Origin of the sequence: Catenulispora sp. EB89 (genome assembly GCF_041261445.1) — a bacterium.
In the GTDB taxonomy this organism is placed as follows: domain Bacteria; phylum Actinomycetota; class Actinomycetes; order Streptomycetales; family Catenulisporaceae; genus Catenulispora.
Map to the genome: position 1 here is coordinate 1 of NZ_JBGCCU010000012.1, position 57,671 is coordinate 57,671.

Annotated in this window: 35 protein-coding genes (1 of these 35 running past the window's edge); 11 read left to right on the top strand and 24 right to left on the bottom strand. The window is 71.8% G+C overall.

Translation table 11 applies throughout. The annotated features are described in order from the left end of the window. Positions 1 to 550: 550 nt before the first annotated feature. From pip to ABH920_RS24800, 3 genes are all read right to left on the bottom strand, one after another. On the bottom strand, positions 551 to 1,513 hold the full coding sequence (pip, locus tag ABH920_RS24790; RefSeq protein ID WP_370351505.1) for a prolyl aminopeptidase: 963 nt from the start codon (positions 1,511 to 1,513) through the stop codon (positions 551 to 553). A gap of 64 nt (positions 1,514 to 1,577) precedes the next feature. Next, positions 1,578 to 2,807: a S8 family serine peptidase gene (locus tag ABH920_RS24795; protein ID WP_370351506.1), complete on the bottom strand. Its 1,230-nt coding sequence runs from the start codon at positions 2,805 to 2,807 to the stop codon at positions 1,578 to 1,580. 62 nt (positions 2,808 to 2,869) lie between these two features. Next, a complete protein-coding gene (locus ABH920_RS24800; RefSeq protein WP_370351507.1) occupies positions 2,870 to 4,891 on the bottom strand; it encodes a hypothetical protein in 2,022 nt (673 codons plus the stop codon). Positions 4,892 to 5,114: 223 nt separating this feature from the next. Here ABH920_RS24800 and ABH920_RS24805 point away from each other — a divergent pair, with 223 nt between their 5' ends. Together ABH920_RS24805 and ABH920_RS24810 are read left to right on the top strand one after the other, a co-directional pair. Further along, entirely contained in the window at positions 5,115 to 5,663 is a 549-nt protein-coding gene (locus ABH920_RS24805) for a SigE family RNA polymerase sigma factor (RefSeq protein ID WP_370351508.1), read from the top strand. Further along, positions 5,660 to 7,207: a hypothetical protein gene (locus ABH920_RS24810; RefSeq protein WP_370351509.1), complete on the top strand. Its 1,548-nt coding sequence runs from the start codon at positions 5,660 to 5,662 to the stop codon at positions 7,205 to 7,207. Before ABH920_RS24805 ends, ABH920_RS24810 begins: the two co-directional genes overlap by 4 nt. A gap of 68 nt (positions 7,208 to 7,275) precedes the next feature. On the opposite strand, the gene ABH920_RS24815 is transcribed toward ABH920_RS24810, so the two are convergent. Beyond that, positions 7,276 to 8,346 carry a zinc-dependent alcohol dehydrogenase family protein gene (locus tag ABH920_RS24815; protein ID WP_370351510.1) on the bottom strand — a complete coding sequence of 357 codons (1,071 nt, stop codon included), beginning with the start codon at positions 8,344 to 8,346 and terminating at the stop codon, positions 7,276 to 7,278. Positions 8,347 to 8,773: 427 nt separating this feature from the next. After that, entirely contained in the window at positions 8,774 to 9,211 is a 438-nt protein-coding gene (locus tag ABH920_RS24820) for a TetR/AcrR family transcriptional regulator (protein WP_370351511.1), read from the bottom strand. 322 nt (positions 9,212 to 9,533) lie between these two features. Between ABH920_RS24820 and ABH920_RS24825 the strand changes: the two genes are divergently transcribed. The 4 genes from ABH920_RS24825 to ABH920_RS24840 all read left to right on the top strand — a co-directional run bounded on the left by ABH920_RS24825 (position 9,534) and on the right by ABH920_RS24840 (position 13,187). Then, positions 9,534 to 11,369 carry an IPT/TIG domain-containing protein gene (locus tag ABH920_RS24825; protein ID WP_370351512.1) on the top strand — a complete coding sequence of 612 codons (1,836 nt, stop codon included), beginning with the start codon at positions 9,534 to 9,536 and terminating at the stop codon, positions 11,367 to 11,369. Positions 11,370 to 11,480: 111 nt separating this feature from the next. Further along, positions 11,481 to 11,678: a transposase gene (locus ABH920_RS24830; RefSeq protein ID WP_370351710.1), complete on the top strand. Its 198-nt coding sequence runs from the start codon at positions 11,481 to 11,483 to the stop codon at positions 11,676 to 11,678. 64 nt (positions 11,679 to 11,742) lie between these two features. Beyond that, positions 11,743 to 12,096 carry a hypothetical protein gene (locus ABH920_RS24835; protein ID WP_370351513.1) on the top strand — a complete coding sequence of 118 codons (354 nt, stop codon included), beginning with the start codon at positions 11,743 to 11,745 and terminating at the stop codon, positions 12,094 to 12,096. Positions 12,097 to 12,188: 92 nt separating this feature from the next. Then, positions 12,189 to 13,187, top strand: coding sequence for an IS481 family transposase (locus ABH920_RS24840; RefSeq protein ID WP_370351514.1), 999 nt, complete (start codon positions 12,189 to 12,191; stop codon positions 13,185 to 13,187). Here the strand turns inward: ABH920_RS24840 and ABH920_RS24845 are convergent. Beyond that, positions 13,184 to 14,044 carry an MBL fold metallo-hydrolase gene (locus tag ABH920_RS24845; RefSeq protein WP_370351515.1) on the bottom strand — a complete coding sequence of 287 codons (861 nt, stop codon included), beginning with the start codon at positions 14,042 to 14,044 and terminating at the stop codon, positions 13,184 to 13,186. The genes ABH920_RS24840 and ABH920_RS24845 overlap by 4 nt on opposite strands. Beyond that, a complete protein-coding gene (locus ABH920_RS24850) occupies positions 14,041 to 14,523 on the bottom strand; it encodes a hypothetical protein (protein WP_370351516.1) in 483 nt (160 codons plus the stop codon). The genes ABH920_RS24845 and ABH920_RS24850 overlap by 4 nt, the downstream gene beginning before the upstream one ends. A 132-nt stretch (positions 14,524 to 14,655) precedes the next feature. Here ABH920_RS24850 and ABH920_RS24855 point away from each other — a divergent pair, with 132 nt between their 5' ends. Then, entirely contained in the window at positions 14,656 to 15,264 is a 609-nt protein-coding gene (locus tag ABH920_RS24855; RefSeq protein ID WP_370351517.1) for a CGNR zinc finger domain-containing protein, read from the top strand. Between the two features lie 5 nt (positions 15,265 to 15,269). Here the strand turns inward: ABH920_RS24855 and ABH920_RS24860 are convergent, their stop codons facing one another. From ABH920_RS24860 to ABH920_RS24880, 5 genes are all read right to left on the bottom strand, one after another. Beyond that, the gene (locus ABH920_RS24860; protein WP_370351518.1) at positions 15,270 to 15,989 is read right to left on the bottom strand and encodes a hypothetical protein; all 720 of its coding nucleotides are present in this window, start codon (positions 15,987 to 15,989) and stop codon (positions 15,270 to 15,272) included. Positions 15,990 to 16,161: 172 nt separating this feature from the next. After that, on the bottom strand, positions 16,162 to 17,226 hold the full coding sequence (locus ABH920_RS24865; protein WP_370351519.1) for a hypothetical protein: 1,065 nt from the start codon (positions 17,224 to 17,226) through the stop codon (positions 16,162 to 16,164). Continuing rightward, positions 17,223 to 18,578, bottom strand: coding sequence for a PrsW family glutamic-type intramembrane protease (locus ABH920_RS24870; RefSeq protein WP_370351520.1), 1,356 nt, complete (start codon positions 18,576 to 18,578; stop codon positions 17,223 to 17,225). Before ABH920_RS24870 ends, ABH920_RS24865 begins: the two co-directional genes overlap by 4 nt. Before the next feature lie 184 nt (positions 18,579 to 18,762). Continuing rightward, positions 18,763 to 23,121, bottom strand: coding sequence for a carboxypeptidase regulatory-like domain-containing protein (locus ABH920_RS24875; protein ID WP_370351521.1), 4,359 nt, complete (start codon positions 23,119 to 23,121; stop codon positions 18,763 to 18,765). Positions 23,122 to 23,236: 115 nt separating this feature from the next. Then, complete coding sequence (locus ABH920_RS24880; protein WP_370351522.1) at positions 23,237 to 26,254, bottom strand: AAA family ATPase; 3,018 nt, start codon at positions 26,252 to 26,254, stop codon at positions 23,237 to 23,239. A 222-nt stretch (positions 26,255 to 26,476) separates the two neighbouring features. On the opposite strand from ABH920_RS24880, the gene ABH920_RS24885 reads away from it, so the two are divergent. The 3 genes from ABH920_RS24885 (at position 26,477) to ABH920_RS24895 (ending at position 31,290) form a co-directional block, all read left to right on the top strand. After that, positions 26,477 to 29,272, top strand: coding sequence for a tetratricopeptide repeat protein (locus ABH920_RS24885; RefSeq protein ID WP_370351523.1), 2,796 nt, complete (start codon positions 26,477 to 26,479; stop codon positions 29,270 to 29,272). Positions 29,273 to 29,458: 186 nt separating this feature from the next. After that, positions 29,459 to 30,319: an SDR family oxidoreductase gene (locus ABH920_RS24890; RefSeq protein WP_370351524.1), complete on the top strand. Its 861-nt coding sequence runs from the start codon at positions 29,459 to 29,461 to the stop codon at positions 30,317 to 30,319. Continuing rightward, on the top strand, positions 30,319 to 31,290 hold the full coding sequence (locus ABH920_RS24895; protein ID WP_370351525.1) for an SMP-30/gluconolactonase/LRE family protein: 972 nt from the start codon (positions 30,319 to 30,321) through the stop codon (positions 31,288 to 31,290). The genes ABH920_RS24890 and ABH920_RS24895 overlap by 1 nt, the downstream gene beginning before the upstream one ends. A 95-nt stretch (positions 31,291 to 31,385) precedes the next feature. Here ABH920_RS24895 and ABH920_RS24900 read toward each other — a convergent pair whose 3' ends face one another. Together ABH920_RS24900 and ABH920_RS24905 are read right to left on the bottom strand one after the other, a co-directional pair. Continuing rightward, complete coding sequence (locus ABH920_RS24900) at positions 31,386 to 32,699, bottom strand: PQQ-binding-like beta-propeller repeat protein (protein ID WP_370351526.1); 1,314 nt, start codon at positions 32,697 to 32,699, stop codon at positions 31,386 to 31,388. A 109-nt stretch (positions 32,700 to 32,808) separates the two neighbouring features. Further along, entirely contained in the window at positions 32,809 to 33,414 is a 606-nt protein-coding gene (locus ABH920_RS24905) for a TetR/AcrR family transcriptional regulator (protein ID WP_370351527.1), read from the bottom strand. Between the two features lie 152 nt (positions 33,415 to 33,566). On the opposite strand from ABH920_RS24905, the gene ABH920_RS24910 reads away from it, so the two are divergent. Continuing rightward, a complete protein-coding gene (locus ABH920_RS24910; RefSeq protein ID WP_370351528.1) occupies positions 33,567 to 34,511 on the top strand; it encodes an oxidoreductase in 945 nt (314 codons plus the stop codon). Between the two features lie 38 nt (positions 34,512 to 34,549). On the opposite strand, the gene ABH920_RS24915 is transcribed toward ABH920_RS24910, so the two are convergent. The 10 genes from ABH920_RS24915 to ABH920_RS24960 all read right to left on the bottom strand — a co-directional run. Continuing rightward, positions 34,550 to 35,056, bottom strand: a complete 507-nt coding sequence (locus ABH920_RS24915) for a hypothetical protein (RefSeq protein ID WP_370351529.1) — start codon at positions 35,054 to 35,056, stop codon at positions 34,550 to 34,552. A 118-nt stretch (positions 35,057 to 35,174) separates the two neighbouring features. Next, positions 35,175 to 40,820, bottom strand: a complete 5,646-nt coding sequence (locus ABH920_RS24920; RefSeq protein ID WP_370351530.1) for an amino acid adenylation domain-containing protein — start codon at positions 40,818 to 40,820, stop codon at positions 35,175 to 35,177. A 6-nt stretch (positions 40,821 to 40,826) separates the two neighbouring features. After that, positions 40,827 to 43,997 (bottom strand): amino acid adenylation domain-containing protein, encoded by a 3,171-nt coding sequence (locus ABH920_RS24925; protein WP_370351531.1) that lies wholly within the window; start codon positions 43,995 to 43,997, stop codon positions 40,827 to 40,829. Then, positions 43,990 to 45,393, bottom strand: a complete 1,404-nt coding sequence (locus tag ABH920_RS24930) for an ATP-grasp domain-containing protein (protein ID WP_370351532.1) — start codon at positions 45,391 to 45,393, stop codon at positions 43,990 to 43,992. The genes ABH920_RS24925 and ABH920_RS24930 overlap by 8 nt, the downstream gene beginning before the upstream one ends. 121 nt (positions 45,394 to 45,514) lie before the next feature. Continuing rightward, the gene (locus ABH920_RS24935) at positions 45,515 to 45,706 is read right to left on the bottom strand and encodes an MbtH family protein (RefSeq protein WP_370351533.1); all 192 of its coding nucleotides are present in this window, start codon (positions 45,704 to 45,706) and stop codon (positions 45,515 to 45,517) included. A gap of 28 nt (positions 45,707 to 45,734) precedes the next feature. Beyond that, on the bottom strand, positions 45,735 to 51,221 hold the full coding sequence (locus ABH920_RS24940) for an SDR family NAD(P)-dependent oxidoreductase (protein WP_370351534.1): 5,487 nt from the start codon (positions 51,219 to 51,221) through the stop codon (positions 45,735 to 45,737). Further along, positions 51,205 to 53,613 carry a lantibiotic dehydratase gene (locus tag ABH920_RS24945; RefSeq protein WP_370351535.1) on the bottom strand — a complete coding sequence of 803 codons (2,409 nt, stop codon included), beginning with the start codon at positions 53,611 to 53,613 and terminating at the stop codon, positions 51,205 to 51,207. Before ABH920_RS24945 ends, ABH920_RS24940 begins: the two co-directional genes overlap by 17 nt. Further along, a complete protein-coding gene (locus tag ABH920_RS24950) occupies positions 53,610 to 54,371 on the bottom strand; it encodes a thioesterase II family protein (RefSeq protein WP_370351536.1) in 762 nt (253 codons plus the stop codon). Before ABH920_RS24950 ends, ABH920_RS24945 begins: the two co-directional genes overlap by 4 nt. After that, positions 54,368 to 56,110: a beta-ketoacyl synthase N-terminal-like domain-containing protein gene (locus ABH920_RS24955; protein WP_370351537.1), complete on the bottom strand. Its 1,743-nt coding sequence runs from the start codon at positions 56,108 to 56,110 to the stop codon at positions 54,368 to 54,370. The genes ABH920_RS24950 and ABH920_RS24955 overlap by 4 nt, the downstream gene beginning before the upstream one ends. Continuing rightward, positions 56,107 to 57,671: the 3' portion of an amino acid adenylation domain-containing protein gene (locus ABH920_RS24960; protein WP_370351538.1), read on the bottom strand. 622 nt of this gene lie beyond the right edge of the window; 1,565 of the gene's 2,187 nt are visible here — the last part of the coding sequence; its start codon lies off the right edge, out of view — the gene reads right to left on this strand; it ends in the stop codon at positions 56,107 to 56,109. Before ABH920_RS24960 ends, ABH920_RS24955 begins: the two co-directional genes overlap by 4 nt.

A 57,671-nucleotide genomic window follows, 5' to 3' on the forward strand; every position in this document is an offset into this window, starting at 1 on the left:
CGGCGGCGAGGGCACCGTATCCGAAGCCCACCTGGTCAAATTCAGCGCAGTTGACAACGGGCCAGAACTCTTAACTACGCGGCATTGGTCCGGTCTGGCGGTGTCCAGCCGCATCGCTGCTGCTGTGGCCGGGCCTCGTTCGGCTGGACACCACCAGCCCGGCCAGGTTGGCTTCGCCCGTCGACGCGGCGAGGGACCCAGAACCAACACCCCACATGGTCCTTCGGACCCCCTCACCACACCACCGGCCACGCTGCCCCGTCACCATCCGCACCCACCAAGGCGCCAGTCCTCACGCGAGCCGCCAACCGCATCGCGCGCGCCGGTCCGACTGCCGCCCACCGTTGCCAACCGCAGGCCGCCGATGCTCCGCGCGGTGGTTTGGGCCGGCGCGGGGTCGTGTCCGCGCTCGCCGCCGGCCGCCAGCGCAGATCGTTTCGCTGAACCGAACTGCGTCCCCCTGCGAGGTCACCAAACCTTAGGCGAAGCCGTAAAAATCGCCTGTAAACCCCGCCCTCACCGCACCCGCCCGACACCGCCGCCCACAGCCTCAGCGCGCCGCGAACCCGTCGATCGCCTCGATCACGGCGCGCGACATCGCCGTGCTCCCGGTGTGTCCGGCGTCCTCGACTACGACGAGGCGTGCGTCCGGCCATGCCTGGGACAGCTCCCATGCCGTCTGCACCGGGCAGCCCAGGTCCTGGCGGCCGTGGATCAGAACCGCTGGGATTCCCGCGAGCTTTCCCACGTCGCGCAGTACCTGGTCCGGGGCCAGCCATGCGCCGTGGCTGTAGTAGTGCGCGCAGATCCGGACGAAGGCCAGGAGCGTGTCGTCGATTGTCCCGTCCGCCGAATGCGGGGCGCCGTTGGGCTCCAGCGAGATCACCGCGTCCTCCCAGGCGAGCCAGTCTGCGGCGGCCTGTTCCCGTACCGACCGGTCGGGGTGCTCCATCAGCCGCGAGTATGCCGCGAGCAGGTTCCCGTCGCGCTCCGCCTCGGGCACGCCGCGGCGGAAGCGCTCCCATGCCTCGGGGAAGATGCGGCGTACGCCGCGGTAGAGCCAGTCCAGTTCTTCCGGGCGCGTCATCGTCACCGCTGGGATGACCATCTCGCTGACGCGGTCGGGATGCCGCTGCGCGTACAGCAGTGCGAGCGTCGCGCCCCACGAGCCGCCGTTCACCAGCCACTTTTTGATGCCGAGGTGCTCGCGCAGCCGCTCCATGTCGGACAGTGCGTGCTCCGTGGTGTTCACCGACATGTCCGCGGCCGGATTGCTGGCGTGCGGGGTGCTGTAGCCGCAGTTGCGCTGGTCGAAGCGGACCACCCGGTACGCCTGCGGGTCCCAGAAACGCGTCGGGCGGTGGCTGCCGCCGGTTCCCGGGCCGCCGTGGAGCGACACGGCCGGCTTCCCCTCGGGGTTGCCGAGCTGCTCGTAGTAGATCCGATTGCCGTCGCCGACGTCCAGGAACCCGGTGTCGTAAGGGCTTGTCTCGGGATGGAAGAAGTCGGCCATGAGGCCATCGTAGGTTCGGGCCGCGGGCGGACGGGAGCGCCCGCCCGCGGCTTCGGCCGGACGCCTAGAACGCGGACAGCCCGTTCGGCGTCCCCATCCCGGTCGGTCCGTCGTATCCGACCACTGCGTTGCACTGGTAGTCGCCGCCGCAGACCGTGCTCGGGGCGTTCGAGCCGCCGACGACGTCGTTCAGGCCCGCCTGTGCGGACGCCGCGTAGAATGCCGCGGCGTTCGGGTACTTGGCGGGGTTGCCGGCCAGGGCGATGACGCCGGCGACGAACGGCGCGGAGGCGCTGGTGCCGCCGACGATGATCCAGCCCGGCGCGCCATAGTCGGTCAGGTACACCGCCGGGCCGGTGTTCGGGTCGGCGTCGGCGGAGACGTCGGCGACCATGCGGCCGGGGCAGTTGGGGTCGGTCTGCCAGGCGGGCTTGTCGACCCACGCCGAGCAGCCGCTGGCGGCCCCGTTCCACGCCGTCTCGGACCAGCCGCGGGTGCTGGAGTTCCGGGTCAGCGAGGTGCCGCCGACGGAGATGACCGAGGAGAACACGGCCGGCTCGTTCGGGATGCCGTAGCCGCGGTCGCCGGAGGAGACGGTGATCGCGACGCCGGGGTGCGAGTAGTACGCGGCGTCGGCGGGCGTGGTGCTCGATTCGGTCGCGCCGTAGCTGTTGGAGACCTCGGTGGCGCCGAGCTTGACCGCGGTGTTCACCGAGGTGCCGAGGTCGGTGCCGCTGGGCTGGTCGGCCTCCACCAGCAGGATCCTGCACTGCGGGCAGGCCGCCGAGACCATGTCCAGGTCCAGCGCCTCCTCCACGCCCCAGCCGACGTCGGCCGGGAGCGGGGAGGCCGCGCCGCGCTCGTTCACCTTGCGGAAGCAGCCGTTGGCGGTGGTGCACGCGGGCAGGCCGTAGGTGGTGCGGTACACGGCGAGGTCGGCCTCGGCCGTGGGGTCGTCCCCGGCGTCGACGATCGCAATGGTCTGGTTCGCCCCGCCGGCCATCGGCAGGTCGTAGGCGGAGTGCAGGTCAGCCGGGCCGAAACCGGCCGGAGCGGCGGCCGGCGTGGCGGGCTTGCCCGCGGTGCCGGCCGCGCGGCTGATGTGGGCCGGCTCGTGCGCGTCGGTGCGGATCTGCGCGAAGCAGCGGTCGAAGCCGGGCTTCGGCGTGCCGCAGACGTCCTTCACGTTGCTCGCAGCAGCACCGGCAGCAGCACCGGCAGCGGTGGTGCGGGAGACGGGAGTCGCGGCGTCGGCCGGCGTCACGGCTACCGCGATCGCGCTGGCGGTCAGCATGCTGGCGGCAAATGTGGTCAGTATTCTGCGATTCAGAAGCGAAGTCATAACTCTGATTCCCCTCAGCCGATCGTGTAGGCGTTGGCGACGGTCTGCGTGATGGACCCGCCGAGCGCGTCGGTGGCGGTCACCTTCAGCCAGGGCGTGCTGCCCTTGGCGCCGTTCTTCCACAGCGCGACGAAGCGGCCCTGACCGGCCGGGATCACCGAGGCCGGCGTCCAGGTCACGCCCTTGTCGTAGGACACTGAGACGCTCTCGGCAGTGATCGCGGCATTCGAGCCGGCCCCGTTGTAGGACTGGTGGCCGACCGTCAGCGCCAGCACCGCCACCGGGCCGTGGCTGGTGCCGGTGTCGTCGGTGGCCAGCTGGTAGTTCAGATTCAGCACCGGCAGGATCGAGCATGGCGTGGTGCCGCCCGCCTGCGCGTAGCAGATGTTGGCGACCGGGAAGGTCCACGCAGGGTCCGGCGTCGGGGTGTAGGGCACGGTGATGTCGGTGTGCGTCGCCGTGGACTGCGCGAGCGGGAACTGGCTCAGGTCCTGGTCGAACACCAGGCGGTAGGTGCCGGGCTGCTGGGACTGGCCGGTGACCTCGACCCAGGGGTAGCCGTCCTGCGAGGCGATCTGGACGCCGTCGCGGTAGACGGTGAAGTGGCTGTTCGCCGGACCTCCGGGCCCGCCGACGGTGTCCGGATTGCTGTCCTGAAGCGCGTCCAGCCCCAGGTCCACGACGCCGCCGTCGGCGCAGGAACGGCACGGCGCGTCACCCCCGTAACGGCCGGCCTGCGGCGTCAGCGGGCCGTGGCCCCAGGTCCGCCAGGACTCGGTCGGACCGGTGTAGGCCGGGTTGAACGTCTGCAGATCGATCATGGGTGGTTCGATGCCGGCGGCCGGTGCGTCGGGGATGACGTCCCGCACGTACTCCGCGCCGCCGGCCGGCGGGCCGTAGTACGTCGTCAGGGTTCCCGGGACCGTGACGGAGTAGACGCGCGCGAACCCCGTGCCCCTGGGGAAGACCGATCCGGTCAGGTACGCGCCCTTGTGGGACGTGAAACCGGGGTCGATGTCGAACGAGTTGTGGATCGTGCCGAGCGTCGAGGCGTCGATCCGGTAGCTCTGGTTCGCGGCGATGTGGTCGGACGCCGGGAACATCACGTCGTAGAGGTAGGGGTCCGCGGTCCCGGCCGGGCTGGAGGCTCCCCACCCCAGCACCTGGTAGGTGAAGCCGCCGACCTGCGCCGGCTTGGTCGCGTTGGTATACGTCGGCCCGTCGGCCGGGGTCATCAGGATACTGGTCTGCCCGTTGAGGTCGGTGCGGTTGTCCAGCAGGATGCCGCTGTCGTGCACCGCCGGGCGCGGCGTCGTGGCCGTCACCTGGGAGGTCGCGGCGCGCTCGTCGGCGGTCACGGTGACCGGGCCGGCTCCGGCGACGGTGATGTCGAGCTGGACCAGCTGGCGCGTCGTGGGGATGTTCGTCGTCGGGTCGGTCTCGGTGAACAGTGTGGTGGCCGAGTAGTGGCCGGTGGGCACCGCGACCCGGGCCACGCCGTTGGTCAGCGGGATCGGGTTGCTCCAACGGTTGGAGTCGTCGACGTTGGTGAGGAAGGTGAAGCCTTCGGCGGCGCGGCCGTCCATGCCTGTGCCGTTGATCTGCACGATCCCCATCGGGAAGTACGGGATCACCGCGGGCTTGCTGGGTGCACTCGGTGCCGGGAGCTCGTACTGCGACGCCACGAACTGCGCCGGCGCGGCCAGGACGGACTCGGGGATGACGTAGGAGTGCTGCGCGTTCGGGGTGTAGCGGACGGCGGGGACGTTGCTGCCGTCGGGCGCCATCACCGCGACGCTCGAGGTCTGGCCGGAGCCGGTGATGAGGACCCGGTCGCCGTTTGGCAGGGTGCTAATGTGCGGCGCTGCGGCGGTGGCGCCGGCGGTGGCGCCGGCGGCGGCGAGCGGCCGGGCCGCAGACGCGGCGGCCGTGGTGGCAGTCGTCGCCGTGGCGGCGCCGTCCACGGCCATCACGGCGACCGCGGCCAATGCGATGGCCGCCGAAAGTGTCGAGACACGGCGGATACGTGCTAGCACAAGCGTTTCCTCCAGATCATCGCCACGGCCCCGGGACGCGGGATGTGCGGGCGCGGAACCATGGGCTGTCATGAACTAGAGACGTGGTGTGTGAGGCGGTAGGTCTCGCAGGACTCTGAGTTCGTTTTCCGACTGTGATCGCTACTCTCGGGCCGGATGACAACTTTTCCGGGCTCCGCCCTCGTATAGCGAGGCGATACCGAGGAGTCGGGGGAGGAGATCGATGCGCAGACCTGATGACGGTGAGTTCACGAAGCTGGTGGCGGCCAGATCGCTGGCGCTGCGGCGGATGGCGTACCTGATGTGCGGCGACTGGACTCAGGCGGAGGACCTGGTGCAGGTCGCCTTCATCAAGTTGCACGCCGCCTGGGGACGGGTCCGGTCCGAGCAGGGTGTTGACGCCTACCTGCGTACCACGCTGCTGCGCGCCTGCATCGACGAGAAGCGGCGTGCGCACTGGCGGCGCGAGCAGCCCTCGTCGGACGCCATGCCGGACCTGGCCGCGGTCCACGACAGCGCGGTGACCAGGGTGTCGGACCGGGAGGTGGTGGTGGCGGCGCTGCGCCGGCTGCCGCCCGGGCAGCGCGCGGTGCTCGTCCTGCGCTTCTTCGACGACCAGGACATCGAGGGCACGGCGCGGCTGCTCGGCGTCTCGACCGGCACCGTCAAGAGCCAGACCGCGCGGGGACTGGCCGCGATGCGCTCGATCCTGCCCGACCCCGCTCGCCCCGGCGGCGAGGAACTCCTCATGACGAAGAAGGAGCAGTCATGACCGAAGACGGCGAGTGGATGCGGGAAGTTTTCGACACGACGCGGGGCGAGGAGGAGCCCATCTGGTACGCCGACGCGCAGGCCATCATCGGCGGCGGCGACCGCAGGCGGCGGCTGCGGACCGTCGGCGCCGGGAGTGGATCGCTCGCGGTGGTCGCGGTCGCGGCGACGATCGCGGTGAGCCTGGCCGGACCGGGCGGCGGCGGACGGTCGACGACGGCGCCGCCGCCGACCAAGTCGCCGACGACGGCACCGGCCACATCGGCGACCAAGCTGTCGGCGCCGCCGACCCTGTCGACCGGGACGGTCCTGGACCGGGTCGACTTCATACCGGTCGAGGTCAAGAACATGTCTCTGGGCGGCGGCGCCCCGCTGAAGTACATCGCCGTGCCCGAGCCGGCGGTGACGGACATGGGGGCCCTGCTGGCGGGGCTGGACCCGACGTCGTCGCACATCGTCCCGAACCCCAACCAGGGGGTCCCCGCCAAGGCCGTGCCGTTCGGCGACGCCGGCGGCGACAACCTCGCCGACGTCCAGGTCAACTCCACCTGGACGCCGAACGGCAAGCCGGCGGCGCGGGGCGGTACGGCCGGGCTCCAGGTCTCGCCGAACGGCTACCTGCTCACGCAGTTCCTGGACGGCGACGACGCGAAGTTCCAGCCGTCGATGCCCGGCTGCGGCACCGCCGGGGGGCTGGGGGAGACCTGGTCGACGCTCGATCCGAACCCCGCCAAGCCCGACGGCCCGGATCAGGTGGCGTGGGGTGCGTGCGACCACCGCCAACTCGGCGACGGGTCGGTCCTGGCGAGCTCGACGAAGTCGTTCGGCAAGCTCACGGCGATCTTCGCGATGCGGCAGTTCCCGGGCGGTGCCGGGGCTGTGGAGACCCTCTGGATGAACTACACGATCAAGGAGGGCACGGCCGGCATCGGGCCGAACCCGGACACCGTGATCTCGCCGTCGCCGATCACCCCGCAGGACCTGACCGGCGTGCTGTCCGGCGGTGGCATCGCCCCCGGCCTGAAGTCGGCGGCCGCCGTCACGGTGCCGCCGACCCTGCTTCAGACGTCGGACTTCGGCACCGGGTGGAACATCGACGTGACCGGCACGCCCAACCGGCCCTCCACCCTGGTGACCGACGCGTGCGCGAGCGTCCAGAAGGATCTGCTCGGCCCGACCGTGCCGGACTACACCTTCTCCGGGCCGACGCCCAGCGGGCTGAACGTCCGGGCCGACGTCCTCCGGCTGACGGTGAAGGCCGGGACCGGCGCCCAGAAACTCGCCGACCTCCGCCATCAGGCGGAGACCGGATGCGGGGACACGACCGTGGCCTCGCTGCCGAGCGGGATCGGGGACGGCGGCTTCGTCGAGAACATCCCCGGCCTGCCCACCAAGACGTGGAACGTGTTCGTCCGCTTCGGCGACGTCGTGATCCAGGTCGACGTGACCAGCCCGGAGGGCTCGTCCTCCTTCACGCAGGCCGACAAGCAGTGGGTCACCGGCCTTGGTGCGAAGATCGCGGCGCGGTTCGCGGCGAAGGGCTGAGGCGGCGTCGTTTCGGCGACGCACACCCCGGGCCCGGCCGGATCGTTCTCCGGCCGGGCACGGCGGCATCAGGAAGCTGATTCGGCTTCGGGCTCGACCGAACCGGTGTCGGTGCCGACGGCGACTGCGACTTTGCCCTGCCGGCTTCCCGACGCCACGGCCTGATGCGCCTCGCCGACGGTGCCCAGGTGGTAGGGCGTCGGGTCGACGATGGGCGTGATCAGGCCCTGGTCCACCAGGTCCGCCGCGGCGGCCAGCGCGTTTCCGTGGTGCGCGCGGTGCTTTCCGGTCAGCAGCGGCAGCAGGGTGAACACGCCGGAGTAGCTGGCGCCGCGGAAGCTCAGCGGCGCCAGGCTGTGCTCGCCCCAGCCCAGGATGCTGACGACGCGGCCGGTGTAGGGCCGTACCGCGGCGAAGGAGAGGTCGAGGGTGGCTCCGCCGACGGTGTCGAAGATGACGTCGAAGCCTTCCCCGCCGGTGGCCGACTGGACGTACTCCTCCATGGACGTCGCACGGTAGTCGATCGGCTCGGCGCCCAGGCCGCGAATGGTCTCCAGGTTCGCTTCGCTGCCGGTGGCGAAGACCGTGGCGCCGCGCGCGATCGCCAGCTGCACCGCGATGTGTCCCACGCCGCCGGCGCCGCCGTGCACCAGCACGAGCTGGCGTGGGCCGACCCCGGCCCGGTCCACGAGCCCTTCCCAGGCGGTGATCAGCGCCAGCGGCAGCGCCGCCGCCTCGACCATGCTCAGCCGGACGGGCTTGCGGGCCAGCAGGTCGGCGTCCACGGCGGCGTACTCGGCCAGGGTGCCGGGCAGCCCGCCGACCCCGCCGGCCATGCCGTAGACCTCGTCGCCGACGTCGAACCGGGTCACGCCGGGACCGACCTCGGTGACCACGCCGGCGAGGTCGATGCCGAGCACATGCGGCGGCTTGACCTGCGCGTGCCCCGCCGCGCCGCTCTTGATCTTGATGTCCAGCGGGTTCACCCCGCTGGCCTTGACCCGCACCAGCACCTCGCCCCGGCCGGGCGTCGGCCGCTCGATGCTGCGCAGGGTCGGCTCGACACCGAACTCCTCCAGGACGACGGCGCGCATCCGTGGGCGCTCCGGAGTCGGGCTGCCGGTGCTGTCGGCTGGCATGGATTCCTCCTCGTCTGGACCAGTATCGGTGGTCGGGGCTCCTGCCGGGTGATCGACCGGCGCTGCCACAACCCCGTCGGCGTCGTGGGCATTCCGATCGCCGACACGGCGACTCCCAGCGGCCAGGCCGCCAGCCCGCGAGTCCGCCAGCCCGCCAGCCCCTAGTCCACGGGCACGTCAAGGACGGGCACATAAAGTCAGACAGCGGCCAACTCGCCGTCGCCGCCCGGGCCCGTAACAACACCACGACGTTCGGACGGACACACGGGTCACACGGCGATCCGAGCTGATCGCGTGTCCCGCCGAGGCGAATCGTGCCGGGTGCCGGGCGGTCAGGTCGTGGGGGCTGTGACGGCCGCGTCGACCAGGGCCGCAGCCGCGGCGCGGGCAGCTTGGGCGATAGCGGGGATGTGGTCCATGTCGGCGGCTATGCCCCCGCCGTCGTAGAGCAGTTGCAGTTGTTCGCCCAGGCGCCCAGGCGCCCAGGCGCCCGGGATCGCGGGCGCCGGCCGCTTCGGCCAGGCGGGTGAACATGGTGCGGACCGATCCAGCTGCGGTATTGCTCCGTGGACTCTTTGATCTGACCGCCGGGTTCGGCCGTGGCGTCGGCGGCGGCGAAGGCACAGCCGTGGAAGTCCGGCTGGCGGAAGATCTGCGCCTGGGCGTCGAAGACGGCCAGGATCTTCTCGCGTGGGTCTCCGGCCGCGTCGATGGCGCGTTCCAACCGGCCGGTGGTGCCTTCGTGCCGCGTGGACAGGTAGGCGCGCACGAGCGCCTCCTTGCTGCCGAAGGTGTTGTAGAGCGAGCCTTTGGCGACACCGGCGTGTTCGAGGATCTGCCGGAGCGGACCGGTCCGCTCCGACAACCGCAGACCGCTGAGACCATCAGGGGCCTACGACTGTGGGCGACCAACGAGTACGAGCACGACGGGCTCCGCGTCAGTAGCGGACGCGTGCTCGACCGCCTGCTGCGCATGGTGCGCGGCCAGATCTGACCGGATGGCGCCCGCCGAGATCGGAAGAAATTTCGAACCCTGACGAACTTGGCGCGCAAGTACCTACCCGAATCCGGTTATATCGGCTGGGATATCTCAGGTGCGGAGCGCCGGGATGGGCGCCCGCCTTCGGGAGGGGATCTTCACAGTGCTATCCAAACTCAGGCATGCCGGGCGCCGATCGGCGTCCGCGGTGTCCGCGTTCGCTCTGGTCGTGGCGGGGCTGGTCGGTGCCACCGGCATCGCCACCGTCACTGCGGCGCCGGCGCGCGCCTCCACCGCCACTACCGCCGCCGACCTGGCCTATGTCGTGGACTCCGAACACGGCTTCGACAGGGGGCAGGTCCATGTCATCGACGTGGCCACCGGCACGGTCGCCAACTCGGTGCCCGTGCCGATCAAGCCGGTCTTCGTCGTGGCGAGCCCGGACAAGCGCACCGCCTACGTTCTCACCGCCGGTAGCGCGCAGATGTTCGATGGGGAGGTCGCCGTGATCGACGCGGCCACCAGCAGGGTGACTCACGTCATCGGCGTGTGCAGCGACTACACCACGGACGAGGCGCTGAGCCCGGACGGCAGCCGACTGTGGGTCGAGTGCGGCGACGGCGAGATCTCGGTGGTCGACACCGGCACCGACCAGGAGATCAAAACCTTCAATGTGGGAGCGCGCTGGCCCAGCGGCATCACGTTCTCCCCGGACGGCTCCACTGTCTACACGATGGCCTGGCTGCCGTCGCCGCCGCCACTGAGCGGCTTGCTGGTGATCGACAGCGCCAGCTACACCGTCACCGCCACGATCGGCTACGACGACCTCGACCGGGAGATGGTGCTGAGCCGGGACGGGGCCACAGCCCTCATCCCGCAGTCGCATTACGACCTGGGCACCCATATCACGACGCACTGGCTGAACGTGATCGACACCGCCAAACGCGCCATCACTGCCACGATTCCGATGCCCGAGGGAGGTAGCGGCGGCGTTCTCGATCCGACCGGCACCGCCGCCTACTACTGTGCCGACAACGGCATCGCCGTGGTGGATATGGCCAGCCTGACGGTCACCAGAACGTTGAACATCCCGTGTGGCTCGCTGAGCTTCGGCCCGGACCCGAACACGCTGTACTCCATGGCTGGCCCGATCTACGTGATCGACGTCGCCGCGGGGAAAGTCACCGGCTCCATCACCGACTCCTCATGGGTGGCGGTACGAGGGCCGGCCGCGTTCGTCCGGGCGCCGGTCATCCCGACGGTGGCCGCGATCAGCCCCGCGAAGGGCGCCGAGGCCGGCGGCGGCACGGTCGTCGTCACCGGCGGGCCGTTCCTCGGCGCGGGCGGCACGACCGGCGTCAGCTTCGGCGGGGTCCCGGCCGCCTCGTACACCGTCGACTCCGACTCGCAGATCACCGCCGTCGTCCCGCCGCAGACGGCGCGCACGGTCGACGTGACCGTCACGAACGACAACGGCACCAGCGCCACCGGGCAGGCCGACCAGTACACGTACGCGGCGATACCGACGTTCGCCTCGATGACTCCGAACAGCGGCGTGTCCAGCGGCGGCACCTCGGTCGTCATCACCGGCACCCACCTGTCCACGACCACGGCGGTGTATTTCGGCGGGACCGCGGCCTCCTCGTTCACCATCGATTCGGACACCCAGGTCACCGCGGTGACCAGGGCGCAGACCAACGGCACCGTCGATGTGACCGTCACCAACACCTCGGGCACCAGCACTGCCGTCCCCGCGGACAAGTTCACGTTCTTCTCACCGGTGCCGATCGTGACGTCGGTCAGCCCGCCCTCGGGCCCGACAACGGGCGGCACCACGGTGACGATCACCGGCGAACGGTTCACCGGCACGTTCCGCGTCGACATCGGCGGCGTGGCGGTGCCGTACACCCTGGACTCCGCCTCGCAGATCACTGCCGTCACGCCGCCGGGCCAGGCCGGCCCGGTCGATGTCACGGTCACCACCGACGTCGGTACGAGCGCGACCGGAACGGCTGACTACTTCACCTACACCACATCGCCATAAGGATCCGGTGGGCGGGTCGGGCGACCGACCCGCCCACCGGCCAGGCCCGGTAGGCTGCCGGCTCGGCCCGATCGGCTCAAGCACTCCACGATTCCGGAACGTCGTGACCAGATCGCCGGACGCAAACGCCGTGGCAGTGCCGGCGGTCGACCGCCGGTGTTCGATCGGGAGGACTACAAGCTGCGGCACGCCGTAGAGTGCGGGATCAACCGGCTCAAGCGACACCGGGCGGTGGCCACGCGCTACGACAAGCTGGCCGTCCGGTTTGCCGCCACCGTGACCATCGCCGCCCTGACCGACTGGCTGTGATCGCCGGTCGCGACCTGGAATGTTGGTCGCGACCGGATCACCCTGGCAGCCTGGAAGGACATCGATGCCCGCCTCGTACTATCGCGCGGACGCCGAGAACGGCGACGGCATCGACGACCCGTCCGAAGACGCGCTGTTCATGATGTTCGGCGAGCTGAACCACTCCAACAACACGTTCGTCGTCATCCAGCCCGACGCCGACGCCCCGGCCTGGTTCGCCTCGGTATCGCTGCTGGACGAAGGCGGCTACGAAGTAGAGCTGCGCGACGTCCGCAACCGCGAACACGAGCTGACCGTCCAGACCGACATCAGCCGCATCGCCAAAGACGTCACCATCTGGATGGCTGCCGCAACGGCGCCAAACCGTCAGCCGACTTCTAAGACGCGCCCTAGTTGTACTGACCACAGAGGTTGGTGACGGGGCTCACGGCCGAGTGATCTTGAAATGAGTGAGGGCCTTCTGGCTTGGTGTGGATTGCGACGTCTGCACCAGCGACCAGAAAGGCCCTCATGCCCCACCGTAACGCACCCCTGTCCGAGACCGGCCGTCTGCGCCTGGCGCGCTGCGTTGTCGAGGACGGCTGGGGTTTGCGCCGGGCCGCCGAGCGGTTCCAGGTGTCCCCGACCACGGCCAAACGGTGGGCCGACCGGTACCGCCAGCTTGGCGCGGCCGGGATGACCGACCGTTCGTCCCGGCCGCATCACAGCCCACGCAGGACGCCGACACGCAGCGAGCGGCGGATCATCAAGGTGCGGCTGGCCCGCCGGTGGGGGCCGGCCCGGATCGCCTGGCTGCTGGGCCTGAACCCATCCACCGTGCACCGGGTCCTGCGCCGCTACAAGCTGGCCCGCCTGGCACACCTGGACCGATCCACTGGCACGGTCGTACGCCGTTACGAGCACGCAGCGCCCGGTGACCTGGTCCACGTCGACATCAAGAAGCTCGGCAACATCCCCGACGGCGGCGGACACCGCGTGCTTAGCCGACAGGCCGGCAAGGGCAACAGCTCGGCCCACCGGGACCCGTCCCGACCCCGCGCCGCCTCCAACCGACCCAACCTCGGCTACGGCTACCTGCACAACGCGGTCGACGACCACTCCCGCCTGGCCTACACCGAGATCCTGCCCGATGAGACGAAGGAAACCGCCGCCGCATTCTGGACCCGCGCCCAGGGCTTCTTCGCCACCTGCGGGATCACCGTGACCCGAGTGATGACCGACAACGGATCCTGCTACCGGTCCCACATCTTCCGCGACACCCTGACCGCCGCAGGCATCACCCACAAGCGCACCCGGCCCTACCGACCCCAGACCAACGGCAAAGTCGAACGCTACAACCGCACCATGCTGGAGGAATGGGCCTACGCCCGGCCCTACACCAGTGAGACCGAGCGCCGGGACGCACTGGCCGGATGGCTCCACGCCTACAATCACCACCGCGCACACACCGCGCTAGGAGGCAAGCCACCAGCCAGCCGCGTCCCTAACCTCTCGGGTCAGTACACCTAGCCCGCGAGCAGCCGGCCGGCGCTGAGCCAGATGGTGTAGGGGTTGACCCGCTCCGGATAGAGGTCGACGACCCGGGCGAAGAACTCGGCTCGGGTGGGCTTGGCCTCCAGCAGCGCGGACGTCGTGTCCAGGTAGCGGTGGGTCTCATCGATGTCTGATGCCGCGTCGGGGCGCCGGGCGTCCTTGTGGCCGGCCACGACGTGTCGTGGCTCCAGCGTCGCAACCAGGTCGAGGGCGCGGTGCCAGGCTTCGAGTCCTCCGTTCGGGGTCTCGGCGAGGTACTGGTGGACGTTGTTGTAGACCACGTCGCCGGCTGCCACGAGACCCAGTGACGGCACGTGCAGGACGGTGCTGTCGTCGGTGTCGCTGTGGCCGGCCTCGATCGACACCAGCCGGTGGCCGTCGATCTGGAATCCGTCGGCCGGCACCTCGTCGACCGCGGCCGCCGCGGCCGCCAGTGCGGCTCCGTCGGACAGCTTGTCGCCGAACAGGCTGGTCCAGAGTTCCGGCACCTTTCCGCCGGCCACGCTCTCGCGAATGCGCCGACGCGTCTCGCCGCCGGCCAGGACGGTGGCGCGGGGGAAGCGGCGCAGCAGCTCGGCGGTGCCGAACCAGTGGTCGCCGTGCCAGTGCGTGATGTAGATGTGGGTCAGTTCCCGCTCGTGCGCGGCGATCCAGTCCGCGAGCGCCGCGGCCTGTCCGCGCGTGATCGGCGGATCGACGACGGCCGCCTCGCGGGCGCCGTGGACGAGGGTGTGTGCCAGCGGCGACCAGTTCGCCGTGGTGCCGTCCGGAAGGCTCGCCCCGCGTACCGGCTCCAGGCCGGAGACGAATACGTCGTACTGCAGCGCGTTCATGAGTGCACCTGCGTTCCCTGGAGGGCCGGGGCCGCGAGCGACCCGGGATCGGCCGAGAAGTACTGCGCGTACTCGGTGCCGGCGAAGTGCTCGGCCATCAGCCGCGACCACAGCAGCACCGAGCCGAGCGGACGGTGGTTGATGACGATGTGCTGGGCCCGGCCCGCCTCGTTGTAGCGCACGACCACGATGCTGCCGATCGGCGCGACACCCTTGACCTGCGCGCTGTAGTCCTCCGCGAACCCGTAGCCGGGCTCGCCGTACGGGCCGGCGTACTCGAACTCCTGGTAGTCGTACAGGGTCTTGGCGAAGCCGAGAATCGTGCGCACCGCCTCCGGCCCGGTCACGACGCCCGTCATGACGGACGCCTCCATGGTCACGTCGTCGGCGAGCTTGTCCAGCCACGCCGGCCGGTAGTCCCGGTTCCGCCTGCCCTCATCTCCGCTGCCCAGATACGTGCTGTCCAGATACGTCGCCATCGCGATCTCCGTTCCCAGACTTGGATGACATAGCCAAAAGCATCTTGCTTCTGTCTACTAGACATAACCATAGGCACATAGCCTGTGTCCGCACAACCCGGCGACCGGCCCTGCGGCAGGTACCATGACGGGATGAAGGCTGTCGCGACGGATCAGGCGCTCCAGCCCGCCGGGCGCGCGCCCGGCGGGCTGGTCCTGGTCCAGGACCTGGTCAACACGGCAACGCTGGAGAAGTACGCCGAGCACGCGTACCCCGGCGATCTGCTCGCGGACCTCGCGGCGGCGAACCGTTGGCTGGACGGCGCTTTGACCCAGTGGGCCGCCGCGAACGGCCAGACCCCGCCGCCCGCGTTGCACCTGGCCGAAGCCGACCTGGCGCCGCTGACCAGGTTTCGCGAGGCGGTGCGGGCGCTCGCCGCCGGCCAGGACGACCAGCCCCAGGCCGCCGTTCCGCTCGGCGCCGCGAACCTGAGCCTGCGCATAGACGGCGACGGAGTGGTCCGCCACGGCACGACGGCCTCAGGCTGGCGCGGCGTCTCCGCCCTGGTGGCCGGCGAGATCATGCTCGCCCAGCACACGGGAACGTGGTCGCGCTTGAAGACCTGCCGCTACCCGGTCTGCGGCGTCGCGTTCTACGACGAATCGCGCAACAACAGCCGGGTCTGGCACGACGTGCGCACCTGCGGCAACCGCACCAACCTGGCCGCCTCCCGCGAGCGCCGCCGAGCCGTCGGTGCGTGACCGGGTCAGGTCACGAGCAGGTGGGCCTGGAGCCAGTGGCAGACGGAGTCGACCGTCGGCTGGTGGAAGACGCTGTGGACGATCGCCAGGACGATCACGCTGACGATGTAGAGCATGATCGACACGGGAGCGTACGCCCCCAGCGACACCAGCGACAGGATGATGCCGACGGCCAGCACGGCCATCCCGATGGCGAGCGAGACGGTGAACCAGGGGGTTTCCACGGTCGGGACGGCCGTCGACGTCGGATGCTCGAAGGACGGCAGGATGCCCGCTTCGCCGGTGACCGGCACCGCGGGACGCACGACGGGCGTCGTCGACAGCGCGATGAGCGCGCCCAGGAGCAGGACCCAGCCGAGGGCGACGATGCTGGCGATGGCACCGTGGATCACCTTCGCCACGGCGTGCGCCGAGTTGAGTTTCGAGACACTGACACCGAGATGGTCGGTGACCACGACCCCGGTCCTGAACAGGGTACTGGCGATCAGCAGGAAGATGAGATCCCACAACCGCGATTCCGGAGCCGCGCGCGCGAACTGCAGGCTGGTCGGATGGATGCTGAACGCGGTGACCCGGTGACCGTCCAGGATCTGAGATCCGCCCGGCGGGGCGAACTTGGCCCCGAACAGTGGCAGGGGCAGCGCGATGAGGAAGATCACGGTGCCGAGCCACATCAAGGTGAGCCCGCGGGGGGTTTCCAACGGTGCTGGTCTCAGTGATGCCATGCGGCTCTCCCCAGTTCGACGGACCCACACGGGTCTGACGGACAGGTCGAGCGGCTGGCGCCGGCTCGCCGCAGGTGCCATCGTCTGCGGCGAGCCGGCTGCGTGTCGTGCTGCGCGTTGTACGGCGAGTCGGCTGCGTGTCGTGCTGCGTGCCGTGGCCCTTGCGGCTACCTCACCGGCTTGGGTGCCCGGTCGCGTCGAACCGTGCGACCGGCGCGCCGCCGTGCCACAGCTCCTTGCTGCCGTCGGGGTGGTAGACGACCATGCCGCCGTCGGGCTGGGCCGCCGCCACGGACTGCGGCGGCTGCCACTGCGGCACCGGCGGTTCCTGCCACGTCTGCACCACCGTGCCGTTCGGGGCCAGGCGCCAGCAGTTGCCGTCGGGGGCGCGCACGTCCTGGGTGCCGTCCGGGTAGTGGGTGCTGCTGGTGCCGTCCGGGTTGAGGACCGCGGTGGTGTGGAACGACGGCGTCCAGCTCTGGCTCGGGGCGTGCGGCGTGCTCTCGACGTGCGACATGCTCTGGACGTGCGCCATCGGCGGGTTCGGGCCCGGCTGGTTCAGCATCGGCGGCGGCGCCGGCGGCGGGTTGGCCGGGATCAGCGGCTTGGTCGGGTCGAACTGCCAGTTGCCGGAGCCCTCGAACATGCCCGGGGTCTGACCGATGATCTGCGGCGTCCCCGGCGACGGCGACGTGGTGTCCCACTGCGCGCCGATGGCCCAGTCCGGTCCCGGCGGCTGGGCGCCGCTCGGGTCGTGCGCGAACCGCGGGTCGTAGTCGGGCGAGTCGTAGGACTGCGGTCCGGGCAGGCTGTCGGCGGGGGTCGGCGGGAAGAAGTACGGGTCACGCAGGTGGGCCGGGTCGGGGTCCGGGCCGGCGTCGAGGATGAGGCCGCCGGGCGGCCGGGCCATGATGTCGGGCATGGGCCGGTACGGCGGGGGCTGCTGCGGGCCGGCGTCGGCACCGTCACCGCCACCGTCACCGCCGCCCGCGCCCGCGCCCGCGTCAGCGGACTGCGAGCCGCCCGGAGCCGCGGGAGCCGACGGTGCGCCCGGCGAGGCAGGCGGTGCGGCAGGCTGTGAAGCGGGCGGGGTCGGCGGCGGAGCCGAGGCGGTCAGCGCCGGTGCCGCTGCGGCGGTGCCGGTCGCGGCCGCCGTCGAAGCGTCGGCCTGGTTGGCGCTCGGCGCTGCGGCGGTGTTGTGCCAGAGGTCGAAGATGGTGTGCAGCAGTGAACTCATCGCTGTCCTCCGAACGGAGCCGGCTGCCAAAGACCGTGTTCCTGAGTTGGTTCCTGGCCTGGCTGCCAGCCTTGTTGCAGGCCTGGTTGAGGCGCCAGTTGAGGCACCGGTCGAGGCGCCGGTCGAGGAGCGCCGACTTGGAGCCGTGCCAGCTGCACACTGCGCCGACCGCTCTCTGCCGCGGTGAGCCACAGCCAGCGCGGAACGCCGACCTGCTTCGGCTGCTGCGCGCCATTCCAGCCCGTCGGGGCCCTCGTAGCTCCCCGCCACTCGACCACCACCATCGCCGCGACACCGCCGATCAGCAGCACCGAGGACAACCGCCCCCATAACGTCACCCCCGACAGCAGCCCGATCCACCCGGGCGCCGCGTCCCCGGCCAGCGCCTTGCCGTTCCACGAGGCGTGCTCGGCGAACGCGACCAGGAGCCCGCCGGGTACCGCGAGCCACGCGAACCGCCAGCGTCGCCGGTAGAGCACGCCGACCCCGAGCCCCAGGCCGACGACCCCGGTGTACAGCAGGTGTCCGGCCCCGACCTGGTTCACGCCGCTGATCTGGCCCTGGGTCGGGAAGATCACCGAGAACGGCGCGGCGCCGCCGAAATGCGCACCGCCGCGACCGAACATCGCGTCCTCGTACAACGCGAAACCCGCGCCGACCCACATGCCCAGCAGCGTGATGTCCAGTGCCGACGGACGCACCTCGCGGCGGCGTGCCGCCAGCCACACGATCAGCACCAGCAGCAGGGCCTTGAAGACCTCCTCGATGGCCGGGCCGATGACCGCGCCCTCCAGCAGGCTGTCCGGGCCGTAGTGGTTGTAGATCGGCACGTTCACCACCCGGACCAGCGCGCTCACCGCCAGCAGCCCGGTGAGCCCGGCGCCGAGGTGGACCCGCCACGTGAACGTCCGCACCGACCCGGCGGCGACGGTCACGATCGCCAGCGTGAAGCCGTGCGCGAACACGTCGCCGAAGAACATCCCCAGGCCGCCGGCCCTGGTGATCCGCGGCAGCGTCGCGACCAGCACCGCCCCGGACACCGCGAGCCCGGCCAGCGACACCCGGTTGAGCACCTTCGCCCGGTGCGCGGCCGACGCCGAGCGCGCCGACCACAGCAGCAGGATCCGCAAACTGATCGCCACCGCGCCGAACCCGATGCCGACGGCGGCCGAGCCGGGCAGCAGATGCAACGCCCGCAGCACGATCCCGGCCACCGACACCGTCAGCGCCGCCACGGCGAGCAGCGCGAGCCGGCGGTCGACGGCGGACTTGGCGGCGGAACCGGTGGCAAGCTCGGAGGCGGCGGGCGGCATGCCCACCGGAGGCGGCGGCGGCGAATACGCCATGGTCATCGCGTGCTCACCGCGCAGCGCGCCCATCCCAGCGGCAGCAACCTGATCGGCATGAGATCCCCCTAGCTCTCGATCGGACATGAACGACGCTAGGGATTCCAGTCACTCATCGAACCCGTGGAACTACGCGAATCCGCGACAGCGGGTCAGGCCACATCGCCTGACCCGCTGTCAAAGCAGTCCGCTACGCGGCCGCCAGCGAGAAGTCGAGCTCGTACACGCCGCCTCTGCGGACCACCACCTCCTTGCTCTGCGAGGCGTACCCCGTGCCGGAAGCGACGACGACCAGCGACTCGCCCCGCCCGGGCAGCCACAGCGAGTACCCGCCGTGGGCGTCCGTGGTGACCGTGTACTTCGGGTGAGCGCAGGTGCCGGACGCCGCATCGCGCGCCGCGCACAGCTGCACCGTCGCGCCCGGAAGTGGCTTCGCGGCGCCGCCCGCCGTGGCGGCCGAGGTCACCGTGCCCGTCACCGCGCCCCAGGACCAGGGCGCGGTCGCGTGCAGCTTCACCGGCAGCGCGTTGGTGACGTACGGCGCGTCGGTGGTGAACGTCAGCGCGCCGGCGTACCGGCCCGGGGCGGTGAGCTGCGAGGCGTCGACCGTCACCCGGACGGTGACGCTCTGCCCCGGCGCCAGCTCCAGCGCGCCGCGATTGCGCTGGGTGGTGAGCCAGGAGACGGCGTCGCCGCCGCACTGGTCGAACCCGGGCAGCACCTGCGCCACGTCGTTGCCGCTCGGGAACCCGAACCCGGCCGCGATCGAGCCGCCGATCTGGTACATGCCGCAGCTCGTGCCGCCGCTGCGGAACGTCGGGTAGACCGCGTTCGGCAGCGCGCTCCAGACGTTGTTGACCGGGTCGTACTGCTCGGCCTGGTTGGTGCTGTCGACGCCGGAGATGCCGCCGACGATCTGCAACTGGCCGTTCGCGCCGCTGGACGACATGCCCCAGTCGGGGTACGGGATGTCAGCGGCCTGCGTCCAGGTGTCGGTCTTCGGGTGGTAGAGGTACGTCGAGGCCAGGCCCTCGGTGTGGCCGCCGGAATCGTGCGTGTCGCCGCCCGCGCAGATCACCTCCGCCGCGATGCCGGCACAGGCGCCCCACTGCATGGGCACCGGGTAGTCAGCCACCTTCGTCCAAGTGTCGGCGCTCGGCGAGTAGCGGTAGACGGCCGACGAGAGCGTTCCGCAGCTGTCGGTGGCGCAGCCGCCGACCACGTACAGGCTGCCGTCGAGCACCGCGACCGTGGCCGAAGACGTGCCCTGCGGCAGGTTCGCGACCTGCGTCCAGGAATCGCTGGACGGATGGTAGGCGTAGACGGTGGACTGGATCTTGGCGTTGCCGTTCCAGCCGCCGACGACGTACATCGTGCCGTTCAGGAAAGCCCCCGCCGGGGACTCCAGCGCCTGGGGCAGCGGCGCGATGGCGGTCCAGGCGGCATTGACCGGGTCGTACACGTAGCCGTCGGCGCGCGCCACACCGCCGATGATCTGGTTCACGCCGGCGACCGAGTAGGCCCGGCCCTGGTAGTACCCGACGGCGTTGTCCATGACCGGCTCGGGATAGTTGGCGATGGCCTGCCAACCGCCGGTATCGGCCACCGGAGCGATCGCAGGAGCCTGTTTCGCCGGTGCCGGTGCCGGTGCCGGTGCCGGAGTTGCCGGATCAGCGTTCGCGGAGGGCACTGCCGGACCGGTCGGGTAGCTACCCGGCACCTTCTTCACTGGCACCGGTGCCGGCACAGTAGCTGCCCCGGCCGGGGACCCGGTCTCCGGAGCCGTCGCATCGCTCCCCGCCGCCCCGCCGACCGGTGCGGTGGAGCCGCCGCTCTGCTCGCCGAGCGCGACGTGCAACGGCGCCCGCCCGGTGTTGGTCAGGGTGATGTCCCGCTGCGTCTTCTTGCCGAGTTCCGCGCCGACCGAGAGCGACGACGGACCCACCGAAAGCCGCCCGGCCTGCACCGTGACATCGTGCTCGACGACCGAGTCCGCGACCGTCCGGCCGGTCGTGGCCGCCGTGGCGTACCGGTTGGCCGCGGTGGTGTAGCTGTGCCGGCCGGCACCCTGGCTGAACAGCCAGTAGAAGCCGTCGGCGGTCCCGGTCCCCTCCGGAGTCTGGTGGCTGGTCCCGCTGGTCGCCGCGCTCGCCGCGTCCGTGGTCACCGCGCCGTTGAGCGGCTGGTGGGTGTTGCCGTCGGTGACGGTGCCCTCGACGATGCCGCCGGGCACGGTGCGGCAGGTGCCGACGTAGACGTTGTCGATCTGCCACAGCGACTGGCCCGCGCCGCTGTAGTGGAACCGCACCCGGACGCCCGCGTGACCGGCCAGACCGGTCAGCGGCACGTCGACCGCGCCCTGGACGACGCTGCCGTTCGCGGTCCAGATCTGGTGCCAGGTCTTGCCGCCGTCGCCGCTTCCGTCGACCTCGGCGACGGTGCCCGCGGCCGGCAGGTACGCGGCGAGGAACTTCAGGTCCGCACCGGGCTGTCCGGACAGGTCCATGACCGGCGACACGAAGTCGGTGTCCTCGGCCGCGCCGTTGTGGTCGTACGGGTCCGCCGTGCCGAAGTTGCCCGATCCCGTCGTGAGGTTCCACATCGAGTTCGGGTCGTCGAACTCCCACGTGTTGGCGCCGCCGTTGTTGTCGGTGACGGTCCAGCCGCCCTTGCCGGTGGTCCCGTTCCAGCCTTCGAAGTCCGCTTGGGCCGGGTAGGCGTAGCCGGGGGCCGTGCAGAGGTTCTGATCGGCTCCGACCGCGAGGTCCCGGGCCACGTCGGCGGTGCCGACCGTGACCGACTGGTCGGCGGTGCCGTAGCCGGGATAGATCGGCGCCACGTGCACGGTGTAGGTCGCGTCCTCGGGCAGGCTCACCGAGTACGCGCCGGTCTTCGGGTCCGAGTAGATCGCGCCGTACGGGTAGCCGTCGATGGTGATCTTCGAGTACAGCCCCCACTTGTGGCCGGTCGAGTCGAGCACCTTGCCCGAGACCGTCTTGGACGGGATGACGGACAGCGCGAGGTTCACCGTCGTGGTCTGATTCGCGGTGATCTGCACGCCGGCCTGCGTCGCGGATTTGAAGCCGTACGCAGATGCGGTCGCGATGTAGGTTCCGTGCGCCACTTGGGCGGTGAACTTGCCTTGCGCGTCGGTTGTCGCGTGGAACGTCAGGCCCTGCGAGGAGTCGGTGAACACCACGCTGGCGTTCGGCAGCGGGCTGCCGGTCGAGGAGGTGAGCGTTCCGGTCGCGGTACCGAAGCTGCCCAGGGTCAGCGCCGTGGTGCCGTTCGGCGTGCCCAGGCCGGTCGGGCCGTCCCAGCCGACGCCGGCGGTGCACAGCACATTGCCGCAGCTGCCGTCAGAGCCCTTGGTCACGTCGAACAGGTGGTTGCCGCCGAAGGCGTACGGATACGTCACCGGGTACGTCCCGGCGGCCGGAGCGCCGGCCAGGGCGTACATCGCGGTGATCAGGGGCGCGGACAGGCTGGTGCCGCCGACCTGCACCCAGCCCGGCTGGCCGAGCGTGTCGTAGACCGCCAGGCCGGTCTTCGGGTCGGCGACCGCCGAGATGTCGGTGGTGGCCCGCTTGGCGCAGGCGGTGGCCAGGCCGCTCTGGTAGACCGGCTGCGGCTCGTAGGCCGAGCAGCCGGAACCGCCGGAGGCCCAGGCGGTCTCGGTCCAGCCGCGCGCCGTCGACGCGTCGGCGGTCAGCGTGGTGCCGCCCACCCCGACCACGTTCGGGTCGGACGCCGGCCAGTTGACCACGTTGCCGGTGTCGCCGGAACTGGCCACGATCGCCACCCCGGGGTGGTCGTAGTCGCTGTCGGCCACCTCGCCCGGGAACTCGCCGGGGATGCCGTAGGAGTTCGAGACGTACTTCGCGCCCAGGCTCACCGCGGTCTTCTCGGCGGCGCCCAGGTCGGTGGAGGCGGCGCTGGCCGCCTCGACCAACAGGATGTGGCACTGCGGGCACGCCGAGGACACCGCGTCGACGTCGAGCGAGGTCTCCTCGGCCCAGCCCTTGTCGTCGGCCGGGTAGTCGGAGCCGCCGGTCTGGTCGGTCTTGCGGAAGCATCCGTTGGCGGAGGTGCAGTCGGGCAGGCCGTAGTGCTGGCGGAAGACTGCCAGGTCGGCCTCCACGGTCGAGGCGCCGAACGCGTCGACGATCGCCACGGTCTGGCCCTGGCCGCCGTCGGGCAGGTTGTAGGCGGCCTTGATCTGGGCCGGACCCAGCGCGGTGGCCGGCGGTCCGTCGGTGCCGGCGATCAGGCTGCGGACATTCGTGGTGGCTTCCAGCGCGAAGCAGACCGCGTGATCGGGCGCCGGATCGGGCACGTTGCACCCCGCCGGGCTGTAGTCCGGCTGGTTCGCGGCGAGCTTGGCCAGGCGCGGGTCGCTCTGGGCCAGGGCCGTGGGCGGCTTGGCGGGCTGGGTCGGCCCGGGCGGGTTCGTACCCGCCGACGCCGGCGAGGCGTAGCAAAGGCTGAAGCCGAGGAGGCCGGCTATCAGTCCCAGAAAGGGCGCGCGACGGCGCCCGGGGGAGTGCATCGGGCAGTTCCCTTTCGTGGAAGGGGTGGGGTGGCGTCCCTGGCGAGTATGCGGCGTGAACAAGCGGTGCTCGATTGGGCAGATGCCCTAAAGAAAGGAATCAGGAGAAAGGAATTCAGTCCTGAGCGGCGTTCGCCGCGGCCTGGAAACGTGTCCGCGCCACGATGACGGCCAGCGCGGTGCGCGTCGTCACGCCGTGCTTGCGCATCGCGGAGTTGAGCTGCGCCGCGACGGTCTTCGGGGAGCGCGACAGCGCGACCGCGATCTCCCGGTTCGTCAGCCCGCTGAGCAGCAGCTCGACGACTTCCTGCTCGCGCGGCGAGAGGTCGTTGCCGTAGCCGCGGCGCCCGGCCTTGCGGCGGCCCGGCTTCCTGCCGCCGCGCTCCTGAAGCGTGGTGGCGACCCGAGCAGCGTCCTTCTTCGCACCGAGCACGGCCAGCCCCTGCGCGACCTCGGTCCACTGCGTCAGCGCGGCTTCGCTCTCGCCGGCCTTCAGCAGGCAGGAGGCTTTCTGCTCGCGGGCCAGCAGCGCGTAGTACGGACGCGGCAGCGCCTGCCACGCGACGGCGGCGACCTCCCACGCGGCGGCGGCGTCGGCATGATCCTCGCGGCCCTGGGCGAGCCGGGCACGGCCGGTCTCCAGCGCCGCACGCGTCGACGGAATGGCCCGGTCGCCGAAGCCCCGGGCGAACGCGGCCACCAGATCCTCGGCGTCGCCGAGGCGTTCGGCCGCGATCAGCGCCGCCACCCGCACCGGCACGGTTTCCGTGGCCCACAGCCACATTTCCCGGCCCAGCACCACACCGACGGTATCGTCGGTGAGCGCCAGAGCCTCCTCGACATCGCCGGCGGCCAGGCGGAACCGGGCCAGCGCCGCGGTCGACTCCACCGACATGTCGGCGATGCCGCGCCGGGCGGAGTCCTCGCGGACCGCGCGCACGGCGTCCTCGGCGGCTGGGTCGTCCCCGGTGGCCGCGCCCAGCAGGCCGAGGACCAGCCGGCTGTCGAGCTGCATCACCGGTTCGTCGTCGAGCTGCGTCCAGTGCCGCGCGCGCTCCGCCAGCCCGCTCCACGAGCCGGTGAACCAGTCCAGGTGCGCGATCGTCACCAGCGTCATATCGCGCAGCCGCTGGTGGTGGTGCCGGCGGGAGATGTCGCCGGCGATCGCCAGGCGCCGCCGCGCGTCCTGGTACAGGCCCCACTGCATCGCGGCGTCGCCGGTGTTCATCGAGAGCCGCGCCAGGTCCAACGTGCCCTGGGACGTGGCCTCCGACGCGGCCTGCTCGGTGGGGAAGCCCGCGGCCAGGTCCCAGCCGGCCGGGTCCCCGAGGTCGAGCAGCGCGGTGATCCGGTCGATCAGCAGGATGCGCCGCTCCGCCGCCGGCAGCAGCGACTCCGCGGCGGAGGCGGCCCGGTCGATCCAGCGCCGCTGCTCGGCGGCGGGCAGCGCGCCGACGCTGATCCGGCCGCCGAGGGTGGCCATCGCGCGCGCCACCTCGGACGGGCTGTCCGCCAGGTCCGGGATGGCGCGCTGGATCTGGTCGACGCCGTCCGCGTGCTCGCCGAGGTGGATCAGCATCCGGCCGAGCTGTTCGCGGATGCGGCCCCGGTCGGCCCGCTGGATGCGCTCGTCGTCCAGCACCGATCGCAGGGTGCTGACGAGATCGGCGCGGCGCAGGTAGCCGGTGACCGCGAGCAGCGGGAACTTCTGCGCGATGCGCGCGACGTCGCTCGCGGGCATTCCGCCCTCGGTGAGCAGATCGTGCAGCAAGGAGATCGCGGTCGGATGGTCGCCCGCGGCCCGCGCGAGGTCGGCGGCCTGCTCGGCGTACCGGCACCACTGCGTCATCTCGTTCGCGGCTCGGTAGTGGTAGGCCAGGCGCGCGACGGGTGCTGGGCGTTTGCCCTCCAGTATCGCCGCGGCCCGCCGATGCGCCGCACGGCGATCCGGGCCGGCGGCCCGGTGATAGACGGCGCGCGCGGCCAGGACGTGCCGGAAGGCTATGCGTCCTGCCTCGTCCTCGCTGATCAGGCCGCTGAGGACCGCCTCGCGCAATGCCGGGCCGACCTCGTGCGGGGCCAGGCCGCTGACGTGCGCCAGCACCGGCTCCGGCTCGGCGACCACGAGCACCGCGGCGGCCAGCAGCAGCTGTTGGGCCTCGGCGCCGAGTCGGCCGACGCGGTCGATGACCGCGTCCCGGATCGACGGCGGCACGTCGATCTCGTCGAGGGTGCGCCGGATCCACTCGCCGTCCCGCCGGATCAGGTCGGAGCGGGCGTGCAGGAGGCGTACCGACTCTTCGAGGGCGAGCGGCACGCCTTCGGTGCGCGAGTGCAGCAGCTCGGCGAAGGCCGGGGAGACCAGCTCGTCGTCCAGCATCGAGGAGACCAGCTGCGCGACCTCCGGCGGCTCCAGTCCGCCGAGCGCGATGCGGACGTTCCCAGGGCCGCCCGACGAGCCCGAGACCTGCCGCGCGCCGGCCGACAGCCGCGGTAGCAGCGAGTCGGCGGGAAGATCCTCGGCGCGATAGGTCAGCAGGAGACTGATTCGCTGCGTCGCGCGCGTGACGAGGAAGAGCAGGAAGTCCATGGTGGCCTCGTCGGCCCAGTGCGCGTCTTCGACCACGAGCACGCGCACCCCGAGCCGGTCCAGCAGCTCGGCCAGCGCGCGGATCAGCCGGTGCCGCGCCGCTCCGGGATCTCTCTGCGGTTCGGGGGCGGGCGGCAGTGCTTCGGCCCACTCGGGGAACAGCGGGCGCAGAGTCCCGGCCAATGCGCTGAGCCCGAGCCCGGAGACGTCGGAGCAGCGTTCCCGTGCGGCGTCGACGATCGGTCCGAGAGTGAGCGGCTCGCGGAACGGCGGGCACACGGCGATCAGCGGTTCGGAGTTCTGTGCGGGGCTCGGGTCGGCTGTAGCGATTGAGTGCGCCCGGAGGGCGGTCAGGGCTTCGCGGACCATCCGGCTCTTGCCGATGCCGGCTTCGCCCTCGACGAGGACCAGGGCCGCAGGGGCGGTCAGCGCGCGGACCACACGGGCGAGTTCGGCCTCGCGGCCGACGAAGCGCGGCGTGCCGATCCGGACATCGTGCGAAACGTCGGCCTGCTGGTCATCCTCCGCCGTGCGCCGGTTCACGATGTCAGAGTACCGACGGTCGCGACCTTGATCATAGGCCGGAATCGCGCCGGATCAGTGGCGATCGCCGTCCGCCGGGGTCCGGGCCCGCGACTGGGTGGCAGGTGGCAAGCTCACGTCGTTGAGGTTGGTCGCGCACGGCCTGGCCCGTAGTCTGTCCACTTCTGTACAGCTACTCACGCACTGAAGCGGTATGTGAGATCGTCGGGAGCACATCACCAGATGGCCGTGAACGAGGCACCGGATCCCTTGCAGGCTCGTGACCTGGAGGAGTTCATCACAGCCCTCGGAGAGCTCCGGCAATGGGTCGGCAGCCCGTCCTACCGGACGCTGGCCAAGCGGGTCGGCCCGCTGATGCGGCCGCCGCAGCTCGTCGCGCACACCACGGTTTCCAACGTCTTCCAGCCGCAGCGCCGCCGTCTGGACATCGATCTGGTGACCACCATCGTCCGGGCGCTCGGGGTGGACGAGCCGGACGTGGCGCGCTGGCGGCAGGCGTGCGTCCGCGTGCATGTCGCGGCCAAAGCCGACAACCCGGTCGTGACACTTCGGCAGCTGCCTGCGGACCTCGCCACCTTCACCGGTCGCGAGGCCGAGCTGAAGCGGCTGCTCGGGATCGCCGCCGATACCGGTCACGGGGCGACGACGGTGGCGATCTCCGCGATCGACGGCATGGCCGGGATCGGCAAGACCGCCCTGGCCGTGCACGCCGGCCACGTCCTGGCTGACAGGTTCCCCGACGGGCAGCTGTTCGTGGATCTGCACGCCCACAGCGTCGGCACCGGCCCCCGCGACCCGAACGACGTCCTTGGCGAGCTTCTGCAAGCCCTGGGCCTGGACCCCCGGGCCATCCCGCCGGAGTTGGACGAGCGGGCCAAGGCCTTCCGGAACCGGCTGGCCGACAGCCGCGCCCTGATCGTGTTGGACGACGCCGTCAACGAGCAGCAAGTCCGTCCCCTGATTCCCGCCGCTCCGGGCTGTCTGGTCCTGGTCACCAGCCGCAACCGCCTCAAAGCGCTGGACGAGGCCCACCTGCTGCCGCTGGACGTGCTGGACCCCGCGGACGCGATCGCCCTGCTGTGCCGCCACGTCGGGGCCGGCCGCGTCGCCGCCGACGATCCGGCGGTCGCTCGCATCGCCGAGTTGTGTGGGTACCTGCCGCTGGCGCTTCGCGTCACCGCGGCCAACCTGGCCCATCGCCCCACGTGGACCGCCGAACACCTGGAGGCGCGGCTGCGCGCGGGCCTCGCCGACCTGGCCGCCTTCGACGACGGCGACCGGCAGGTGCGTGCCGCGTTCGACCTTTCCTACGGCAACCTCACCCCGGACCAGCAGGCGATGTTCCGCCACCTCGGACTCATCCCCGGCCCGGATGGCGACGTCCACGCCGCCGCGGCGCTCCTGGACACCGGCCTGAACCAAGCCGACACGCTGCTGCAAAACCTGACCGACCGCAGCCTGCTTATGGAGACCGCCCCCGGGCGCTACCGGCTCCACGACCTGCTGCGTGAGTACGCTCGCGCCCTCGTCGTGATCCACGAACCCGCCGAGCAGCGCACGGCGGCACTGGACCGCCTGCTCCACTACTACGCGTACACCGCGCAAACCGCCTCCACCGCCATCGCACGGTCGCCGCGACCCGCACCCGACGGCCCGGCTCCCGCCCACATCCCGGACCTGACCGACCCCGAGGCCGCCCGGTCCTGGTTGCGCACCGAATACCCGAACCTGGACGACGCCTGGACCCACGCACTCACCCACCACCTCGACAACCACACCATCGCCTTGGCCGCCGGCCTGGCCGAGATCCTGCGCTCCGACGGCTACGGGGCCCGAGCCCTTCACGTCCACCAGGGTGCTGAGACGGCCGCCCGACACGGTCATCCGGACGCCCTCGCCGCCGCCGCGGCCGAACTGGGGCGGGTGCGGTTTCTGGCCGGGGACTACCCGGGGGCGGTAGACGCCCAGACCCGGGCTCTGGAGATCTTTCGGGAGACCGGCAACCGCCTCGGCGAGGCCAACGCCCTGAGCGACCTGGGTCGGGTGCGGGCTTTGACCGGGGACTTCCCGAGTGCGCGGGACGTGCAGACGCGGGCTCTGGGGATCTTCCGGGAGATCGGCAACCGCCTTGGCGAGGCCGATGCCCTGATCGAAGTGGCACGGTTGCGGTACATAGCGGCGGAATCACCGGAGGCGGCGGACTTCGTCACGCAGGCTCTGGGGATCTTCCGGGAGATCGGCAACCGCGTCGGCGAGGCCAACGCCCTGACCGGCCTGGGGCTGGTGCGGCAGGAGACCGGGGACTTCCGGGGAACGGAGGACGCCCACACGCGCGCCCTGGAGATCTACCAGCAGATCGGTGACCGCTTCGGCGTGGCCAACGCGCTGAACAACCTTGGCCGGGTGCGAATCGCGACCGGGGACTACTCGGGGGCGGAGGATGTCCAGATGCGGGCTCTGGAGGCCTTCCGGGAGATCGGCAACCGCTCGGCCGAGGCCAACGTCCTGTACCACCTGGGGCGCGTGCGGCAGGAGGTCGGCGACTGTTCGGGGGCGGAGGACGTTCTGACGCGGGCTCTGGAGATCTTCCGGCAGATCGGCAACCGTCCCGCCGAGGCCACCGCCCTGGTCGAACTGGGGCGGGTCCGGCATCTGACCGGCGACTACCGCGGGGCGGAGACCGCACACACGCAGGCCCTGGAGATCCTCCAGCAGATCGGTGACCGGACCAGCGAGCCCTACGCCCGGAACGCTCACGCGGCCACCGTCGCCGCGCTCGGCGACCGCCCCCGCGCCCTGGCGCTGTACCAGGAGGCCCTGGCCGTCAGCCGTGAGCTGGACAAATCCGACGACGAGGCGGTCGCGCTGGAGGGTATCGCCGACCACCACGTGGCCGTCGGCGACCCTGATCAGGGTATTGCGTTCATGAACCAGGCATTGGAGATCTACCGACGCCTGGGCTTGCCTCCGGATGTCGAACGGGTTCGGACCCGGCTCGCCGCGCTCGGCGAGGCGTAGCTCCGCCGCCGTGACCCCGGGACGGTGTTGCCTCCGTCACGCTCGCGGCGCACGCCGTCGTGCTCACCTGTTTCCTTTCCCCCGGGTGGCTACCTTACCGAAAAGTGGCTCCTTCCCGATGGTTAGCCCGCAGGTCAGCATGGGGGCGTGCCGCGGGAGGCCGCGGCGGAGAAGAGGATCGGGTTCATGTCAGTCGTCGTCACCGGGGCCACCGGACAGCTCGGCCGGCTCGCCGTCGAGGCGCTGTTGCGGCGCGGGGTGCCGGCCGCGCGGATCGTCGCGACCGGGCGGGAGGTCGCCGGGATCAAGGATCTGGCCGATCGCGGGGTGGTGGTGCGCCGGGCGGACTTCGCGGACCCGGACAGCCTCGCGGCGGCCTTCGCCGGAGCTGAGAAGCTGCTGCTGATCTCAGCTTCCGTCCCCGTAGCGGAGCGCCTGGCCAATCACCGGCGGGCCGTGGACGCCGCGCAGGCCGCGGGTGTCTCGCTGGTGGCGTACACGAGCACGACGCGCGCCGACTCGGCCGCCACGATCATCGGCGGCACGCACCGCGAGACCGAGGAGTACCTGCGCGAGCGCGCGATTCCCAGTGTGGTGTTGCGCAACAGCTGGTACCTGGAGAACTACACCTCCCAGCTGCCGGTGGTGCTCCACCACGGCGCCTTCGTCGGGGCCGCGGGCCGGGGCCGGATCAGCGCGGCGTCCCGCGCCGACTACGCCGAGGCCGCGGCGGTCGTGCTGACCACCGAGGGCCACGCCGGCAAGGTGTACGAGCTGGGTGGCGACGAGGCGTTCAGCCTTGCCGAGCTTGCCTCGACGGTCTCCGTCGTGCTCGGCCGGCCGATCACTTATACCGACCTGCCGGCCGAGGAGTTCGCCGAGGTTCTGGTCGGCGCGGGCCTACCCGCCGATCTCGCGCACGTGCTCGCCGACGCCGACCTCGGTCTGGGGCGGGACGAGATGTTCTGCGACTCCGGCGAGCTGAGGCGCCTGATCGGCCGGCCGACGACGTCCCTGGCCGCCGCGATCGCCGAGGCGGTGCGGTGATGACGCGACGGACGACGATCACCCTCGCCGCGACCGCCGTGGTACTGGCCGCTGTCACCGCTCCGGCCGATGCCACGACCGCGGCGCCTCGGAACCATCATCAGGGTGCTTACACGCTCACCATCGACGGCAAGAACGCCTTCCCGGAAAGCATCGCGACCGACGGCGACCACATCTACACCGGCAGCATCGGGGACGGTACGGTCTACCGCGGGCGTCTGGGAGCGAAGACTCTGGAGCCGTTCCTGCCGGCCGGCCAGGACGGTCGCACCGAGGTGACCGGCGTCAAGGTCGCGGGCGACCGGCTGCTGCTCGCCGGGGCCTTCACCGGACGTTTCTTCGTCTACACCAAGACCGGCAAGCTCGTCGCTTCGTATGCCGTCCCCGACACCGGCGAGAAGACACTCGTCAACGACGAGGCCGTCACCCCTGACGGTGACGTCTACATCACTGATTCGCTGCGCGCCGTGGTCTACCGGATCCCGGCAGCCGAAGTCCGAGCCCCGGCCGCCGGGGCGGCGCCGCACCGGACTCTGCAGGTCGCGTACCGGCTGCCGGACTATGTGGCAGGGCAGTCGAACGGCAACGGGATCGTCGCCACGCCGGACGGCAGGTCCCTGATCATCGGGTACTGGTACAGCGGAGCGCTCTATCGGCTCACTCTGGCCGATGGCACGGTCCGTAAGATCGACGCCCCGCCGCTGCCCAGCGATGACGGCATGGTGTTGCGTGGGAACACGCTCTACATCGCGCGTTCTGTGAACAACGAGGTCACTGTGGTGCGGCTGTCGCAGCATGACACGCAGGGTGCGGTTGTGGACGAGCGCACGTATCCGGGAGCTGACACCACCACCGGTATCGCGATCAGCGGGGACCGGTTGCTGGTGACCAACTCGCAGTTGGACGCCTTCCTTTACGGCAATCCGCTCAGGAGCCCGGTGTTCACCGTCGAGAACCTGCCGCTGTGGTGATTCGGCGAGTGCTGATTCGGTGAGTGCTGATTCGCTAAGCACTGATTCGGCTGACGGCCTCCAGAACCGCGGTTGAGTTCCGGAGGCCGACGGCGTCATGCCTTGGGGGGAGTGGCCAGTACCGGCCCGCGCTTGGCCTTCACGTCCGCGAGCCACTTGGTCGCACCGGTCGCGGCGTCCAGGCAGGCGATCGCGTACTTCTCGGTGTCGCGGTTGAGGCGGTAGGCGACGTTCATGAAGGCCTCGCCGCCGGCGGTCACGACGGTGGAGTCCTGGAGGAGGTAGTCGGTCCGTTCCCAGAGCTTGGCGCCGGTGGCGGCGTTGAACCCGGCCGGGTTGAGGTAGAAGCTGCCGTAGTTTCCGGCCATGGACGTCGCGCTGACGAAGCCCTCCTCGTAGCCGAGCAGTACCGAGCCGGAGACCGCGGGGGAGGCCGAGGGCGCGGTCACCACTCGTTCGGTGAGGACCGCGACCGACCAGCGTTCCCGGCCGTCGGCCAGGTTGAGGCCGCACATCTGGGCGCCGCGCTGGCAGTAGACCTGGTCGCCGGAGACGACGGGACGGCTGAAGGCCCCGCCGGAAGCGGTCCACTGCAACCGGCCGCTGCCGCGCTCCAGCGATACGAGGTACTGGCTGCCGACGGTCACCAGGAGCCTGTCGCCGGCGATCACCGGGGTACCGCAGTCTCCTGAGGCGGACCAGCTCCACAACTTCGTGCCGTCGCCGGCTTTGATCGCCACCACGAAGTGATTGGGGAGGCTGAGGTAGACGACGCCGTCGGTGCCGACCGGACTGGCCTGCATCGCGTTGCCGTTGTAGTCGTAGTTCCAGCTCCGGGGCCGCAGGGTCGTGGCGTCAAGCACGTTGACCTTGTTGTCCCAGTTCGCCACGAACAGCTGACCGTCGAGGTAGAGCGGCACCGTGGTGACCAGGTTCTCCGTCCGGTCTGGCAGCGCCTGCCGCACCAACCGGCGGCCCCGGGCGTCGACGGAGTTCAGGTAGCCGCTGTCATCGAGGAGGTAGACGGCGGACGGTCCGACACAGACCGCGACGAGGTCGCTGTATTCGGTGAGCGGGTACGTCCACAGCACCTTGCCGCTCCCGGCGTCCACCGCGACCGCGGCGTTCTGGATACCGGTGTAAATGACCTGCCCGGCGGCCGAGCCGGCGTTCGCCGGATCGCGTCCCGAGACGGGACCGACGCCGGAGCCGCCAGAGCTACCGGAGCCGCCTGCGCTACCGCCGGAGCCACCAGTTCCGCCGGTTCCGCCACTGGAACCACCGCTGGTTCCGCCGCCCGAACTGGAACCGTTGCCGGTCAGCTGGCCGGAATCGCCACAGCCCGCCACCGTGAGCAGCGAAGCCGCCGAACCGGCGGCCACTGCGGCCAGGAATATACGGCGTTCCATGGGCTTTCCCCCGCGTCCATGCGATGCCTTGCCAAGTGAATGACTGTGAGGGCGACGGCGCCCGACGCCTTCTCCCCTCACCCAGCGTGCCCGGCCTTTCCCGGCCAGGTCAAGTGCGGGGGCGGGGCATCCGCATGCCCTCGCAGACGATCCGGATCATCCGCTCCCGGGCCGGCTCGTCGGCGTCCGATCTGGCCAGGCAGCCGGCCATGAGGGCTTTGACGTCTCCGACCTCGATGTCGGCGTGCACCGAGCCGGCGCGCTGAGCCGCGGCCAACAGTTCCCTGAGCGTTCCCCCGAAGTCCAGGCCGGATCGCAGAGCGGCGGCCTCCATGTCGTAGCCGACTCCACTGAGCGCCTGGGCCAGCCCGAGGTTCAGTGCGCCCTCGCGTACCCACACGGCGAAGAACTCGAAGAACGCCGGGCCGGGTTCCAGGTTCGCGGCGAGTTCGCGGCCCTGCGCCAGGAGCCGTTCGACCCGTTCGAGCACGATCGCCTCGAACAGCGCCTCCTTGGTCGGGAAGTGCCGGGAGACGGTGCCGGTGCCGACCCCCGCGCGCCGGGCGATCTCGTGCACGGGGACTGCCAGACCGGCCTCGGCGAAGGCGGCGATCGCCGCGTCGAGTACCAGAGCCCGGTTACGCCTGCCGTCCGCGCGCATTGCTTTCGGCGTGTCCGGCTGTACGGCGCCGGTTGTCTCCCCTGTCTCCACCACGACGTACCTCCTCGGCATCGACAAACGGGACGGCCATCCCGTATATTTCAAGCGGGACGCACGTCCCGCTTACTCCAGCACATCACCGAGGCCTGCGCAAACATCCAGGCGGCTCGGCGTTCTCCCACGACCCGGAAGCGGAGTGGAGCACCATGCCCAGGACGAAGAATGCCTCGACCGGCGACGGCAGGTGGACGGCGGACCGCATCGGGGACCAGAGCGGGCGCGTCGCGGTGGTCACCGGCGCGAACACCGGTGTCGGCTTCGAGGTGGCCACGGCGCTGGCGCGCGGCGGCGCCACCGTAGTGCTGGCCTGCCGCGACCTCGACCGGGCCAAGCACGCGGCGGGTCGTATAACCGCCGAAACGCCGGGAGCGCAGGTCCGCATCCAAGAACTCGACCTCGCCTCCCTCGGCTCGGTCCGCCGGGCCGCCGCGCTGCTGAAGGAGGACTTCCCGCGCATCGACCTGCTCGTCGACAACGCCGGAGTCATGTGGATCCCGCGCCAGGTCACCGAGGACGGCTTCGAACGGCACCTGGCCGTCAACCACCTCGGCCACTTCGCCCTCACCGGCCTGATCCTGCCCGCACTGACCGCGACACCCGGTTCGCGCATCGTCGTCCTCAGCAGCCCCGCCCACCGAAGAGGCGCGATCGACTTCGAGGACCTGCACTCCACCCGCGGCTACCGGCCCATGAAGGCCTACGCGCAGTCGAAGCTGGCGAACCTGCTGTTCGCCTACGAACTCCACAGACGCCTCCAGTCGGCCGGCGCCCCGACCATCGCTCTGGCCGCGCACCCAGGCGGCGCCCGCAGCGAACTCAACCGCACGATGCCCCGCGCATTCCGCGGCGCGTCCTGGGGACTCGCCCGACCCATCACCCACAGCGCGGACCGCGGCGCCCTGGCGATCCTGCGCGCCGCCGTCGACCCCGAAGCACGCGGCGGCCAGTACTACGGGCCGACCGGCCGCTTCGAGTTCAAGGGCGACCCGGGGGTCGTCACGTCGACGCCGTTGTCCCACGACAGCGAACTTCAGCGTCGTCTGTGGGAGCGTTCCGAGGAACTGACGGGAGTCACCTACCGGATGAGTTGAGTCGAGATCACGGGGCTGACGGCCTACACCTGTCGCTGTCAGAGGATGCTCTTGATGAGCAGCAGGTTGTGATCCTCCGGGGTCCACCGCCACTCGGTTCCGACGACGGTGCCCTTCTCGGCCAACTGGCGCCGGTACTCGGTGACCATCTGGGGTACCGAGCGCACGATCAACGAGAAGTAGTCGGGGGCGGCCAGCATCGCTTCCAACAGGTGCGTCTGGTGCAGGATCAGCGACCATCCGGCCTCGGCGTCATGGAAGTACACCGGGAAGAAGCTGTTGTCGCGGGTGAACGAGTTCGCCGCCTCCAGCGCCGCGACGCGGTCGTGGTTGATGTCCTTGACGATCCCGCCGGAGACCATGAGCCTGTTCTCCTGCCCCGTCATGATCGACAGCAAGGCGTACTCGGTCTCGCCGAAGCCGATGACCATTCCGACCCCCATGACGAAGTCGGGGACTTCCAGGTATTTGAGCCCCAGGCCGTCGCAGAGCACCTTGATCCGGTTGAGCTGCTGGGCCGCCGACGCGTTCATGGCGTTCACCATTGTGGTGTCCTCCTCATCTCAGGCCGTGCACCACCCCGGGCCGACCACGATGTGGCGGGGCGGCGCCCCAGCGCTACAGATGTCTGACGGACCGGCCCGGCGGAAGCCGGATCGACGCTCAGCGTGTGCTGCCGGCGAATTCCCCCTGATCCGCCGCCACCGCCACCGCATCCGTTGCCTCCGCAGCCCTCCGCTCCCGCTCCCGGAGCCCGACCAGGTCGTCCGGGACCGTCTCGGCGACGTCGTCGTCGAAGTGGGCGAACACCCGTAGGCGCATGGCGATCAGCGTGGACACCAGTACCGCGATCGCCATCGCGGCGAACAGCAGGCCGATGCCGCGGCCTTTGCCCGTGCCGAGGATGGTGCCGAGGGAGGTGGCCAGGGTGCCGTGGGGGGCCATCAGGGTTTCGAAGTGGTCTGCGACCGCCGGGGCCAGGAGCCAGCCGAGGGGGAGGGTGGACCAGGCGATCATCATGTTCAGGGAGAAGACTCGGCCGTGGTAGCGCTGGGGGACGGTGACCTGGACGATCGTGGTGTAGATGGCCTGGATCACCTCCAGGCAGAAGGCGGTGCCGAAGACGCCGAGGCCGATGATCGGGACGCTCGCGTGGAGGCCGGTGAGCAGGAAGAAGGCCGACAGGATCAGGGTGGTCAGCATCGCGCCGGCCATGCGGCGGCGGCGCGGGCCGCCCCAGACGGTGATCAGGGCGGCGCCGGCCACCGCGCCGAGGGCTTCCAGGAGGGAGACCACGCCGACTTGGGTGAGGCTGCCGAAGGCCAGGACCAGGGGGACCACCAGGATGAAGACCGGTGCCAGGAAGATGTTCAGGACGGCCGAGAACAGCAGCATGGAGCGCAGGTTCCTGTTACCCCAGGAGTAGCTCAGGCCGTGCCGTACTTCGGTGAGCAGGGGTTCGCGGCGGTGGGCGCCGAGGGTCGCCGGGAAGCGGACCAGGGCCAGGACGCTGAGCGCGGCCGCGTAGCTGACCATGTCGATGACCAGGATGCCGGACAGGTGGATCGCGGCCATCAGGCCGGCCGCGAGCATCGGGACGACCAGCGCCGCGAAGCCGTTGGTGAGCTGCGCGACCCCGTTGGCGTGGCCCAGGAAGCGCTTGGGCACCAGCTGGGGGATGGCCGAGAGGTACGACAGGCGCTGGAACGCCGACGACACCGACAGCCAGACCACCAGCACGTACAGGTGCCATACCGCGAGGTGGTGGCTCCATAGCAGGGTGCTGAGGATCAGTTCGCCGCTCGCGGAGGCCGCGGAGCAGATGAGCATCAGCCGGCGGCGGTCCGCCCGGTCCACGACCGCGCCGGCGATGGGGCCGACGAGCAGGTTCGGGACCAGGGCGAGGATGGACAGCGCGGCCATCCGGCCGATGGATCCGGTGGCGAGGTAGACGTAGATCGGGATGGCCCACCCGGTCAGCGCCGAGCCGGTGAGCGACACCAGCTGGCCGGCGGCGACCGCGAGGAAGCGGCGGACGCTGGGGGCCGCGGCGCGGTCGGCGGAGTCCGGGCCGGTGTCGTGGTGCACCTCGAGGACCGTTGTCGGGCGTGCGGTCGCAGGGTTCGATGATGACGGCCCGGTTCCGGCCGTGACGGGCGCCGCGTCAGACACCGGCGAACCGGTCTCGGAGCCGGCTTCAGCGCTGGCATCAGCGCCGGTCCCGGCGCCGACCCGCCCCGCGATCTCGCCATGCGCCGACGTCACGATCGCCGCGAGCTCAACGGCCCGGTACTTCAAAAAGAAGTGCCCGGCCTCGTCCAGCACGGCCAACGCCGTCGTCTCGCTGAGGAACCCCCACTCCCGATACCGCTCCCGGTGGTACTCGGTGACCGGGTCGGCACTGCCGACCACGCTGATCACCGGCGCCGCCAGCCTCTCCACCGCCGAGTCCAGCAGCCCGGTGAAGTACTCCTGCGCGGCCGTGCCGTCCCGCCGCATGTTGCGGATGATCCGGTCGGCCTGCTCCGGCTCGACGTCGTCCATGTCGACGCCCATCGAGCGCAGCCAGGACGCGTGGTTGCGGTTGGCGCCGAACCGGCCCTCCATCCGGCCCACCAGGCCCAGCGGCCCCTTCGGCTTGGCGAACGGGAACATCGCCCCGATGTAGACGGCCTCCGGCGCGCGCCCGGCCGCCGCCAGGCGCAGCGCGATCTCCACCGACAGCGCGCTGCCGACACCGCAGTGGCCGTAGACGATGACCGGTCCCGTGATGCGCTCCAGGGCCTCCTGCACGCACCGGTCGGCCAGTTCGTCCAGCGCCAGCCCGTCCTCGTCGAGCCCGACGTCGTGGCCGGGGATCGCCAGCGCGAACAGCGCGTGGTCGCCGGGCAGGGCGTCGGCCAGCGGCTGGTACACCGCCGCGCTGCCGCCGCCGTACGGGACGCACAGGAACGTCGCGGTGGCCGGCGTGGCCCGGTTCCGGCGGGTCAGCTCGTGCAGCAGCCGGCGCGGGCCGTCGTCGGACTGCGGCCGGGCCATCAGCGCCGCGAGACCGCGGACCGTGCGCTCGGCGAACAGGTCCATGACCCCGGCCTGGCGCTGCGCCGACGGCAGGTTGCGCAGTTTGGCCACGACCTGGGTGGCGGACAGGGAATGCCCGCCGAGCTCGAAGAAGTCGCTCTCGGCGCCGACCCGCTCGACGCCGAGGACGGCGCACCAGATCGCGGCGATGTCGCGTTCCAGCCCCTCGCTGAGTTCGACGTAAGCGGCCTGCGACGTGCCCCCGCGCTCCGGGGCCGGCAGCGCCGCACGGTCGAGCTTGCCGTTCGGGCTGAGCGGGAGCGCGTCCAGGGTGACGAACGCGGACGGCACCATGTAGTCCGGCAGCGTCTCCTTCAACGCCCGCCGCAGCTCAGCCGGATCGACCGCATCAGCTGGATCAGCCGGATCAGCCGCAGCAGCGGCAGCGGCCTCGCCGACCACATACCCGACCAGCCGCTGATCGCCCGGCACGTCCACCCGCACCAGCACCGCGGCGTCCCGCACGCCAGGCTGCGCCCGCAGCGCCGCCTCGATCTCCCCGAGCTCGATTCGCAGCCCGCGCAGCTTCACCTGGTGGTCCAGCCGACCCAGGAACTCGATGACGCCGTCGGGCCGCCAGCGCGCCGAGTCGCCGGTCCGATACAGCCGGGATCCCGGCGCCCCGAACGGATCCGGGACGAAGCGGTCCGCGGTCAGCCCCGGCCGCTTCAGGTACCCGCGCGCGACTCCGATGCCGCCGATGTGCAGCTCGCCGGGAACCCCGATCGGCATCGGCTCGCCGCGCGCGTCCAGCACGTACAGCCGCAGGTTCTGGATCGGCGCCCCGATCGGCACGCTAGTGCGTCCGACCAGCGCCTCCGGCGAGCACCGCCACGAGCTGACGTCGATCGCCGCCTCGGTCGGGCCATAGAGGTTGTGCAGCTCGCACTCGGGCAGCCGGGCCAGGAACTCCGAAGCCGCCGCACGCGGCAGCTCCTCGCCGCTGCACACCACCCGGCGCAGCGACGTGCAGTCCTGCACACCGTCCTGGCCCAGGAAGACGCCCAGCATCGACGGCACGAAGTGCGCCGTCGTGACGCCCGCCCCGACGATCAGATCCCTGAGATACCCGGCGTCCTTGTGGCCCCCCGGCTTGGCCAGCACCAGGCGCGCGCCGGTGATCAGGGGCCAGAAGAACTCCCAGACCGACACGTCGAAGCCGGCCGGCGTCTTCTGCAGCACCACGTCGTCCGGGCCCAGCGGGAACGCGCGCTGCATCCAGTCGATCCGGTTCACGACGCCCCGGTGGCTGTTGACCACGCCCTTGGGCTTGCCGGTGGAGCCGGAGGTGTAGATCACGTAGGCGGCGTTGTCGGGCCGGGTGTCCGGGCTCGCGGCGACGGCAGACGCGGATGTCGGCGCCGGCTCCGGATCATCGAGCACGATGACGTCCACGCCGGAATCCGGCACCACCCCGAGCAGTCGGCGCTGGGCCAGCACCACAGAGGCCCCGGCGTCCTCGGTCATGAAAGCCAGCCGGTGGGCCGGATACTCCGGATCCAGCGGAAGGTACGCGCCGCCGGCCCGCAACACGCCCAGCAAACCGACGACCAGCTCCAGTGACCGCTCGGCGCACACCGCGACCAGCGTCTCCGCGCCCACGCCGAGCCCGCGCAGCCGCTCGGCCAGCCGGCCCGAACGCTCGTCAAGCTCCTGATACGTCAGGCTCTCGCCCTCGAAGGACACCGCGACGGCGGAGGGATTCGCGAGACAGCGTGCTGATATCAGTCCATGGAGTGTCGCGTCCGAAGGGAACGGCGTGTCCGTGTCGTTCCAGTCCGCCGTGGTCAGCTCCCGTTCGGCGGTCGGGAGCAGCCCGAGCTCCGAGATCCGGGCCCCGGGCCGCTCGACGGCGTCGGCCAACAGCGTGATCAGGTGAGTGCTGAGCCGTTCGACGGTCGAGGCGTCGAACAACGCCGTGTTGTAGATGAACTCGCACCACAGCCCGTTCGCGGACTCGGCGGCGTGCAACTCCAGATCCCAGCGGGAAGCGGGCAGTTCCAACGGCATCCAGCTCAGCGCCGGCAGATCGGACCGCTGCGGTGCGTGATCGCGGATCTGGAAGTTCTGGAGCGCGAACACCGCCTGGAACAAAGGCGGCCGGCTGACATCGCGCGCCACCCCCAGCTCGTTGACGATCTGCTCGAACGGGACCTCCTGGTGCGCCAGCGCGTCGAGCACGGTACGGCGCGTGCGGTCGAGCAGGTCGGCCACGCTGGGATCGTCATCGCCGTCGTTCCCGGCGGTGAACCGCATGGTCAGCATGTTGACGAACATGCCGATCAGCCCTTCGAGCTCCGACCGCGAGCGGCCGGCGACCGGGGTGCCGACGGCGAAGTCCCGCTGCCCGCTGTACCGGGCCAGTACAGCGTGGAAGCCAGCGAGCAGCGTCATATACAGGGTCGCGCCGTGGTCCCGGCCGAGCGCGGACACCCGGTCGGTCAGGGCCCCGTCGATCTGGAACCGGAACGTGCCGCCGGCGAAGCTCTGGACGGCGGGCCGCGCCCGGTCCACGGGCAGTTCCAACGCGGGCAGGTCGGCCAACTGCGTACGCCAGTAGGAAACGTCGCGGGCGAGCGTCGCGGTCTGCGCCCGCTGCCATGCGGCGTAGTCGCCGTACTGCACCGGCAGCGGCTCGGGAGCCCACGCGCCGCCGGTGCTCAGTGCCGGGTAGGCGTCCAGGATCTCGCCGACCAACAGGTCGCTGGACCAGCCGTCGCTCACCGCGTGATGGGCTTCCAGCACCAGGATGTGCGAGTGGGCGTCGCGTTGGACCAGAAAGGCGCGTACCAGCGGTCCGGCCGCGAGGTCGAAGGGCTGTCCGGCCAGCGAGCGGGCCAGATCGGCGGCGTCGGTGTCGTCGTCGGTGACGTGGACCGGCAGCGAAACAAGCGGATCGGCGTCCACGACGACCGTCGGCAGACCGTCCCCTCCGACCGGGAACCGCATCCGCAGGCTCTCGTGCCGCGCGATCACCGCGGCCAGCGCGCGTTCCAGGATCCCGACGTCGAGCGGGCCGTTGACGTCCACGGCGACCGACACGTGATACGCGGCGGTTCCGGGAGCGAACTGGTCCATGAACCACAGGCGCTCCTGTGCGAACGACAAAGGCGGCGCGGTGCCCTCGGGGCGCGGGCCGATCGCGGTGTTCGCGCGCCGGCGCAGCCGCTGGTCCAGCAGCGCGCGCTTGTCAGCGGTCAACCCGGCCGCGGGTGTGGTCGTGGACACGATGTTCTACCTGCCGGTTCCATGAAGGAGGCGGTCGGCCTCGGCGTCGGACAGGGTGTCGATCTCGGCCGCGAGCAGCTTCTCCACCTCGGCCGCCAGGTCGGCGACGCTGGGGTGCTGGAAGACCGCGTGGATCGGGATGTCCGCCTCCACCGCGGCCGACAGCCAGGCCACGAACCGCGCGGCGGACAACGAGTTGCCGCCCAGGTCGAAGAAGTCGTCGTCGACCCCGACCCGGGTCACGCCCAGGACTTCGGTCCAGCCTTCCGCCACCAGTTCCTCGGCGGCGGTGCTCGGCGGTGCGAACTCCCGGTCCGTCCCGCCGGAGGCGCCCGGCGCGGCCGGAGCCGGCAGCGCGGCCGTGTCCAGCTTGCCGTTGGGCGTCATCGGCAAAGCGGCCACGGACACGAAAGCGGCCGGCACGAGATGCGCCGGCAGCGCGGCGCGCAGGTCCGACCGCAGCCGCGCCACGTCGGCGTTCGCGTCACCGGCGACGTACGCGACCAGCGCCCCGTCCCGCACCAGCACCGCCGCGTCGCGCACGCCGGGCCGGGCCCGCAGCACCGCCTCGACCTCGCCGGGCTCGATCCGCAGCCCGTTGAGTTTGACCTGGCCGTCCACCCGCCCCAGGCACTCCAGGGTGCCGTCGGCCCGCCAGCGTGCCAGGTCCCCGGTCCGGTAGAGCCGGGAGCCCGGCGGTCCGAACGGATCCGGGACGAAGGCCTCGGCGGTCAGGGCCGGACGGTTCAGATAGCCCCGGGCCAGCGGGACGCCCCCGGCGTGCAGGTGCCCGGGGACGCCGATCGGTGTCGGTTCGCCGTCTTCGGCCAGGACGTAGAGCCGCGCGTTGGCCAGCGGACGCCCGATCGGGACGGCCCCGGCCTGCTCCGGATCCGCACGGTGGCTGGCGACGTCGATCGTCGCCTCGGTCGGGCCGTAGAGATTGTGCAGCGCCGCCGACGTCCGGGCCGCCAGCGCGGCGGCCAGATCGCCGGTCAGCTGCTCGCCGCCGCAGAAGACGTGTCGCAGGGCACTGCAGGAGTCCAGTTCGGACCGCTCCAGCAGCAGCCTGAGAGTGGTCGGCACCAGCGCGAGCGCCGTCACCTTCTCCTCGGCGGCCACCGCGAGCAGCCGGCCCGGCTCCAGCATGCCGGACGGCGGCGCGATGACCAGCGTCCCGCCGGCCGCGAGCGCCGGGTAGAGCTCGATGCCGAAGGCGTCGAAACTGGGGGAGGAGCTGACCAGCACGCGGTCGTCCGCGCCGATCCCGTACTCGCGGTTGAACCACAGGACGTAGTTCAGCAGACTGCGATGGCTGACCATCACGCCCTTGGGCCGGCCGGTCGAGCCGGACGTGTAGATCACGTAGGCGAGGTGATCAGGATCCTGATCCAGGCTTTCATCAAGGTTCTGATCATCAGCCGCGACCGGGTCTCCGGACGTCCGAGGTTCGTCGACGAGCACGACCCGGGCGGCTCCCGGCGGGCAGGCGTCCCGGTGCGCGTGCGAAGTGATCAGTGCTTCGGCCCCGCTGTCGTGCAGCATCATCGCCAGCCGCGCCGGCGGATACCCCGGATCGAGCGGCACGTACGCGCCGCCGGCCCGGAGCGTGGCCAGGAACGCGACCACCAGGTCCGCCGAGCGCGGCAGCGCGACGGCCACCGGCCGCTCGGGTCCGACCCCGCAGGCCCGCAGCCGCCGAGCCAGTTCCTCGACGCGTTCCCGCAGCTCCCCGTAGGTGAGGCGGAGGTCCCCGTCGACGACCGCGAGGGCCTGAGGGTTCGCAGCCATCCGGCGCCCGATCACCTCCGAGACCGTCTTCGCGTCGGCGAATTCGAGCCCTGTCCGGGCCCAGTCGACCGCAGTGTCGTTCCACTCGTGAAGGACCAGGCCGCGCTCCGCCTCGTCCGCGACCGGCAGCCGCGACAGCCGGGTGTCCGGGTCCGCGAGCGCGGCGACGGTCAGCCGGGTGAACTGTTCGCTGATCCGTTCCGCCGTCGCGGCGTCGAACAGGTCGGTCCGGTACTCCAGCCGGGCGTCGTCCTCGGAGAACTCCAGCGTGAGCTCGTTGCGCGCGACGCCGTTGGACCGGTTGAGCCCGACATCGCCGATGTCGTTGATCCCGATCTGGTACAGCGGCTGCACATCGGCGTCGGGACGGATGCCCAGGGCCTCGGCGACGTGGTGGATCGGCAGGTCCTGGTGCTCCCAGGACTCCAGCAACCGCTCGCGCACCCGGTCGACGAGCTCGGCGAACGTCGGATCGCCGGAGGTGTCGATCCGCACCGCCAGGGCGTTGACGAACATGCCGATCAGCGGCGCCAGCTCCGGCATTTCCCGCCCGGCGACCTGGACGCCGACCACGACGTCGTCGGCGCCGGAGAGCCGGTGCAGCAGCGCGGTGTACGCGGCGAAGAACACCATGAACCCGCTGGCCCGACGCGAGGAGCCCAGGCGTGCGGCCGCCGCCGCGGTGCCGGCCGGCAGCGTGACGTGCCGGTCCGCCCCGGGCTGGCCGGCCCCGGCGGCGCGGGGCCGGTCGGTCGGCAGGCTGTGGACCCGGGGCAGACCACTGAGACGCTCGCGCCAGAAGTCCGCCTCGGCGCGCGCCTTGGGGCCGCTCACCGTGTCGCGTTGCCAGGCCGCGTAGTCGGCGTACTGGATGGCGAGTTCGGGCAGCTCGGCCGGCCGGCCCTCGATCAAGGCCCGGCACTGCTCGATGATCTCGGCCTGCAACAGGTGCACCGACCCGCCGTCGAAGACGGTGTGGTGGGCCACGAAGATCAGCACCGGCTCGTTGTCGGTGTACGCCAGCGTCGCCCGCCACAGGGGCGCATCGTCCAGCTGGAACGGGACGCGCAGGACGGCGCTGTCCGCGTCCGCGATCCCCTGCCACCGGTCGTCGTGGCCGGACAGGTCCACCGTCGCCAGGCTTACCGCCACGGTCGGGTGGACCGCCTGGACCAGGTTCTCGCCGTCCAGGCGCAGGCTGGTGCGCAGGGTCTCGTGCCGCGCGACCGTGGCGGCCAGCGCGACGGTGACGATCTGCTGGTCCGCGCCCTCGGGCAGTCGGACCCACGCCGACAGGTTGTAGATCGTCTCGTCGGATCCCAGCCTGGTCGCCAGCCACAGCCGCTCCTGGCCGAACGACGCCGGCCCGGTCCACACCTCAGACATCGCACACCCCAGCTGTCACCGGCTCGGCCTCGGGCACCGGCTCGAACTCGAAGCGGAGCAGGCTCTGCGCCGCGTGGTACACATCGAGCAGGTCCTCGTGGTCGGCGTAGCCGGCGACCAGCGCGTTCACCGCGAAGACCTCGTACTCGTCGCTCAGGACGTCGCCGGGGGCCACCGTGGTGACCACCGACAGCACGTCCGGGTGGGCTTCGAGCTCTGCGACGCCGTCCAGCGCCGTCAGCCGGCCCGAGCCGGTCGGGTAGAACATGCACAGCGCCATCGGGATCGGCAGCTGCGGGTCCTGGCGCTCCGGGCGCGGCAGCCCGGTGGCCGCCGCGACCGCCTCCTCGGCCATGTGCACGCCGGTGGTCAGCGAGAGCATCTGGCCGACCAGCGCGCCGCCGGGCCGGCCCGGGTTCACCTCCACGATGACCGGCCCCAGCACCTCGTCGTCCATCACCTCGATGTGCGCGACGGTCTGGTCCAGGCCCAGCGCCAGGGCGGCGGCGCAGGCGGCCGCCACCATCGGCCCGGTCCGGTCCTCGGGCACGTCCAGCGGCGGCTTCACCAGGCCGAGCTCGAAGAACTTGTCGTCCATCAGGAACTTCCCGACGAGCCCGAAGTCCTCGACGACGCCGTCCCGGATCACCACGTCCACGCTGGCCTCCGGCCCCCGCAGCCGGCCCTCGACCAGGAACTGCCGGGCCGGGTCGATGGAGCCCAGCGCGACCTTGTAGTTGTCGGCCAGCTCGCCGGCCGGGATCCGGGCGGCGAGCTCTTCGTAGGCGGCTGCCAGTTCGGCGGCCGAGTGCACGCAGCGCACCAGGTGGCTGCCGGAACCGTTGACCGGCTTGACGATGGCAGGCAGCCCCACTTCGCGGGCCACGGCCTCGGCCTGGTCGGCACCGGAGATCAGGGCGAAGCCGGGCGTCGGCAGTCCGGCCTCGCGCAGCGCGCGCCGTACCGCGTACTTGTTCCGGGCCAGCTCCAGCACCTTGGGGTCGGTGCGGGCCACGCCGAGCGCCGCCGCCGTCCGCGCGGCGGTCACGATGGCCGCGTCGGACCAGGTGATGACGCCGGTCGGCGGGTTGCCCGGGCCGCACGCGGCGGTGATCGCCGCGACCGACTCCTCGACGTCGTAGGGGTCTGCGACGGTCACGATCCGCTCCACCAGCGCGGCCAGTGCGTCCCGCTCGGCGTCGGCGACGGCGCCGGTCAGCAGCACCGGGCGGCCGCCGCAGGCCCGGATCGCGTCCGCGAACGGCGGGATCCAGGCGATCCCGGCCTCGCGCAGGACGATGACGGCGGTCCGCCACGCCGGGCCGCCCGGGGCCCAGTCGGCGTCGGCGCCGCCGGGGGCTCCGGGGACTCCGGGGACTCCGGGGACTCCGGGCACCGGGGTGCTCGGTCCCGTGCCGGTTTCCGTGCCAGATCCCGTACTCGGTCCTGTCCTCGATCCCATGCTGGATCCCGCGCTCGACCCCGCGCTCGACCCCGCGCTCGACCCCGTGCTCGGCTCAGTCATCGGCGGCCATCGCCTCGCGCAGGCTCAGCGGCCGCATGTCGGTCCAGACCTCGTCGATGTGGGCCAGGCACGCTTCCTTCGGACCGGTGAACCCGGCTTCGCGCCATCCCGCGGGCAGCGAGCGGCCGGCCGCCCAGACCGAGTACTGCTCCTCGTCGTTCACCACGACCGTGTAGTCGTCCATGTCGGTTGCCTCCTTCAGGGCTCAGGCCTCAGGCGCGCGGGATGCGCGGGATGGTGGTCGGTGCCGGTCCGTCGTCCGTCCGCATCTGCTCCACCCGGGCGGCGAGCCCGGCGACGGTCGGGGTCTCGAACAGGCTGCGCATCGGCAGCCGGACGCCGACGGCCTTGCGCATCCGGGTGACCAGCTGGACCGCGATCAGGGAGTTGCCGCCGAGTTCGAAGAAGTCGTCTTCGACCCCGACCCGGGGCACGCCCAGGACCTCCATCCAGCTCTCGGCCAGCGCCCGCTCCACTTCGGTACGCGGGGCCACGTAACCGGCCCCGTCCAGGGCGCGCGCCTCGCCGTCCGAGCCGTCGGCCGAGGTCGAGCCCGAGCCCTGGACACCGTCGGCCATGGTCTCGGGCCGTTCCTGCTGGACCCGCGCGATGATCTCCGCGACCGGCCGCGGATGGATGACGACCTGCGCCCCGAGATCGGTGGCCAGGACGCGGGCGAACGCCTCCGCGCCGTCGGCGGGCGCGATGCCGCCGCCGGTGCCAGGACCCTGCTCCACCACCCGGGCCTCCGGTCCGGCGCCGGCCAGGTCGGCGGCGACCGCGCCGGGGTCGACGCGGCGCAGCACGAAGTCGCCGATCGCGGCCAGTTCCCGGCCGGACTCGTCGAACAGCGTCACGTCGCAGGCCAGCACCTCGGTGCCGGCGTCGCCGCGGTAGGTCATGTGCGCGTGGAACCGGGCCGGCAGCGGGGCCCGCACGAGCAGGCTGCCGTAGCCCAGCGGCAGGTAGGAGCCCTCGCCGCGGGAGGAGCCGAACGAGGTCGCGACGTCGAGCAGCGCCGGGTGCAGGTCCCACCGGGACAGGTCGCCGAGGGCGGCCTCCGGCGCCGCGATCAGCGCCAGTTCCTCGCCGTCGCCGACGTGGTGCCCGGCCAGTGACTCCCACCGCGGGCCGAACGTCAGGATGCTGGTCCGCCCGGACTCGGTCTCGGCGACCGCCGCGTCGACCTTCGTGAACCGCTCGGCCATCGCCTGCGGGTCGTGGCGGGGCGCCGGGCCCGGGTCGATCCAGCCGTAGGCGCCCCGGACGTGCACCCGGGTGCGGCCGCCGGCGACGCTGACTGTGCGGAACGTGCCGTCCGACCACTGCACGCGGTACTCCGCGAGGGTGCCGTCGGGAACGGCGAAGGGCTCGACGAAGGCCACGTCGCGCAGCTCCAGCACGCGCTCGGCGGGGCGCTCCGGGTCCCCGCCGATGGCGGCCCGGGCGCACTCCAGGTGGCCGGTGCCGGGCAGGACCGGGACGCCGTCGATCCGGTGCTCGGCCAGGACCCAGTGCCTCGCGGCCGACACCAGGCCGCGGGCCCAGCCCGCGCCGCGTTCGGTCAGCACCGGGTGGTCCATCGCGACGCCCTGGCCCGGGAGCCGGACGGCGGCGGTCGCGGTCGCCGCCGCGCCCGGCTGCGGTGTCTCCACCGCCATGCCGACCTCCAGCCAGCCGCCCCAGTTCAGGGAGACGACCTTGGCCTTCCAGCCGTGCTCGCTGCGCGCGTAGGCGTCCAGGAAGGCGTTGGCCGCGCAGTAGTCGACCTGCCCGAAGCCGCCGGCCACCGAGGTCACCGAGGAACACAGGGCCACGGTGTCCAGGTCGAGGTCGCCGAAGGCCTGGAACAGCGCGAGCGTGCCGGAGATCTTGGGTTCGAGCACGGCCAGCGCGGTCTCCCGCTCCTTGATCTCCAGCATGCCGCCGCCGGCCACGCCGGCCGCGTGCACGATGCCGTCCAGCCCGCCGAAGCGCTCGACGATCCGCTCCCGGACCCGGCGCAGGTCCGCCGGATCCGCGACGTCGCCGGCCAGCACCAGGACCTCGCCGCCGAGCGCTTCCATGCGGCGGACGGCCGTGATGGTGCGGCCGGTCCGGTCGGCGGTCCCGTAGACGGCGAGGTGGTCGTCCCAGGCGGTCCGATCGGGCAGCGGGGAGCGGGCCAGCAGCACGACCCGCGCCCGGGTCCGATTGACCAGGTCCTCGGCCAGGGTGATGCCGATGCCTCCGGTGCCGCCGGTGATCAGCCAGCGCGGGCCTTCGGCTGTCTCAGTCTCCTGATTTTGTGGGGCGTCCGGCACCTCGACCTGTTCGTAGTCGATGGCCCAGCGCCTTCCACCGCGCAGGGCGACGGTCTCCGCACCTGCGGGCCGCCGTAGTTCGGCGACCAGTTCACCAGCCGAACCCGCCGGATCCGCGTCGATCCGCCGCACCGTGCGCTCAGGCATCTCCAGCGGCAGCACTCGCGTGATGCCGGCCAGCGTCGCGTGCTCCGGCCGCGTCAGATCGCCGCCGAGCACGTCCTCGGCCCCGGCCGACACCACGTCCAGGTGCACACCCGCGCTCTGCTCGTCCGCGACCAGCGCCTGCACCAGCGTCAGGACACTGAGGAAGCCGTGCTCCTGGGCCAGCGCCGCGGCGGCCAGGTCGGACCCGGCGGCCTCGCCGTCCAGGGCCCACGCGTGCACGATCCGCCCCGGCAGCCCGCCGGCCACCAGGGCCCGGTAGTCCTCTGGTTCCGAGGTGCGCAGCGTGACCACCGCGCCGTCGCGGTCGAACACCGTGCCCGGCCGGACCTCGGTCACCGCCACGCCCCGCCGCCGCAGTTCGGCGGCCAGCTCCGCACCGCGCGGCCCGGCCACGAACGCCAGAGCGCTGTCGAAGTCCTCGACCCGGGGGTCGGGCGGCAGCTGGCGCCGGGTCGGCACCGCGAACCACCGGCTGACCGGTGCCGTTCCGCCCCGCTGGGGGCGGCTCGGGCCGGTGTGCGCGCCGGCGGCCTCGGGCACCGGATCGACCCAGTGCCGCACCCGCTGGTACGGATACGTCGGCAGCGGGATCCGGCGGCCGACCTCCGGCAGCTCGACCGGGACGCCCGCGGTCCACAGCGCGCCGGTGGTGCGCTCGAAGTCCACGAGCTCGGTCTCCGGCTTGCCCGGCAGGCTCGCCAGCGGCGGCGAGGTCCGGTCGGTCTGCATCCGGGCCAGGCCGGCGAGCTGACGGCCCGGACCGCACTCCAGGAGCGTCCAAGTGCCCTCGGACAGCAGCCGGGCCACGCAGTCGCCGAACCGCACCGTCCCGCGCAGGTGCCCGGCCCAGTACCCGGGGTCCTGCGCCTGCTCGGCGGTGATCCAGTCCCCGGTCACGTTGGACAGGAACGGAGTCTGCGGCGCCCGGCGCGGGACCGATTCCACGAGCGCGGCGAACTGCTCGACGACCGGGTCCATCATCGCCGAGTGGAACGCGTGCGAGGTCCGCAGCATCCGGGTCTGGACCTTGGCCGGGCCGGCGGCCAGCCGCGCGGCGAACGCCTCGACCGCCTCGGTCTGCCCGGCCACCACGCACGCGCGCGGCCCGTTCACCGCCGCCAGCGACAGCTCCGGCGGGAGCAGATCGCGCAGCTCGGCCTCGTCCAGGGACACCGCGAGCATCGCGCCGGGCGCCACCGACTGCATCAGCGCGCCGCGTCCGGCCACCAGCCGCAGCGCGTCCGGCAGCTCGAAGACCCCGGACAAGGTGGCCGCGACGTATTCGCCGATGGAGTGGCCGATCATCGCGGCCGGCCGGACGCCGCGGCTGCGCCACAGCTCGGCCAGCGCGTACTCGATCACGAACAGCGCCGGCTGGGTGACGCGGGTCTCGCGCAGCGCGTCCTGCGCCGCCGCCAGCGCCTCGCCCTCGGCGCACATCAGGTCCCGGACATCCACGTCCAGGTGCGGCCGCAGCAGTTCGCAGCACTCGTCGACAGCGGCGGCGAACACCGGCTCGCTGCGGTACAGCCGCGCGCCGGCCCCGGCGGACTGCGAGCCCTGGCCGGAGAACATGAACGCGACCGACGGCGCGGTGCCCTCGGCGCGCGCGGTGAGCAGCCGGGACTGGTCCCGCAGCGCGGCGACCGCGTCCGCGGCGTCGGCGGCGACGACCGCGGCCCGCTGCGGATGCCGGGTCCGGCCGACCCGCAGCGTGTGGACCACGTCGTCCAGGTCGAGCTCGGGGTTCGCGGCCAGATGGTCGGCGAGCCGGGTGGCCGCCGCGGCCAGGGCCGGCGCGGTGCGGGCCGACAGGGTCAGCAGCCGGGGCGGCCGGTCCGCCGCGCGCTCGGTGGTCGCGGTGTTTCCGGCGGTCCCGGCGGCTGGCGCCTCCTGCAGGATCAGGTGCGCGTTGGTGCCGCCGATCCCGAACGAACTGACGCCGGCCCGCCGCGGCCCGCCGTCCCCGTCCCTGTCCCATACAGTCAGGTTCGACACCACATGGAACGGGGTGTCGTCGAAGTCGATCGCCGGATTCGGTGTCTGGAAGTTGACCGTCGGCGGGATCAGCCGGTGCTGCAGCGCCAGCGTGGCCTTGATGACCCCGACCACGCCCGCGGCCTGGCTCAGGTGGCCGATGTTCGACTTGACCGAGCCCAGTCCGCACCAGCCGCGCTCGGCGCTGCCGTGCCCGTAGGCTGCGGTCAGCGCCGCCACCTCGATCGGGTCGCCGAGCGCGGTGCCGGTGCCGTGCGCCTCGACGTAGCCGATGCTCCGCGGGTCGACCCCGGACACCGCGACCGCCTGGGCCACCGCCTCGGTCTGGCCCTCGACGCTCGGCGCGGAGAAGCCCACCTTCGCCGACCCGTCGTTGTTCACCGCCTCGCCGCGGATCACGGACCTGATGTAGTCGCCGTCGGCGAGCGCCTGGTCCAGCCGCTTGAGCAGGACCACCCCTGCGCCGCTGCCCCACAGCGTGCCGGCGGCCCGGGCCTCGAACGGCCGGCAGTGGCCGTCGGGCGAGGTGTAGCCCTCGACCGCCTGGTAGCCGGTGATGTACGGCAGCTCCACGCACACCCCGCCGGCCAGCGCCATGTCGCACTCGCCGTTGCGCAGCGCCTCGGCCGCCAGGTGGATCGCGACCATCGACGTCGAGCAGGCGGTGTGCACCGTCATGCTCGGACCGCGCAGGTTCAGCTTGTAGGAGACCGACGTCGCCACGTAGTCCGGCTGGTTCGACGTCGCGATCGACAGCCCGCCGGCGATCGCCGACCACAGCTGCGGGTCGGCCTTCAGGTTCAGCCACATGTAGGCGTCCGCGCCGGTCCCGGCGTAGACGCCGATGGTCCCGGGGTAGCGGGCCGGGTCATAGCCGCCGTCCTCGAGCGCGCTGTGCGCCGTCTCCAGGAACATCCGGTGCTGCGGGTCGGCGATGTCGGCCTCGCGCGGCGACATGCCGAACAGGTCGTGGTCGAAGTCCATCATGTGGTCGGAAATCGGGGCGGCCGGGACGTAGCCGGGTTCGTCGATCTCGTCCGGATCGAGGCCGGCGGCCAACAGCTCCTCGCGGGAGAAGAAGGTGATGGACTCGACGCCGTCGACGAGGTTCTGCCAGAACGTGTCGATGTTGTCCGCGCCGGGGACCCGGGCGGCCATCCCCACGATCGCGATCGGTTCGACGCCTTCCGAGAAGTCGTCGAGGGGTTCGGCATCAACGGTGGCCGGCATCGCGGTCCTCCGATCGCTGGGCGCCAGAGGGCGGCGCTGGTTCTGGGTCGGTGATGTGCAAACGCAGTTCACTGAAATAGCGGCGGCCGGCCCGGTCCGGGACCCACGCCTGGTCCGTGCCCGGCAGCATCTCGCTGACCGTGACGGACACCTCCGGGCCCGCGACCTCCTGCGCGCGGCGGATCGTCTGGCAGAGCATGGAGACGAGGGTGGGACTGGTCAGATCGACGTAGAAGGGCTTCACCTCGGTGCCGACCTTGACGAAGGCCCGGTCCGGCAGCGCCAGAGCAGCGCGCCAGGCGCGCGCGGCCAGGTACTGGTCGGTTTCCCCGGACGCCTCGGCCAGACCGGTCCGGCCGACCGTGGTCCGCCAGGTCCGCCGGGCCACCACGAGCCGGTCCACGGTGATCCGCGGGGTGTTGCCGGCCGCCGTGGTCTTGAAGCCGTCCACCGCGTGCGTCGCCAACAAGGTGGAGAAGATCTCCAGCAGCGGCCACGTGCGGCCGTCCGGAGCGCTCGCGAGGAGTTCGCCGCCGACGTCGGCCACGGTGACCGAGGTGACCGGCAGCAGGTGCTCCCGGTCGGCGCCGGGCGCGGCGGCGATGCCGAGCCGGCGGTCGGTCGGGCCGTCCAGGCTGTCCATGAGCCGCGAGGTGGTCCGCGGCCAGTCGGTCGGGTAGAGCAGCCGGACCCGGTGCTCGCCGAGATCCGCGGCGAGCGCGGCGGCCAGGTCCTCGGGCCGGGGATGGCACACCGTGAGCGCGGAGCAGTCGAACGTGGCCCAGGCCACGTGCAGCTCGCCGAGCACGACCAGGTAGTCGCCGTGGTTGAGGGCTTCCAGGCTCGGCGCGCAGATCTGCAGATCCGGACTGTGCAGCCGGCCGGCGGACCAGCCCGGGTTCTCGGCCGGGAACAGTTCCACGGCGCGCGCGGTCACCTCGGTGGCGGACAGGGTGATGTCGGCCTGGTCCTTTGCGACTTCGGCCGGACCGGATTCGCCAGGGCTCGAATCATCGAGCCCGAACAGTGCCGACCAGCGCCGGGCGAAGTCGGCGGCGACGGCGTCCACCGGCCGCGGCCCGCTGCCGTACCAGAGCCCCTGCGCCAGGAACCACAGGTCGGCCAGGTTCACCGGCTTGCCCGGCTCGGCCTCGGCCAGGTCGTCGAACAGTGCGCGCAACGCCTCCGAGTGCGTCCGCGCCAACTCCGCGCTGAGCCAGCGCGCCGCCAGCAGCAGCGGTTCCAGCGGCGCCGCGACGTCGTCGAGCAGCCGCCGGCCCACCACCACGTCGAGGTCGCGGACGGTGTCCTCGACGCACAGCGTCCGGCCGGCGTAGGTCTGGCCCGCGCTCCGGGTGGCGTCCCGGCCGGTCAGGGCGACGAACTCGGCGGCCAGGAACTCCAGCGCCGAGCGCACCGCCTCGGCCTCCCCGGCCGCCGCGGCGACCTTGTCCCGGGCGTCCTGAAGCCGCTGGAAGCCGGCCAGCGCCCGGGCGCGCGCCGCGTCGTCGGCGATCGCGGCGATCCGGCCGGCCAGGACGGTCTCGCAGCCGGGGCCGATCGGCAGGTCGGCGTCCCAGGTCAGGACGCCGCGCTCGACGAGTCGGCCGAGCATCGCCGAACCGTCCTCGGCACGTCGCAGAACACTGTCTTCGACCAGGCTCGCGACGACGGTCGCGGCCGGCGCGCCGGTGCACCGCCGGACCAGCTCGGCCTCGGCGGGCAGGAGCGCCAGCGGCGGCTGCGCCGGACGCAGCACGGTGTCCCCGTCCAGGGTGAAGTGCGACAGCAGTGCCGGAGGCAGGAACGCGCGGATCTCCGGATCCGCGACGAGGGTCTGCGCGTAGGCGTCCAGGGCCCAGTGCTCGAAGAAGATCTTCCGGTCCCGCACCAGGGCCGGGCCGGCGTCGGCGCGCACCACGGCGGCCTCGTCCGCGTCGATCGACCCCCAGCACACCGGTCCGAAGAAGCCGATGGTCTCGTTCTTCGCGCAGTACCGCTGCCAGTACCGGGCGATGGCCCGCTCCCGCCTTCGCAGGATCCTGCGTTTCGTCGGGCGGCCGGAGGCCAGGCTGTCCAGGCAGGCCTGCATCGAGCTGTTCTGCCAGGCCAGGGCCTCGCGGAAGAGCGGATCGGCGACGATCCCGGCGATCTGCGCCGACTCGGCCGCGGCGGCCGCCGCCAGCTCCCGGTCGAGGCCGGCGCGCAGCGCGGCGTCGGAGGCGGGGCCGGCCAGCAGGGCGTCGGCGGCTGCGGCGGCGGGCGCCGCGCCGAACCGGTCCAGGCCGTCGGCCGGGAACCCGGTGGTCCGCAGCAGCACCTCGCGCCACACCGACCATCCGGTGTCGCCGAGCGGGACGCGGTGGGCGCCAGTGTTCTGTGCGCCAGTCATCGGCGGCCTCCCGCGTGGGTCAGGGCTCGCAGATCGGAGCGGATCACCGAGGCGATCCGGGGGATCTGGTCGTGGAGGAAGAAGTGCCCGCCGGCCAGCGGATGCAGGGCGAACCCGGCGGTGGTGTGGCGGGCCCAGCCGGCCATCGCGTCCGGGGTGGCTGCCCGATCGGTCTGTCCGGCGAAGGCGGTGATCCGGACCGGAAGCGGGGACTCGGCCCGGTACACGTAGTCGTCCAGCCACCCGAAGTCGGCGCGCAGGGTCGGCAGGAGCAGGTCCAACAGCTCCGGCTCGGCCAGCACTCCTTCCGGAACGCCGCCGCCCTGGACGACCCGCTCCAGCAGTTCCGCGTCGTCCAGTTGCGAGAGTTTGTCGAAGGGCCCGTCGGCGCGCACATCCGGCGGCCGGCACCCGGAGACGTAGACCGCTGCGGGCAACGGAGCGCCGGTCCGGCGGAACTCGCGCACCACCTCGAAGGCCAGCCGGCCGCCGAGGGAGTGCCCGAACAGTGCGAACGGCCGGTCCACCCGGTCCGCGATCGCTGCCGCGACCTCGGCGGCGTCGAACTCAGGCGGCTCGGCGATCCGGGTCTCCCGGCCCGGAAGCTGCACCGGCAGGACCCTGATGTCCGGAATGAACGACGCCGGCCAGCGCCGGAACACCGAGGCGCCGCCGCCCGCGTAGGGGAGGCAGAACAGGTCGGCGGACTGGCCGGCGTCGTGGGCGGTGGCTTCGGAGAACCACATCGGCGCGGTCATGCGTTCGCTCCGGGCCGGTCGGCGGTCGCGCCGATTTCCTCAGGCAGGTCGATCCAGTGCCGGACCCGCTGGAAGGGGTAGCCGGGCAACGGAATGCGGCGACCCGAGACCGCGCCGCGCCAGTCAACGTCGGTGCCGAGCATCCACTGCCGGGCCAGCTCCGCCACCGTTCCCGGCTCGGGATCCGGGTCCGACTCCGGGTCGAGCGCCGCGATGGCCTCGGCGACACCGCCACAGACCACTGCGAACCGGTGTCGCAATGCTCTGCGTCCCATGGCCAGGGTGAAGGAGACGTCGGCGAGATCGAGGTCGGGATGGTCGGTCAGGTAGGTGCGCAGCCGCTTGATCTGCTCGGCCAGGGCCTGCGGCGACGCCGCCGACAACGGCAGCGGCCAGGGTCCGGGCCGTTGTTCGGCCGCCGGGCGCACCGGCGGCTGTTCGACGATCACGTGCGCGTTGGAGCCGCCGAGCCCGGCCGCGCAGACGGAGGCCAGTCGCGGATTCGGTGAATCGGCCGGCCACGCGATCGTCTCGGTGGGCACGAAGAAGGGGCTGTCCTCCAGGCCGGCTTCCGGGTTCGGCTTGTCGAAGTGCAGACTCGCCGGGATCATCCCTTCCCGGACGGCCAGCACCGCCTTGATCAGACCGGCCACGCCGGAGGCCGCGTCGAGGTGCCCGATGTTGGTCTTCACCGAGCCCAGCGCGCAGGCCGCCGTTGTCCGCGCGCCGGCCGCCCGCCAGGCTCGCGTCAGGGCCTGGACCTCGATCGTGTCGCCCCAGACCGTCCCGCCGCCGTTGCCCTCGACCAGGCCGATCTCGTCCGCCTCGACCTCGGCCACGGCCATCGCCTCCGCGGCCGCGTCGGTCTGGCCGGACAGGCCGGGCGCGGCGAACCCGGCGCGCTGGGCGCCGTCGTTGGACAGGGCCCAGCCGCGCAGGACCGCGTGCACGTGGTCGCCGTCGGCCTCGGCGTCGGCCAGCCGTTTCAGGACCACCACGCCGACGCCGCTGCCGTAGCCGGCTCCGGTGCCCGAGGCGTCGTAGGCGCGGCAACGCCCGTCGCGCGCGACCAACCCGCCAGCGGTGTGCCGGTACCTCGGCCAGGTCACGCTCACCCCGCCGGCCAGGGCCAGGTCGCACCGGAAGTCGCCCAGGCTCTGCGCCGCCAGGCACACCGCGGTCAGCGATCCGGAGCACGCCGACTGCACGGCCAGGGCCGGTCCGGTCAGCCCGAGCCGGTACGCGGTCTGCGCCGGGAGATAGTCAGCGGCCTGACGCTCCAGCAGCCGGCCCTCCCAGTCGTCCCGGCCGACCCGGGACACCGCCGGGTTCCCGAACAGGTGGAACTGGAAGTACCGGTTCACCGACGCCGAGCCGAACACGCCGACCGGGCCCGGGTAGGTGGCCGGGTCGTATCCGGCGTCCTCCAGCGCGGTCCAGCTCGCCTCCAGGAACAGCCGGTGCTGCGGGTCGGTGAGCGCCGCCTCGCCGGGGCCGAAGCCGAAGAACTCGGCGTCGAAGTCCTCCACGCCCGGCAGCCGGCCGCCGGCCGGCACGTGTGCGGGGTCGTCCAGCAGGCCCGGGCCGATACCCAGGTCCAGCAGCTCCTCGCGGGTGTAGTCGTGTATCGAGTCGACGCCGGCGACCAGGTTCTGCCAGAACGTCGAGACGTCCGGCGCCCCGGGGAACCGGCAGGCCAGCCCGATCACCGCGATCTCCTCACCGGTCACGGCGCTCATCCCGCCGCCTCGGTGCGCCGGGCGTCGGCCGACCGGGCCCGGGCGGTGCGCCGCTGCGCGAGGCGGTCGGCGATGCGGGCGACGCCGTCGGTGTCGGGGGCCTCGCCAGCGTCCAGATGCGCGGCCAGCGTGCCCACGGACGGGTACTCGAACAGGCTGATCGTGGGGACGGACAGACCGTGGTCGCGGTCCAGCCGCTGCCGGACCCGGGCCAGGTGCAGCGAGTTGCCGCCGAGGTCGAAGAAGTTGTCGGTGGTCCCGACCCGGTCCAGGCCGAGGACGGCGCACCACACCTGCGCGACGGCCCGCTCGGTGGGAGTCGTCGGGGCCGGACCGGTGCCGGGGTGCGTCGGCAGGGGGAGTGCGGCCACGTCCACCTTGCCGGTCGAGGTGAGGGGGAACGCTTCGAGGACCACGAAGCGTGCGGGCACCAGGTACCCGGGCACCCGCTCGGCGAGTTCGGTCCGCAGCGTGGTTGGTTCCAGGTCGGTCCCTGCGCGGGTCGCCTGCACGTAGCCGATGATCTCCACCGCCCCGGCCGCGTCGGTCCGGGACACCGCGACCGCCCGGACCACGCCGGTCAGCGCGGCCAGGTGTGCTTCGACCTCGCCGAGCTCGACGCGATTGCCGCGCACCTTCACCTGGCGGTCGCCGCGTCCGGCGTAGACGATGCGGCCGTCCGGCAGCCGCCGGGCCAGGTCGCCGGTGCGGTAGAGGCGCATGCCGTCGCGGTAGCTGGTGTCGTGGTCGTTGGTGTCGCCGTCGCCGTTCTCGTGGGTGAACTTCTCGGCGGTCAGCTCCGGCTCCTGCCAGTAGCCGAGTGCGAGATACCGGCTGCGGATCACGATCTGCCCGGCTTCGGCGGGCCGGTCCTGCTCGTCCAGCAGCAATATCTCGTAGCCGGGCAGGCTCCTGCCGATCGGCACCACTTCGTGGTGGACCGCTTCAGCGGCGGGGACGCCGGGTGGCACGTGGTTCTGGACCGCGAAGCTGGCCTCCGTCGCGCCGTAGCCGTTGACCAGAACGCAGTCCTGGGCGAAGGAGCGGCGCACCGCGGCCAGATCCAGCGCGGTCACGGCTTCGCCGCCGAGGACCACCGCACGCACCGAGGGCAGACACCGGCCCGCGCCGAGCTCCGCCGTCAGATAGCGGAAGACGGTCGGCGTGGAGTGGTAGACGCTCACCTCGTGCTCGGCGATCGCGGATGCCAGCTTTGCGAGCCCGTGCCGGTGGACGCCGACCGGGACCACCGCGGCGCCGGACAGGATCGCCGAGTACAGGTCGGTGACGGCCATGTCGAAGCCGAACGACGTCAGGAGGCTGACACGATCCGAGGGGGCGATGCGGAGGTTGGTGATGTGGTTGCGCACGCCGTGCAGGACGTTGCGGTGGTTCTGCACCACGCCCTTCGGCCGCCCGGTCGAACCGGACGTGAACAGCACGTAGGCCGGATCGCGCGGGTCGGCGTCCACTGGCTGGTAGGGCGCGGGCCGGGCCTGCTCGGTCAATACCACTGGCGGCGCGAGCTCCGCGGCCTTGGCCGCGTTGGCCTGGTCGGCGA

Excerpts from the sequence above, each read along its gene's own strand:
- pip (WP_370351505.1), bottom strand. The coding sequence starts at position 1,513 with ATGGCCGACTTCTTCCATCCCGAGACAAGCCCTTACGACACCGGGTTC.
- ABH920_RS24795 (WP_370351506.1), bottom strand. The coding sequence starts at position 2,807 with ATGCTGACCGCCAGCGCGATCGCGGTAGCCGTGACGCCGGCCGACGCC.
- ABH920_RS24805 (WP_370351508.1), top strand. The coding sequence starts at position 5,115 with ATGCGCAGACCTGATGACGGTGAGTTCACGAAGCTGGTGGCGGCCAGA.
- ABH920_RS24810 (WP_370351509.1), top strand. The coding sequence starts at position 5,660 with ATGACCGAAGACGGCGAGTGGATGCGGGAAGTTTTCGACACGACGCGG.
- ABH920_RS24815 (WP_370351510.1), bottom strand. The coding sequence starts at position 8,346 with ATGCCAGCCGACAGCACCGGCAGCCCGACTCCGGAGCGCCCACGGATG.
- ABH920_RS24835 (WP_370351513.1), top strand. The coding sequence starts at position 11,743 with ATGCCCGCCTCGTACTATCGCGCGGACGCCGAGAACGGCGACGGCATC.
- ABH920_RS24840 (WP_370351514.1), top strand. The coding sequence starts at position 12,189 with ATGCCCCACCGTAACGCACCCCTGTCCGAGACCGGCCGTCTGCGCCTG.
- ABH920_RS24845 (WP_370351515.1), bottom strand. The coding sequence starts at position 14,044 with ATGAACGCGCTGCAGTACGACGTATTCGTCTCCGGCCTGGAGCCGGTA.
- ABH920_RS24850 (WP_370351516.1), bottom strand. The coding sequence starts at position 14,523 with ATGGCGACGTATCTGGACAGCACGTATCTGGGCAGCGGAGATGAGGGC.
- ABH920_RS24855 (WP_370351517.1), top strand. The coding sequence starts at position 14,656 with ATGAAGGCTGTCGCGACGGATCAGGCGCTCCAGCCCGCCGGGCGCGCG.
- ABH920_RS24860 (WP_370351518.1), bottom strand. The coding sequence starts at position 15,989 with ATGGCATCACTGAGACCAGCACCGTTGGAAACCCCCCGCGGGCTCACC.
- ABH920_RS24865 (WP_370351519.1), bottom strand. The coding sequence starts at position 17,226 with ATGAGTTCACTGCTGCACACCATCTTCGACCTCTGGCACAACACCGCC.
- ABH920_RS24870 (WP_370351520.1), bottom strand. The coding sequence starts at position 18,578 with ATGACCATGGCGTATTCGCCGCCGCCGCCTCCGGTGGGCATGCCGCCC.
- ABH920_RS24875 (WP_370351521.1), bottom strand. The coding sequence starts at position 23,121 with ATGCACTCCCCCGGGCGCCGTCGCGCGCCCTTTCTGGGACTGATAGCC.
- ABH920_RS24885 (WP_370351523.1), top strand. The coding sequence starts at position 26,477 with ATGGCCGTGAACGAGGCACCGGATCCCTTGCAGGCTCGTGACCTGGAG.
- ABH920_RS24890 (WP_370351524.1), top strand. The coding sequence starts at position 29,459 with ATGTCAGTCGTCGTCACCGGGGCCACCGGACAGCTCGGCCGGCTCGCC.
- ABH920_RS24895 (WP_370351525.1), top strand. The coding sequence starts at position 30,319 with ATGACGCGACGGACGACGATCACCCTCGCCGCGACCGCCGTGGTACTG.
- ABH920_RS24900 (WP_370351526.1), bottom strand. The coding sequence starts at position 32,699 with ATGGAACGCCGTATATTCCTGGCCGCAGTGGCCGCCGGTTCGGCGGCT.
- ABH920_RS24910 (WP_370351528.1), top strand. The coding sequence starts at position 33,567 with ATGCCCAGGACGAAGAATGCCTCGACCGGCGACGGCAGGTGGACGGCG.
- ABH920_RS24915 (WP_370351529.1), bottom strand. The coding sequence starts at position 35,056 with ATGGTGAACGCCATGAACGCGTCGGCGGCCCAGCAGCTCAACCGGATC.
- ABH920_RS24925 (WP_370351531.1), bottom strand. The coding sequence starts at position 43,997 with ATGTCTGAGGTGTGGACCGGGCCGGCGTCGTTCGGCCAGGAGCGGCTG.
- ABH920_RS24935 (WP_370351533.1), bottom strand. The coding sequence starts at position 45,706 with ATGGACGACTACACGGTCGTGGTGAACGACGAGGAGCAGTACTCGGTC.
- ABH920_RS24940 (WP_370351534.1), bottom strand. The coding sequence starts at position 51,221 with ATGCCGGCCACCGTTGATGCCGAACCCCTCGACGACTTCTCGGAAGGC.
- ABH920_RS24945 (WP_370351535.1), bottom strand. The coding sequence starts at position 53,613 with ATGACTGGCGCACAGAACACTGGCGCCCACCGCGTCCCGCTCGGCGAC.
- ABH920_RS24950 (WP_370351536.1), bottom strand. The coding sequence starts at position 54,371 with ATGACCGCGCCGATGTGGTTCTCCGAAGCCACCGCCCACGACGCCGGC.
- ABH920_RS24955 (WP_370351537.1), bottom strand. The coding sequence starts at position 56,110 with ATGAGCGCCGTGACCGGTGAGGAGATCGCGGTGATCGGGCTGGCCTGC.